The organism is Streptococcus hillyeri (genome assembly GCF_041081565.1).
Lineage (GTDB): Bacteria > Bacillota > Bacilli > Lactobacillales > Streptococcaceae > Streptococcus > Streptococcus hillyeri.
Genome location: NZ_CP163513.1, coordinates 688,030 through 745,700 on the forward strand (window position 1 = coordinate 688,030; position 57,671 = coordinate 745,700).

Annotated in this window: 44 protein-coding genes (2 of these 44 only partly in view); 38 read left to right on the top strand and 6 right to left on the bottom strand. The window is 39.4% G+C overall.

The genetic code is table 11. From position 1 onward, the window contains the following. The 10 genes from AB6M99_RS03410 to AB6M99_RS03455 form a co-directional block, all read left to right on the top strand. On the top strand, positions 1-499 hold the 3' end of the coding sequence (locus AB6M99_RS03410) for an oxaloacetate decarboxylase subunit alpha (RefSeq protein WP_121836220.1). The gene continues 881 nt to the left of window position 1, outside the view; 499 of the gene's 1,380 nt are visible here — the last part of the coding sequence; its start codon lies beyond the left edge, outside the window; the stop codon is at positions 497-499. A 9-nt stretch (positions 500-508) separates the two neighbouring features. Further along, a complete protein-coding gene (locus tag AB6M99_RS03415) occupies positions 509-814 on the top strand; it encodes an OadG family protein (protein WP_369351097.1) in 306 nt (101 codons plus the stop codon). Between the two features lie 41 nt (positions 815-855). Beyond that, positions 856-1,197, top strand: coding sequence for a biotin/lipoyl-containing protein (locus AB6M99_RS03420; protein ID WP_121836222.1), 342 nt, complete (start codon positions 856-858; stop codon positions 1,195-1,197). Positions 1,198-1,206: 9 nt separating this feature from the next. After that, positions 1,207-2,337 (top strand): sodium ion-translocating decarboxylase subunit beta, encoded by a 1,131-nt coding sequence (locus tag AB6M99_RS03425; protein ID WP_369351098.1) that lies wholly within the window; start codon positions 1,207-1,209, stop codon positions 2,335-2,337. Between the two features lie 175 nt (positions 2,338-2,512). Continuing rightward, complete coding sequence (locus tag AB6M99_RS03430) at positions 2,513-3,718, top strand: efflux RND transporter periplasmic adaptor subunit (RefSeq protein ID WP_121836224.1); 1,206 nt, start codon at positions 2,513-2,515, stop codon at positions 3,716-3,718. A gap of 13 nt (positions 3,719-3,731) precedes the next feature. After that, a complete protein-coding gene (locus tag AB6M99_RS03435) occupies positions 3,732-4,418 on the top strand; it encodes an ABC transporter ATP-binding protein (protein ID WP_121836234.1) in 687 nt (228 codons plus the stop codon). An 8-nt stretch (positions 4,419-4,426) separates the two neighbouring features. After that, positions 4,427-5,650: an ABC transporter permease gene (locus tag AB6M99_RS03440; protein ID WP_121836225.1), complete on the top strand. Its 1,224-nt coding sequence runs from the start codon at positions 4,427-4,429 to the stop codon at positions 5,648-5,650. Beyond that, a complete protein-coding gene (locus tag AB6M99_RS03445; RefSeq protein WP_121836226.1) occupies positions 5,643-6,257 on the top strand; it encodes a TVP38/TMEM64 family protein in 615 nt (204 codons plus the stop codon). The genes AB6M99_RS03440 and AB6M99_RS03445 overlap by 8 nt, the downstream gene beginning before the upstream one ends. 140 nt (positions 6,258-6,397) lie before the next feature. Beyond that, positions 6,398-6,670, top strand: a complete 273-nt coding sequence (rpsP, locus tag AB6M99_RS03450; RefSeq protein WP_121836227.1) for a 30S ribosomal protein S16 — start codon at positions 6,398-6,400, stop codon at positions 6,668-6,670. A 23-nt stretch (positions 6,671-6,693) separates the two neighbouring features. Continuing rightward, entirely contained in the window at positions 6,694-6,933 is a 240-nt protein-coding gene (locus tag AB6M99_RS03455) for a KH domain-containing protein (RefSeq protein WP_121836228.1), read from the top strand. Between the two features lie 72 nt (positions 6,934-7,005). Here the strand turns inward: AB6M99_RS03455 and AB6M99_RS03460 are convergent, their stop codons facing one another. Next, positions 7,006-7,200 carry a hypothetical protein gene (locus tag AB6M99_RS03460; RefSeq protein ID WP_121836229.1) on the bottom strand — a complete coding sequence of 65 codons (195 nt, stop codon included), beginning with the start codon at positions 7,198-7,200 and terminating at the stop codon, positions 7,006-7,008. Positions 7,201-7,313: 113 nt separating this feature from the next. On the opposite strand from AB6M99_RS03460, the gene AB6M99_RS03465 reads away from it, so the two are divergent. From AB6M99_RS03465 to AB6M99_RS03515, 11 genes are all read left to right on the top strand, one after another. Beyond that, positions 7,314-7,793 carry an 8-oxo-dGTP diphosphatase gene (locus tag AB6M99_RS03465; RefSeq protein ID WP_121836230.1) on the top strand — a complete coding sequence of 160 codons (480 nt, stop codon included), beginning with the start codon at positions 7,314-7,316 and terminating at the stop codon, positions 7,791-7,793. 220 nt (positions 7,794-8,013) lie between these two features. Continuing rightward, positions 8,014-9,192 (top strand): AI-2E family transporter, encoded by a 1,179-nt coding sequence (locus AB6M99_RS03470; RefSeq protein ID WP_121836231.1) that lies wholly within the window; start codon positions 8,014-8,016, stop codon positions 9,190-9,192. Further along, positions 9,182-10,411: a tetratricopeptide repeat protein gene (locus AB6M99_RS03475; protein WP_121836232.1), complete on the top strand. Its 1,230-nt coding sequence runs from the start codon at positions 9,182-9,184 to the stop codon at positions 10,409-10,411. Before AB6M99_RS03470 ends, AB6M99_RS03475 begins: the two co-directional genes overlap by 11 nt. Then, complete coding sequence (gene budA, locus AB6M99_RS03480) at positions 10,411-11,130, top strand: acetolactate decarboxylase (RefSeq protein ID WP_121836233.1); 720 nt, start codon at positions 10,411-10,413, stop codon at positions 11,128-11,130. Before AB6M99_RS03475 ends, budA begins: the two co-directional genes overlap by 1 nt. A 57-nt stretch (positions 11,131-11,187) precedes the next feature. Beyond that, positions 11,188-12,348: an ISAs1 family transposase gene (locus AB6M99_RS03485; protein WP_121836465.1), complete on the top strand. Its 1,161-nt coding sequence runs from the start codon at positions 11,188-11,190 to the stop codon at positions 12,346-12,348. A 136-nt stretch (positions 12,349-12,484) separates the two neighbouring features. Next, the gene (locus tag AB6M99_RS03490; protein ID WP_369351195.1) at positions 12,485-13,948 is read left to right on the top strand and encodes an LCP family protein; all 1,464 of its coding nucleotides are present in this window, start codon (positions 12,485-12,487) and stop codon (positions 13,946-13,948) included. 2 nt (positions 13,949-13,950) lie between these two features. Then, positions 13,951-14,682 (top strand): capsular polysaccharide biosynthesis protein Cps4B, encoded by a 732-nt coding sequence (cps4B, locus tag AB6M99_RS03495; RefSeq protein ID WP_121836119.1) that lies wholly within the window; start codon positions 13,951-13,953, stop codon positions 14,680-14,682. A gap of 8 nt (positions 14,683-14,690) precedes the next feature. Then, positions 14,691-15,386: a YveK family protein gene (locus AB6M99_RS03500; RefSeq protein WP_369351099.1), complete on the top strand. Its 696-nt coding sequence runs from the start codon at positions 14,691-14,693 to the stop codon at positions 15,384-15,386. Positions 15,387-15,394: 8 nt separating this feature from the next. Next, positions 15,395-16,123, top strand: coding sequence for a tyrosine-protein kinase (locus AB6M99_RS03505; protein ID WP_369351100.1), 729 nt, complete (start codon positions 15,395-15,397; stop codon positions 16,121-16,123). 127 nt (positions 16,124-16,250) lie between these two features. Next, on the top strand, positions 16,251-18,080 hold the full coding sequence (lepA, locus tag AB6M99_RS03510) for a translation elongation factor 4 (protein ID WP_121836116.1): 1,830 nt from the start codon (positions 16,251-16,253) through the stop codon (positions 18,078-18,080). Between the two features lie 150 nt (positions 18,081-18,230). Continuing rightward, positions 18,231-18,602 carry a GNAT family N-acetyltransferase gene (locus tag AB6M99_RS03515; protein ID WP_281272445.1) on the top strand — a complete coding sequence of 124 codons (372 nt, stop codon included), beginning with the start codon at positions 18,231-18,233 and terminating at the stop codon, positions 18,600-18,602. A gap of 633 nt (positions 18,603-19,235) precedes the next feature. Here AB6M99_RS03515 and nrdF read toward each other — a convergent pair. Next, positions 19,236-20,192 carry a class 1b ribonucleoside-diphosphate reductase subunit beta gene (gene nrdF / locus AB6M99_RS03520; protein ID WP_121836114.1) on the bottom strand — a complete coding sequence of 319 codons (957 nt, stop codon included), beginning with the start codon at positions 20,190-20,192 and terminating at the stop codon, positions 19,236-19,238. 84 nt (positions 20,193-20,276) lie between these two features. Here nrdF and AB6M99_RS03525 point away from each other — a divergent pair, with 84 nt between their 5' ends. After that, positions 20,277-20,597 carry a hypothetical protein gene (locus AB6M99_RS03525; RefSeq protein WP_142925598.1) on the top strand — a complete coding sequence of 107 codons (321 nt, stop codon included), beginning with the start codon at positions 20,277-20,279 and terminating at the stop codon, positions 20,595-20,597. 91 nt (positions 20,598-20,688) lie between these two features. Here AB6M99_RS03525 and nrdE read toward each other — a convergent pair whose 3' ends face one another. Together nrdE and nrdH are read right to left on the bottom strand one after the other, a co-directional pair. After that, positions 20,689-22,848 carry a class 1b ribonucleoside-diphosphate reductase subunit alpha gene (nrdE, locus tag AB6M99_RS03530; protein WP_121836112.1) on the bottom strand — a complete coding sequence of 720 codons (2,160 nt, stop codon included), beginning with the start codon at positions 22,846-22,848 and terminating at the stop codon, positions 20,689-20,691. Positions 22,849-22,876: 28 nt separating this feature from the next. Then, a complete protein-coding gene (gene nrdH / locus AB6M99_RS03535; protein WP_121836111.1) occupies positions 22,877-23,104 on the bottom strand; it encodes a glutaredoxin-like protein NrdH in 228 nt (75 codons plus the stop codon). Positions 23,105-23,407: 303 nt separating this feature from the next. On the opposite strand from nrdH, the gene AB6M99_RS03540 reads away from it, so the two are divergent. The 6 genes from AB6M99_RS03540 to AB6M99_RS03565 all read left to right on the top strand — a co-directional run bounded on the left by AB6M99_RS03540 (position 23,408) and on the right by AB6M99_RS03565 (position 30,999). After that, complete coding sequence (locus tag AB6M99_RS03540) at positions 23,408-23,683, top strand: HU family DNA-binding protein (RefSeq protein ID WP_027974570.1); 276 nt, start codon at positions 23,408-23,410, stop codon at positions 23,681-23,683. 486 nt (positions 23,684-24,169) lie between these two features. Then, entirely contained in the window at positions 24,170-24,667 is a 498-nt protein-coding gene (locus AB6M99_RS03545) for a GAF domain-containing protein (RefSeq protein ID WP_121836110.1), read from the top strand. Next, positions 24,667-26,337 carry a DNA polymerase III subunit gamma/tau gene (gene dnaX / locus AB6M99_RS03550; RefSeq protein WP_121836109.1) on the top strand — a complete coding sequence of 557 codons (1,671 nt, stop codon included), beginning with the start codon at positions 24,667-24,669 and terminating at the stop codon, positions 26,335-26,337. The genes AB6M99_RS03545 and dnaX overlap by 1 nt, the downstream gene beginning before the upstream one ends. 556 nt (positions 26,338-26,893) lie before the next feature. Further along, positions 26,894-27,742 carry a helix-turn-helix domain-containing protein gene (locus tag AB6M99_RS03555; RefSeq protein ID WP_121836108.1) on the top strand — a complete coding sequence of 283 codons (849 nt, stop codon included), beginning with the start codon at positions 26,894-26,896 and terminating at the stop codon, positions 27,740-27,742. A 117-nt stretch (positions 27,743-27,859) separates the two neighbouring features. Next, entirely contained in the window at positions 27,860-29,413 is a 1,554-nt protein-coding gene (locus AB6M99_RS03560) for an ABC transporter ATP-binding protein (protein ID WP_183121684.1), read from the top strand. Between the two features lie 8 nt (positions 29,414-29,421). Further along, positions 29,422-30,999: an ABC transporter ATP-binding protein gene (locus AB6M99_RS03565; RefSeq protein ID WP_121836106.1), complete on the top strand. Its 1,578-nt coding sequence runs from the start codon at positions 29,422-29,424 to the stop codon at positions 30,997-30,999. Positions 31,000-31,053: 54 nt separating this feature from the next. On the opposite strand, the gene birA is transcribed toward AB6M99_RS03565, so the two are convergent. Beyond that, positions 31,054-31,992 carry a bifunctional biotin--[acetyl-CoA-carboxylase] ligase/biotin operon repressor BirA gene (gene birA / locus AB6M99_RS03570; protein WP_121836105.1) on the bottom strand — a complete coding sequence of 313 codons (939 nt, stop codon included), beginning with the start codon at positions 31,990-31,992 and terminating at the stop codon, positions 31,054-31,056. Between the two features lie 250 nt (positions 31,993-32,242). Here birA and metK point away from each other — a divergent pair, with 250 nt between their 5' ends. Continuing rightward, a complete protein-coding gene (gene metK / locus AB6M99_RS03575; RefSeq protein WP_121836104.1) occupies positions 32,243-33,436 on the top strand; it encodes a methionine adenosyltransferase in 1,194 nt (397 codons plus the stop codon). 144 nt (positions 33,437-33,580) lie between these two features. Next, on the top strand, positions 33,581-34,789 hold the full coding sequence (sstT, locus tag AB6M99_RS03580; protein WP_121836103.1) for a serine/threonine transporter SstT: 1,209 nt from the start codon (positions 33,581-33,583) through the stop codon (positions 34,787-34,789). Between the two features lie 344 nt (positions 34,790-35,133). On the opposite strand, the gene lysS is transcribed toward sstT, so the two are convergent. After that, on the bottom strand, positions 35,134-36,624 hold the full coding sequence (gene lysS, locus AB6M99_RS03585; protein ID WP_121836102.1) for a lysine--tRNA ligase: 1,491 nt from the start codon (positions 36,622-36,624) through the stop codon (positions 35,134-35,136). A 204-nt stretch (positions 36,625-36,828) separates the two neighbouring features. On the opposite strand from lysS, the gene AB6M99_RS03590 reads away from it, so the two are divergent. From AB6M99_RS03590 to AB6M99_RS03625, 8 genes are all read left to right on the top strand, one after another. Next, positions 36,829-37,995, top strand: coding sequence for an IS30 family transposase (locus AB6M99_RS03590; RefSeq protein ID WP_369350352.1), 1,167 nt, complete (start codon positions 36,829-36,831; stop codon positions 37,993-37,995). Positions 37,996-38,336: 341 nt separating this feature from the next. Beyond that, positions 38,337-39,239, top strand: a complete 903-nt coding sequence (locus tag AB6M99_RS03595; RefSeq protein ID WP_121836101.1) for an HAD family hydrolase — start codon at positions 38,337-38,339, stop codon at positions 39,237-39,239. Positions 39,240-39,430: 191 nt separating this feature from the next. Then, positions 39,431-46,021, top strand: a complete 6,591-nt coding sequence (locus AB6M99_RS03600; RefSeq protein WP_369351255.1) for a pullulanase — start codon at positions 39,431-39,433, stop codon at positions 46,019-46,021. 878 nt (positions 46,022-46,899) lie between these two features. Then, entirely contained in the window at positions 46,900-47,697 is a 798-nt protein-coding gene (locus AB6M99_RS03605; RefSeq protein WP_121836099.1) for a dihydroorotate dehydrogenase electron transfer subunit, read from the top strand. Between the two features lie 8 nt (positions 47,698-47,705). After that, positions 47,706-48,653, top strand: a complete 948-nt coding sequence (locus AB6M99_RS03610) for a dihydroorotate dehydrogenase (RefSeq protein WP_121836098.1) — start codon at positions 47,706-47,708, stop codon at positions 48,651-48,653. Between the two features lie 907 nt (positions 48,654-49,560). Further along, positions 49,561-50,091: a TlpA disulfide reductase family protein gene (locus AB6M99_RS03615; protein ID WP_183121701.1), complete on the top strand. Its 531-nt coding sequence runs from the start codon at positions 49,561-49,563 to the stop codon at positions 50,089-50,091. Positions 50,092-50,122: 31 nt separating this feature from the next. Next, positions 50,123-51,982 (top strand): G5 domain-containing protein, encoded by a 1,860-nt coding sequence (locus AB6M99_RS03620; protein ID WP_369351102.1) that lies wholly within the window; start codon positions 50,123-50,125, stop codon positions 51,980-51,982. A gap of 18 nt (positions 51,983-52,000) precedes the next feature. Further along, positions 52,001-57,671, top strand: the 5' portion of a protein-coding gene (locus AB6M99_RS03625; RefSeq protein WP_369351103.1) for an isopeptide-forming domain-containing fimbrial protein. Its footprint extends 2,057 nt past the window's final position; only the first 5,671 of its 7,728 coding nucleotides appear in the window; the start codon lies at positions 52,001-52,003; the stop codon falls past the right edge of the window.

Sequence of the window (57,671 nt, forward strand, 5' to 3'; positions counted from 1 at the left end):
CTTGATTTATCAAGTTCCTGGTGGTATGCTATCAAATATGTTGTCACAATTGAAACAAGCTGGTGCAGAAAGCAAACTTGATCAGGTATTGGCAGAGGTTCCTAAAGTTAGAAAAGATATGGGATACCCACCTCTCGTTACTCCGATGAGTCAAATTGTGGGAACTCAGGCAGCTATGAATATTATACTTGGTGAGCGCTATAAGATGGTTTCCAAAGAGGTCAAACAATATCTTGTTGGCGAATATGGAAAATCTCCTGTTCCAGTTGATCCAGAGTTTGCTAAATCAATTATTGGGGAGGCTGAGATTTATTCAGGACGTCCTGCAGATCGCTTAGAACCAGAGTTAAATAAACTCCGTGAGGAAATTGGTGAGTTGGCTAAATCTGACGAAGATGTGCTGATTTATGCTCTTTTCCCAAATGTTGCCAAGGACTTTTTAACAAAAAAATACGCTCCTAAAGATGAAGTAATTCGTGTGACGGGCTATGTGGTGTAAGGAGGAAAGATGACTTATTCACTGATTGATATTTTACAAGTAACGGTTGTTTCGATGGGACTGGTATTTATCTGCTTACTAGGAATCATGTTAATGATGCAGTTAACTGGTAAGGTTTTAGGGAGACCGACACCAATTGCGGAACAGATGGAACAACCAACTCAGTCACCTGTGGCAGCAGCGCCAGCGCAAACGGGACTTGCTTTGGTAGAAGAAGATGAGCTGGCTAAGGTTGCTGTTTTAACAGCGCTAGCTTTTGCTTCTAAAAAGGAAAGCGGTAAACGTTTTGAAGTGGCAAATGTTGTCAAGAAGTAAGTGGCTTTAAATGACATGTGGTAAAAGAAAGGATAATTTAGATGAAATATGAAGTAACGGTAAATGGTCAAGTCTACGAGGTAACATTACGTGAGTTAGCGGAAGGAGAGACGGTAGCAACATCTAGTCCAGCTCCGAAGGCAGAACCTTCACCTGCACCAGTCGCTACAACTGGCGATGTCCTCAAGGCACCGATGGCAGGAACTGTTTTGGCCATTAAAGTGCAAGCAGGGCAAGCTGTTAAAAAAGGTGAGGTGGTTGCTATTTTGGAAGCGATGAAGATGGAAAATGAAATCCTCGCCCCAGCTGATGCAACAGTGTCTCAAGTATTGGTGACGCCAAATCAAGCGGTTGAATCAGACCAAGCGCTCTTAGCATTTTAGGAGGCGCCTATGTTAGAAGTAATCAATCAAATGATTGAAACCTCTGGATTTGCTAATATGACATGGCAACACATGGTCATGATAGCTCTGGCTTTGGTCTTTCTTTATTTAGGAATAAAAAAAGAATATGAACCTTATTTGATGGTTCCGATTGCCTTTGGTATTTTGTTGGTCAATTTACCTTTGGGAGGACTTATGGCACATCCAGAGGGTGGGAATCCCGGTGGCCTTCTCTATTATCTGTATCAAGGGACTAATCTAGGGATTTATCCACCACTGATTTTCCTTTGCCTTGGGGCATCAACAGATTTCGGACCATTGATTGCCAATCCAAAGACTATTCTCCTTGGAGGTGCAGCGCAGCTTGGCATCTTTGCAGCTTTCTTCTTAGCGATTGTATTTGGCATGACACCGCAAGAAGCTGCTTCTGTAGGAATTATTGGAGGTGCCGATGGACCGACAGCTATTTATGTGACAACACGTTTGGCACCTGATTTACTTGCCACCATTGCCTTGGCAGCTTATTCTTACATGGCTTTGGTACCAATTATTCAACCACCGATTATTCGAGCTTTGACCACAGAGGAAGAACGCAAAACGAAGATGGTTCAAGCACGCCCTGTTTCTCAAACGGAAAAAATTATCTTCCCAATCGTCGTTACGATTTTTGTTAGCCTCATGGTACCAAGTGCGACAACTTTAGTCGGCTGTCTCATGTTAGGTAACTTGGTTCGTGAGATTAAGATTGTTCCAAAGATTGTTGATAATTTACAAAATACGCTCATGTATTGTGTGACAATTATCCTTGGATTAACGGTCGGTGCTAAGGCAAATGCAGAGCTATTCTTGTCAGTAACAACGTTGAAAATTATTGCTCTTGGACTGTTAGCCTTTTCTATTGGTACAGCCGGTGGTGTACTTTTCGGAAAAGTGATGTACCGCTTGTCTGGTAAAAAAATCAATCCAATGATTGGTGCGGCAGGCGTTTCTGCGGTACCAATGGCTGCGCGTGTGGTACAAAAGGTTGGTCAAGAAGAAGATCCAAGTAATTTCCTTTTGATGCACGCCATGGGGCCAAATGTGGCAGGTGTGATTGGTTCTGCTATCGCAGCGGGTGCGCTTTTAGCTTTCTTTGGTTAATTAATAGTTTTATAGATAAAATGGAGGTTGGGAAGCTTTTTCCTAACCTCTTTCTTACAAAACTGTAAGCGTATATTTTTTTCAAAATTGTATACTGAATACAGTTGAAGCTTGACAAGTTTTGAGTTTAAAGATATCATTGTATTACATAATAAATACATAGAAAGAAAAAGTTATGGCACGTAAAAAAGATAAAAAGGGATTTTGGAATAAGAAGACGATCATTGGAGGCGTAGCTAGCTTGGTTGTTCTAACTGCTGGAGGATACGCTTATATAGCTTCTACAGGGACAAGCGGAGCTAAAGAAAATGTGGTTTATCAGACGACTGCAGTGACTGAAGGAACCTTAGCGTCAACCACGCTTTTATCTGGTACTGTCAAAGCTCAAGCTGAACAATATGTGTACTATGATCCTAGTAAGGGAACAGGGGCTACAGTAACTGTTGCTGTGGGAGATAAAATTACAGCTGGTCAACAATTGGTCCAATACGATACCACCACTGCCCAAGCAGCTTACGACGAAGCTGCTCGTGCCCTTAATAAAGTTGGTCGTGACATCAATCAGTTAACCACTTATGGACTCCCACAAGCTGTGTCTACTACCGATGAGAAAACTGGTGAAACAGTCACTGTTAATCCTACGGAACAAGCAAACGCAGAATATCAAAATCAGTTGCAGACCTTGTATGAAGCCTATGCTTCAGCTGAAGCTCAAGTAGCTAAGGCTCAAGCTGCGCTAAATGAAACAGTTTTGCTCAGCGATGTTGAAGGAACTGTTGTTGAAATTAACAATAACATCGACCCATCAGCCAAGGAAAGCCAAGTTCTTGTGCACGTCACCAGTGAAGGGAAATTACAAGTTGAAGGTAGTTTGACAGAATATGACTTAGCCAATATTAAAGTTGGTCAAGCTGTAAAATTGAAATCTAAAGTCTATCCAGATAAAGAATGGACAGGGAAGATTACCTATATTTCGAATTATCCTTCACAAAATACCAGTCCTGCAAACGCCGCTAATGCGACATCTGGCGCAAGCTACGCTTATAAGGCTGAAATTACGAGCGACCTAGCTGAATTAAAACAAGGCTTCTCAGTATCTGTCGAAGTCGTCAATGACCAAAAGAGTTTATTAGTGCCATTGACTGCGGTTGTGACCGATGGTGATAAATCATATGTTTGGGCTTTTGATGGTCAAAGTAAAAAAGCTTCTAAAATTGAAGTTAAAGTAGGAGAAGCAGACGCTGTTTCTCAAGAAGTCTTATCAGGACTAACAGCAGGTCAAACCGTCATTGCTAATCCAGATGACTCGCTTAAAGCTAATCAGAAATTAGAGGATACCAAGCCGTTTACAGAAACTGAGGTGACTTCTAGTGACAAGTGATCAAAAAGAATTGATGTCCTTGTCAGGTATTACCAAGTCTTATCGTAATGGTGATGAGGAGTTGCAAGTTTTGAAGGGGATTGATTTGACCGTCCATGAAGGAGAATTTGTAGCCATCATGGGGCCATCTGGTTCAGGTAAGTCAACTCTTATGAATATCATCGGTCTCTTGGATCGTCCAACGTCTGGCACCTATCATTTATCTGGGACAGCTGTTGAGGAATTGGGTGAGAAAAAATTAGCGCAGGTCAGAAATGATGAGATTGGCTTTGTCTTTCAACAATTTTTCTTATTGTCTAAATTAACGGCACAAGAAAATGTAGAACTTCCCTTGATTTATGCTGGAGTAGGCGTGAGCAAACGTCGTGAATTAGCGCAAGCTTTTCTTGAAAAAGTAGAACTCGGTGAACGTCGCAAACACCTTCCTTCAGAACTTTCTGGAGGTCAAAAGCAGCGGGTCGCCATCGCAAGAGCCTTAGTCAACAGCCCATCCATTATCTTAGCTGATGAGCCAACTGGGGCACTTGATACTAAGACGGGAAACCAAATTATGGATCTTTTGACACAACTCAATCGTGAAGGCAAGACTATTATCATGGTCACTCACGAACCTGAAATAGCTGATTATGCGACTCGAAAAATTGTGATTCGTGACGGTGAGATTACTGCTGACACGACCGAAAGTGTCAGAATAGATTAGGAGGGGTTATGGAAAATTGGAAATTTGCAATTAGCTCTGTCCTTAGCCATAAAATGCGGTCTATCTTAACCATGTTGGGAATTATTATCGGTGTGGCAGCCGTTGTGATTATCATGGGGCTTGGAAATGCAATGCAAGCTAGCGTAGCTGACAGTTTTACTGGAGATCAGAAAACGATTCAGCTCTATTTTCAACCAGCTGATGCTGAAGAAGATCCCTATGCAGCCTTTTACGGCGGAAGTCTGAATGATGTCACTGTCAAAAATGAATGGTTACAAGAAATTGTAGATAATACAGAAGGAATTGATTCTTACTTCACTACAAATAGTGCAGGTGGTACCATTTCTTACGGTAAAAAGACTGTTGATAATGCCATGGTTACTGGTGTTAGTAGCCAGTATTTCTCTGTTAAAGAATACGAAATTGTTGCAGGGAGAGCCTTTCGAGATGCTGATTATCAGAATTTTTCACGCATTATCATGTTAGATACTGTGATGGCTGATGATTTATTTGGTAAAGGAAAGTACGATACTGCCTTAAATAAGGTGGTTAATCTGGGAAATAAAGATTATCTTGTCGTTGGGGTTTTTAAAACAGAGACATCAAGTATTGGAATAGCAGGTTTAACAGGAACTGCTGTGATGACCAATACACAGGTAGCTCATGAATTTGGAACCAAAGAAAATGCTATGATTTATTTCCATGTCAATGATGTTACCCTTAGTCAGGATTTAGGTAAAAAAGCTGGCGCTTATTTAACACGTCTCTCTCAAGTGAAAGATGGGGAGTATACGGTAGCGGATACGACGGAAATTCTTAATGAGATTAACACTCAGTTTGGTATCATGACAACGGTTATCGGCTCAATTGCTGGTATCTCATTATTGGTAGGGGGTATCGGCGTGATGAATATCATGTTGGTATCTGTGACAGAAAGAACAAGGGAAATTGGTCTTCGTAAGGCTTTGGGAGCAACACGAGGAAAAATCCTTACGCAATTCCTTATTGAAGCAGTTGTGCTAACCGTTTTAGGTGGTCTAATAGGGCTTGGTCTAGCTTATTTAGCCGTAGGTGCGGCAGGAAATGCTCTGCAATTATCTAATGCCACGGTGTCTCTTGATGTTGCAGGGATTGCGATAACCTTCTCAGCAGGTATTGGTATTTTCTTTGGATTGTTACCGGCCAATAAAGCAAGTAAATTAGATCCGATTGAGGCCTTACGTTATGAGTAAAGAAATTAATCCAAAACGTTATCAGATTTATCAAAAGATTGTTAAAATTGTAGGTGTCTTGGCGCTGGTTTTATCAGTCGTTTTAGTGGCTTACCTTATCCGAGGATTGAAGGTCTTTGAAAATCCAGATGCTTTGGCTGAGCTAATTAAAGATCATATGATCTTTGGAAGCATTAGTTTTTTCCTTATTCAAGTGATTCAAGTAATAGTTCCAATCATCCCAGGAGGGGTGACAACGGTTATCGGCTTTATGGCCTTTGAATTTTGGTGGGGACTCTTTTTAAATTATGTTAGTTTATCTCTGGGGTCGTTGATTTTGTTCTGGTTAGTCAAAGAATACGGTCGCCCCTTCATCTTACTTTTTGTGGATGAAAAGCACCTCATTAAATATGAGAAGCACCTGAGTTCAAAAACCTACGAACGCTTTTTCATCCTCAATATGTTATCCCCGATGGCACCAGCTGATGTCATGGTTATGGTGACTGGTCTCTCTAGCATGTCCTACCGTAAATTTATTAGAATTATTTTGATTTGTAAGCCAATTTCTATTGTAACTTACAGTTACTTTTGGATTTACGGTGGACAGTGGTTGGAGAAGTTGTTTTAAAAAATGCTAAAAAAGATTAAAATTTTTAAAGGTGTCAAGTTTTTTTCTTGACATCTCTTTTTTATATGGTATACTAAATAAAGTAAGTTAGTAGCTCTGCTATTAACCATAATAAAATAAAGAAAAGAGATTTATCTAAAATGGCAGTAAAAATCCGTTTGACTCGTATGGGTTCTAAGAAAAAACCTTTCTACCGTATTAACGTTGCAGACTCACGTGCACCACGTGATGGTCGTTTCATCGAAACTGTTGGTACTTACAACCCACTTGTTGCAGAAAACCAAATCACAGTTAAAGAAGATCGCGTCCTTGACTGGTTGGCTAAAGGTGCACAACCATCTGACACAGTTCGTAACATCCTTTCAAAAGCTGGTGTTATGAAGAAATTCCACGAACAAAAATTTTCAAAATAAAATAAGTGAGTGACTAAAAGCCTATGGATACCATCGAAAACCTCATTATCGCTATTGTGAAACCCTTGATTTCACAACCAGATAAATTGACTATTAAAATTGAAGATACTCCAGAATTTTTGGAATATCACCTTAATTTAGACCAACAAGATATCGGTCGTATTATTGGTAAAAAAGGACGTACGATTACAGCGATTCGAGCGATTGTCTATTCGGTACCAGTATCAGGTAAAAAAGTCCGCTTGGTTATTGATGAAAAGTAGTGACAGCTAGGAGAAAATCCTGGCTTTTTTTGATATCAAAAAAGACTGAAACAACGTCAGTCTCTGATAAGATTATTTACCGCCAAATAGCCCTTTAACTTTATCGAGGATACCGTCAGCACCTTGAGCGCCTTCGATGAGGGTTTTAGCTTGTTCGAAGTATTCTCCGAGGTTATCTTTTTGGTCGTTGACGAAGTCAAGCGCTGCTGAAAAATCGCGTTTTTCAATCATTTCTTTTACTTGGTTAAATAGGTCTTGTGGATTCATAGTGGAACCCCTTTCTTTTTTGATACTTTCATTAAACCATAAACAATCATTTTTTGAAAGTTTTTAGCTTAATAGTTTTACTTTTGCTATAATAGGATGAAAAAGGAGACAGTATGAAATTAGCAACGATTTGTTACATTGATAACGGGAAAGAATTTTTACTCTTGCATCGCAATAAGAAGTCAAATGATGTTCATGAGGGAAAGTGGATTTCTGTCGGGGGAAAATTGGAGAGAGGTGAGAGCCCAGAGGACTGCGCCAAACGGGAAGTTTTTGAAGAAACGGGTTTGACTGTTGAGGAGATGGAACTTCGTGGGATTGTAACTTTTCCAAACTTTACGCCTGATACGGATTGGTATACTTATGTTTTTAAGGTGACGGCATTTACTGGTCAGTTATTAGAAGACTGTGCTGAAGGGACATTAGAATGGGTTCCTTATGATCAGGTGCTATCAAAGCCAACATGGGAAGGCGATTACGAGATGTTCAAGTGGATTTTAAACGATGAGCCATTTTTCTCTGCTAAAATGACCTATGGTGGAAACGTTTTGAGAGAGAGTCAGGTTGTTTTTTATCCGAATAGCAAGAAATAAACTCTGTTTCTCCACAGCTTAATTTTATCAGCTTAAAGTCACCCTAATCGGTGATTTTTTGCTCTGATTTTGGTATAATGGTTAATAATAAAAAATCCTTGTTGTTCTAGTTAAAAAGTCATCCGATAACCATCATTTACGATGGTGAGGCTCATTCGTCTGCTGATGGAATAACTAGCACAACAACTACAAAAATATAGAAGAGTCTTGGAGAGCATTTATGAAAGACGATAACAAATTTTCGCTTAGTTGGTTTTTTCGCTGGTTTCTAAATAATCAGGGTGTGACAGTCCTGTTAGTGATGTTGCTGGTCTTTTTGAATATTTGGGTGTTCAGTCACATCAGTTCCTTATTGACTCCGATTTTTTCATTTTTAGCGGTTGTGAGTCTCCCTTTGGTGATGTCAGCCCTTGTTTACTATCTTCTTAAGCCAGCTGTAGACTGGTTGGAAGGGAAGAATTTTGGACGTGTATCAGCCATTGCAGTTGTATTTCTCGGACTTATTCTCTTTTTGATTTGGGCAATTGCTGCGCTGGTTCCAATGATTGAGACACAGTTGACAGCCTTTATTACAAATCTTCCTAATTATATCAGGGATGTCGAAGACCAGGTTACCTTAATTTTGAAGGATGATCGTTTGGCACAATTCCGTCCACAATTAGAGGGTTTAGTAACAGATTTCTCTGGAAAAGCACTTGAATTTGCGCAAACCTTTTCTAAGAATGCTGTTGACTGGGCTGGAAATTTTGCTGGCGCTGTAGCCCGTGTAACGGTTGCCATTATCATCTCTCCATTCATCATTTTTTACATGCTCCGAGATGGAGACACAATGAAAGATGGATTTGTGAAGTTTTTACCAACTACTATGAGAGAAACAACGGCAAGAATTTTGCACAATGTCAATGCACAATTGTCAGGCTACGTGCAAGGGCAAGTGACCGTTGCTTTAGTAGTTGGGATCATGTTTTCTATTCTCTTTACCATTATTGGGTTACCTTACGCCGTAACTTTTGGGATTACTGCGGGATTTTTAAATATGATTCCATACCTAGGAAGTTTCTTAGCAATGGTACCTGTTGTGATTTTAGCACTGGTAGAAGGGCCATTAATGTTAATTAAGGTTGCGGTGGTCTTTACGATTGAACAGACCATCGAGGGACGTTTTGTAACGCCATTGGTTCTTGGAAGCAAGCTCAATATTCACCCTATTACCATCATGTTTATCCTTTTGGTTTCTGGTTCGGCTTTTGGTGTGTGGGGAGTATTTCTTGGTATTCCAGTCTATGCAGCAGCAAAGGTTGTTCTTGCAGAGATTTTTGAATGGTACAAGGGTGTTAGTGGCTTGTATGAAGAAGTAGAGACACAACCAATTGTTGAAGGAGATGAACATGCTAAATAGTGAGAAAATGTTAGCGTCACTGCAAGCTCAGGACCTCGTTCGTGTGGAAAAATATTTTCAAAGAGCGCTTGATAATGATCCCCAAGATGTTTTATTAGAATTGGCAGAATACCTTGAATCTATTGGATTTTTCCCACAAGCTAAAAAGATTTATGACAAACTAAAAGGAGATTATCCTGAAGTGAATGTGAATCTTGCTCAGATTGCAGCTGAAGACGGTGATATGGAAGCAGCCTTTCTCTATCTTGATGCTATTTCAGCAGAGAGTGAAGATTACCTCTCTGCACTTCTAGTTATGGCTGATCTCTATCAGATGGAGGGGTTAACAGATGTGGCAAGAGATAAACTTCTCCTAGCTGCTGATTTGACAGATGAGCCTTTGGTTATTTTTGGAATAGCAGAGCTTGAATATGAATTAGATAATTACAAAGAAGCTATTGCTTATTATGCCAAATTAGATAATCGTGACATTCTAGAAACCACTGGAGTATCAACGTATCAAAGAATTGGTCGTTCCTATGCCAAACTTGGTAAATTTGAAGCAGCTATTGAATTTTTGGAAAAAACACTAGAAATTGAGTATGATGATTCTGTTGCCTTTGAACTAGGTGTAATTTTGTATGATCAGGAAGAGTATCAAAAAGCTAATCTGTATTTTAAACAGTTGGACACCATGAACCCAGATTTTGCAGGGTATGAATATGTTTATGCACTGTCCCTTAGGGCTGAACATAAATCAGAAGAAGCTCTGCGATTGGTCCAGCAAGGGTTAACCAAAAATGAATTCGATAGCCAGTTACTGCTTTTAGCTTCGCAATTGTCTTATGAGACACACGATCGAAAAGCTGCAGAATCCTATCTTTTGTCAGCTAAAGACTTATCAGAGGATCTTGAAGAAGTGTTGCTCCGTTTATCAACCTTATATTTAGAAGAAGAACGCTATGAAGAGGTTGTTGCTCTCCAGTCAGAAGACCTTGAAATGGTCCTTACTAAGTGGAATATTGCTAAGGCTTATCACGAACTGGAACAAGAAACGGAAGCCTTTGAGCTCTACCAAGAAATTGCAGGTGACTTATCAGAGAATCCAGAGTTCCTACAAGATTATGCCTATCTTTTGAGAGAATTTGGTTACCGTGATGAAGCGAAGCAGATTGTGAATCGTTACCTTGAAATGGTTCCTGATGATATCAATATGCTTAGTTTTAAGGAGGAACTCTAGTGTCAGAACCGATAAGATTATTTCAATACAATACCTTAGGAGCTCTGATGGCAGGGCTTTATGATGGTTCTTTGACCATAGGGGAGCTTTTAGAACATGGAACTTTGGGAATCGGTACCTTGGATTCGATTGATGGTGAATTAATTGTCTTAGATGGCAAAGCCTATCAAGCCAAATCAACGGATGGTCAGGTTCATGTTGTAGAAGTGCCAGATTATGTTAAAGTGCCTTATGCAGCAGTGGTGCCTCATCAGGCAGAAGTCATTTTTAAACAACGGTTTGAAATGACCGATAAAGAATTAGAGAAACGCATTGAATCCTATTATGATGGTGAAAATCTTTTTCGTTCTATCAAAATTCACGGCATGTTTCGTAAAATGCATGTACGAATGATTCCAAAATCAAGTTCTCATCGCAAATTTTCTGAAGTGGCTACCAGTCAACCAGAACATGAACAAGAAGATATTGTTGGAACGATTGTTGGTATCTGGACACCTGAAATGTTCCATGGTGTAAGTGTTGCTGGTTATCATTTGCATTTCTTATCAGATGACCTTAGCTTTGGAGGTCATGTCATGGATTTTGTGATTCAAGAAGGTATTGTCGAAGTTGGACCAGTAGACCAATTAGATCAACGTTTCCCAGTCCAAGACAGAAAATATCTATTTGCAAAATTTAATATTGATGAAATGAAGGAAGATATTACGAAAAGCGAGTAAAGATGACCCACGACAAACGCATGAAGAAAATATGGCTTACAGAAAAGACTTTCATGGATGAATTCAAAATCCTTCGCTATAATAAAAGTGGAGGATTTTGTTATGGAAGACCTTTTAAATTTCTTGATTACTGTTAGAGACGACCGTTCCCCATGGAAAATTAAACACTTATTGTCAGATATCGTTCTTCTCATCTTCTTTGCTCGCTTATCAGGCGCAGAACACTGGGATGAGATAGAGGAGTTTGGTATTGCCTATGAGAAATCCTTACGCACCGTTCTCAAATTAGAAAATGGCATTCCCTCTCATGACACTCTACAACGTGTTTTTGCGACCTTAGATTCACAAGTTCTTGTAGAACTCACACAGATATGGACTTCTCTTCTTGAAGCGTGTGACTCATCATCTAAAACCTTACCACAACTTTCAAAACGTTTAGTAGCCATTGACGGGAAGACTATCCGTGGTAATGGCAGTCAAACTCAAAAAGCCCTACATATTGTCTCAGCCTATGCGACAGATTTAGGGATTTCGTATGGCCAGGTAGCGACTGATGAAAAAAGCAATGAGATTACAGCGATTCCACGATTATTAGACATGATTTCAGTAAAAGGGTGCATGATTAGTATTGACGCCATGGGCACACAAAAGGCTATTGCGGATAAGATTATCATGAAGAAAGCAGATTATTGTCTAGCAGTCAAAGAGAATCAAAAGAGCCTTCTAGAAGATATTCGTCCCTATTTTGAACTCTCTCAGAATTTTGACGATAGCTATGAAACGCTTGAGAAAGCGCACGGTCAGATTGAATTGAGACAGTATGAAGTCATTACTGATACAGAGTGGATACGTCAAGAGCATCCTGATTGGGGACATATCCAAAGCATTGGACGGGCGCGTATTCAGATAACAAAGAATGGTCAAGAGAGCGAAGAAACCCGCTACTTTATTTTAAGTTGTCAGGTTAGCGCTAAAGAGTTGTGTGACTATGTGAGAGGTCATTGGCAAATAGAGAGTATGCACTGGCTACTAGATGTTGTTTTTCGTGAAGATGCCAATAAGACTTTGAATAAACAACTCGCATTTAATTTAAATGTCATGGATAAATTCTGTTTAGCGGTATTAAAACAGTTAGATTTTGGAAAGAAGATGAGTCTGCGTCGTAAGAAATATGCCCTAAGTCTGTCCTTTGACAAGTATTTAAAACAATTGCTTTAGGGCAAAAAACTTTCAACACTTGCAAAATGGAAATAGAAGATTTCATGCGTTTGTCGTGAAGATGACCTGGTATATTTGTAAAAAACAGAAAATTGAAGTATAATAAAAGGAGAACGTAAAAATTAGGAGGATTATGATGTCTTCACGGAGTCGTCGTAGAACATCTCAGGCGTCAACGAAACATGGATTGTTGGGAGGCATTAATATTGTCTTGTGGGCAGTAACCTCCCTTTTAACGGTTGCTGTAGTAGTCGTTTTGTTGACTTATAATATTTTAGGATTTAACAGCCAAAACTTTATTATTCCGATCGTTTTAGGGATTTTAATGGTTATCTTGTTGCTATTGATTTTGAGTAAAAAAGTCAGGGCAGTGGTGACCGTTTTTCTTGGTTTAATGATTGTGGCTCTGGGGAGTGGCTTGTTTTTTGTTAAGTCTGCATTGGATTTTTCAAATAAGTTAAACACAACGGCTAAAGTTTCACAAATTGAGATGAGTGTCATGGTACCAGTTGATAGTGATATTTCAGATGTTGCGCAATTAAGTTCAGTTTTGGCACCAGTATCTAGTGATGGAGATAATATTTCAGCTTTGCTTAGCCGTATTACTTCTGATAAAGGTGTTACCTTATCTGAGAAAACCTCCTTATCCTATTCTACAGCTTATGAAAGTCTTTTGGCTGGGGATGATAAAGCGATGGTCATGAATTCAGCCTATGCTGAGTTACTAAGAAGTAATCATGAAGATTTTGATAGTAAAGTCAAGACGATTTATACCTATACAATCAAGAAAAAAGTTGAGAGTACGAATCAGACCAAGACGGAATCAGACAGTTTCAATGTCTATATTTCCGGTATTGATACCTATGGGTCCATTTCCTCTGTTTCACGATCAGATGTTAATATTATTATGACTGTTAATCGTTCAACACATAAAATTTTGTTAACGACAACACCTAGGGATTCCTATGTACCTATAGCGGATGGTGGTAATAATCAATACGATAAATTGACCCATGCAGGGATCTATGGTGTAGATGCTTCGATGCATACTTTAGAGAATCTGTATGGAATTGATATCAATTATTATGCTCGGATTAATTTTACAACGTTCCTTAAATTGATTGATTTAGTAGGTGGTGTGACCGTGACAAATGAACAAGAGTTCACAAGTGGTAAGCATCATTTTCCCGTTGGAGAAGTGACCATGAGTTCAGAACAAGCTTTGGTATTTGTTCGTGAGCGCTACTCTCTAGAGCATGGGGACGATGATCGTGGTAAGAATCAAATGAAAGTTATCACAGCCCTTATTAATAAATTAACTAGCTTAGATTCTGTTGCCAAGTACAGTCAAATTATTAATGGATTAGGTAATTCTATCCAAACAGATATGCCATTTGAAACAATGATGACGCTAGCAAATGGGCAGTTGGATTCCAAACAGAGATATGATGTAACTTCTCAAGCAATTACTGGCACTGGCTCAACGGGTCAACTTCCATCCTATGCGATGCCAACAGCAAGGTTATATATGCTAAGTATTGATAATGCGAGCCTGGAGTCAGCTAAAGAAGCGATTAAGGCAACTATGGAAGGAAATTAATCATGATAGATATCCATTCTCACATTATTTTTGGGGTTGATGATGGGCCAGAAACTCTAGAAGAAAGCATAGAATTAATCAAAGAAGCTTATCGGCAAGGAGTTAGAACCATTGTTGCGACCTCCCATAGGCGAAAAGGGATGTTTGAGACGCCAGAGGTGACGATTCTTTCCAATTTTATAGTGTTACAAGAAGAAATTAAGGAGCTTTTACCAGAAATGACTTTGCTTTATGGTGGGGAACTTTATTTCACAACAGATATTATTGCAAAATTAGAGAAACAGACTATTCCAACCATGAATGGTACCCGCTTTGCCTTAGTTGAATTTAGTACAGGAACACCCTGGAAGACAATCCATGGAGCGGTGACTGATCTTCTAAATATAGGAATCACACCTGTTGTTGCTCACATAGAACGTTATAATGCTTTGGAAAATCGTAAAGATCGTGTTAAGGAGCTTATTGACTTAGGGTGTTACACTCAAATCAATAGCTCTCACGTTTTAAAGGCTAAGTTATTTGGTGATAAATATAAAGTCTTTAAAAAACGTGCGACTTATTTTTTGGAAGAAAATTTAGTCCATTGTGTTGCTAGTGACATGCACAATTTAGATAATCGTAAACCTTATATGAAAGAAGCTTATGTGCTCATTGAAAAGAGGTTTGGTACTAAAAAAGCAAGGCAACTCTTCCATGATAATCAGAAAATATTATTAGCAAATCAATTTATTTAGGAGAAATCATGCAAAATCAAAATGATACACAACAAGAGATCGATGTGGTCCACCTTTTGAAAAAATTATGGCTACGTAAATTTGCTATTATTTTTACAGCCCTCACTTTTGCTTTTATAGCTTTGGCAGCTAGTATCTTCCTACTAACCCCTCAATATGAATCGTTGACAAAACTTTATGTTGTTAATAAAGGGACTGACGAGTCTAAAATTTCCACACAAGATTTGCAAGCTGGGGATTATTTAGTAAAAGACTATAAAGAGATTATCACTTCAAAAACAGTTCTTGCAGGAGTTATTGAACGTGAGCAGCTGGATTTAAGTGTTTCTGGTCTAGCATCAAAAACAAGAATTGACATACCAGCTAATACTCGTATTATTTCAATTACAGTAACGGATGAAAATCCAGAAGTTGCTAGTCAGTTAGCCAATGCTTATCGAGAAGTTGCTTCTGAAAAGGTTAAAGAAGTAACAAATGTTGAGGATGTTAAAACGGTTGAGGCAGCAGAGCCATCGTCTTCTCCAGCGACTCCAAATCTTAAAAGAAATACTCTATTAGGATTTCTAGTGGGTGGTTTCATAGCAGTTGCGCTTGTTCTTGTCAAAGAATTATTAGATGATCGCGTGCACCGTGTTGAAGATGTTGAAGAAGTTCTTCATATGACTCTTCTTGGCATTGTTCCGGATACAAATAAGATCAAATAGGAGTTATCATGGCAGTTTTAGAATTAGTAAAATCCAAACAAGATCTCTACACAGAAGTTGAGGAGTATTGTAATAGTATTCGTACTAATATCCAGTTTAGTGGTCAAGACATTCGTGTGATTGCTTTGACCTCTGTTCAACCTGGAGAAGGGAAATCAACGACATCAACTAACTTGGCTGTTTCTTTTGCTCAGGCAGGATTTAAAACGCTTTTGATTGATGCAGATACTCGTAACTCAGTTTTATCTGGAACCTTTAAAGCAACGGGTAAGGTCAATGGCTTAACGAGCTATCTATCAGGTAACTCTTATCTATCAGAAGCAATTTGTGAAACTAATGTTCCAAATTTATCAGTTGTTCCTTCTGGTAAAACGGCACCAAATCCGACTACTCTTTTACAAAACACCAATTTTACAAGTATGATTGATAGCTTAAAAGAGTATTACGACTATATTATCATTGATACGCCACCAATTGGCTTAGTTATTGATGCGGCAATTATTGCTCAAAAATGTGATGGCACAATTATTGTGATAGAAGCAGGGGCTACTAAGCGAAAATTCATCAAAAAAGCAAAAGAGCAGATGGAACAGAGTGGTGCAACCTTCCTTGGAATTGTCTTGAACAAGGTAGATAGCCAATTAGATTCTTATGGTATCTACGGCAATTATGGCAGTTACGGAAGTTACGGTCAGAAAACGGCTAAGACAGATAAGAAGAGTAGACGTAGAAGATAGTCTCTAGCATTATTTTCTGGTCGAGACAGTTGAAATAAGGCTAAAACAATAGAGAGTCAGGACTTTTGTCTTAGGCTCTTTTTTGGTATAATAAATGAGATAGATTACAAGAAGTATAGGAACAGATATGAATTTAGAAGAACTAAAAAAACGCCAAGGGAAGATTCGTAACTTCTCAATTATTGCTCATATTGACCATGGAAAATCAACTTTGGCAGACCGTATTTTAGAAAAAACCGAGACAGTTTCAAGCCGTGAAATGCAAGCGCAACTTTTAGATAGCATGGATTTGGAGCGTGAACGAGGCATTACCATCAAACTTAATGCGGTGCAATTAAATTATAAGGCTAAAGATGGTGAGACCTATATTTTCCACTTGATTGACACGCCAGGACACGTTGACTTTACCTATGAGGTGTCTCGTTCTCTAGCGGCTTGTGAGGGGGCAATTTTGGTCGTTGATGCGGCGCAAGGGATTGAGGCTCAGACCTTAGCAAATGTGTATCTTGCCTTGGATAATGATTTGGAAATCTTGCCAATTATCAATAAAATCGACCTACCTGCAGCTGATCCAGAGCGTGTGCGTCAGGAAATTGAAGATGTGATTGGTCTTGACGCCTCAGAAGCTGTGCCAACATCTGCTAAAGCAGGTATCGGAATTGAAGAAATCCTTGAACAAATCGTTGAAAAAGTTCCAGCACCAACAGGAGATGTGACAGCGCCTCTTCAAGCCTTGATTTTTGACTCGGTTTATGACCCTTATCGTGGAGTAATTTTGCAGGTGCGTGTGGTTAATGGTGTCGTGAAGCCAGGTGATACCATCCAGATGATGAGTAACGGTAAGACGTTCGATGTTACCGAAGTGGGGATTTTTACACCTAAGGCGATTGGTCGTGACTATCTAGCGACTGGTGATGTTGGCTATATTGCTGCCTCAATCAAGACAGTTGCGGATACCCGTGTGGGTGATACGGTCACTCTAGCAGATAATCCTGCGAGCGAAGCCTTGGCTGGATACAAACAAATGAATCCAATGGTTTTCGCAGGTCTTTACCCAATCGAATCCAATAAATACAATGACCTTCGTGAAGCCCTTGAAAAACTTCAATTGAACGATGCTAGTCTGCAATTTGAACCAGAAACCTCTCAAGCACTTGGCTTTGGTTTCCGTTGTGGTTTCCTAGGTCTTCTTCACATGGACGTTATCCAAGAGAGATTGGAACGTGAATTTAATATTGATTTGATTATGACAGCGCCGTCGGTAGTTTACCATGTCAATACGACAGACGGTGAGATGGTTGAAGTGTCAAACCCATCTGAATTTCCTGATCCAACCCGTATTCAATCCATTGAAGAGCCCTACGTTAAGGCACAAATCATGGTTCCACAAGAATACGTTGGTGCTGTGATGGAGTTGGCACAGCGCAAACGTGGAGATTTTGTGACCATGGACTACATTGATGACAATCGTGTTAATGTTATTTACCAAATTCCGCTTGCTGAGATTGTCTTTGACTTCTTTGACAAATTGAAATCTTCTACACGTGGTTATGCGTCATTTGACTATGAAATTTCAGAGTACCGCACTTCTAAACTGGTTAAGATGGATATCTTGCTCAACGGTGACAAGGTCGATGCGCTCAGCTTTATCGTTCACAAAGATTTTGCTTATGAGCGTGGAAAACTCATCGTTGATAAGTTGAAAAAAATCATCCCTCGTCAACAGTTTGAGGTGCCAATCCAAGCAGCGATTGGACACAAGATTGTTGCCCGTACAGATATCAAGGCTCTCCGTAAAAACGTCTTGGCTAAATGTTATGGTGGTGACGTTTCTCGTAAACGTAAACTGCTTGAAAAACAAAAAGCTGGTAAGAAACGTATGAAAGCCATCGGTTCTGTTGAAGTGCCACAAGAAGCCTTCCTCAGCGTACTTTCAATGGATGAAGATGAGAAATAAGTCTGTTAAAAAAGAGGTTGTGAGAACATCCTCTTTTTTGAAAGGAGAAAGAATATTGTGGAAAGTATGGAAGTTATCATTTCAAAAGCGTTTGTACAAAATAGGCAAGTTGTCAAATAAATTTTCGATGATTTACCTGAATGGTTTGGCATCCCCGAATCTACCAAAGAATACATTGATACAGCTGGTAATCAGATTTGTTTATTGGCAAAAGATTCTCAGGATTATATTGGATTTATGAGCTTGATAGAAACATCTGAAGGGTTTGAAATAGATTGCATGGGAGTTTTGAAATCCTATCAAAATCAAGGAATCGGATCATTAATGATGGACACATTAAAAGAGTTTGCCCGCCAAAAGGAAAAGACAGCTCTCTTGGTAAAAACATTATCAGAAGCTTATCCAAGTAGCGAATATGCAAAAACGAGAGCATTCTATGAGAAAATGGGATTTATTAAAAGCCGTTATCTAGATATTTGGGGTGAGGAATTACCTTGTTTAGAGATGAGCTGTCAGTTCTAATACTTGTCAAAAATTAAAAATTACTTTTTGCTTCTTTCTTAAAAGTGCGGACGCTCCAAAGGTCTCCCAGACCTTTGGAGGTGGGAAATAAGACGAACAGAGTTCGTCACAGTCGATAAGGTTTGGGAAATTTTTAGGTGGGAAATAGAGCTGAAGAAGTCAGCGTCAAAACCTCCTACGGAGTTTCATTGCTAGATTTGAACCTCTTTTTCACAGTAGATGATTGGCTGTACTTGTCGACTACTCGATAGCGTCCACCCTAATCATCCTTGCGGGGGAACTACTACGAAATTGATTTTCAATTTCTGTAGTTCTCCCAAAAATCCGTTCTTATCAAGCCAATTCCCCTCCTTCTTTTATTTCTGAACTTGGGCTAAAACTGTCCACTGGACAGTTTCACTAATAAGAATACCACCATGGCGAAAGAAGCTCTGGAAAATCAATCCATTTATTGGTTCTTGATTTGACTTAAACTGCTAATTTTGATTTTGGATGAGTATAAAAACTTGCTGACGCGCATTATTGCTTTTGTTATACAAGATAAAAGTAGGTAATTGAAAAAGCATAGTATCAACAATGTTAATTTGATACTATGCTTTTTACTCTATAATTTAAGATAATATATTGTTTTTATTACAGTCCGTAGTTATAGTCGTCGTCTTTCATAGCTTCAACGGTACCAAGGAGATAGCCGTTACCGACTTGAGAGAAGAAGTCGTGGTTGCTAGTTCCTGTTGAGATACCATTCATGACAATTGGGTTAACATCGTCTGCAGTATCTGGGAAAAGAGGGTCTTGACCAAGATTCATAAGGGCTTTATTGGCATTGTAGCGCAAGAAGGTCATAACCTCCTCGGTCCAACCGACAGTGTCATAGAGTGACTTAGTATAGTTTTCTTCATTTTCATAAAGTTCGTAGAGGAGGTCGTACATCCATTCACGGAATTCAGCCTGCTTTTCTTCTGATAATTCATTAAAACCGAGTTGGAATTTATAACCGATATAGGTACCGTGTACAGATTCGTCACGAATAATCAGTTTAATAATTTCAGCAACGTTAGCCAATTTGTTATTACCGAGGTAGTAGAGTGGCGTAAAGAAACCTGAGTAGAAAAGGAAGGTTTCAAGATAGGTAGAAGCTACTTTTTTCTGAAGGGCATCGCCATTTTTATAAATTTCATTGATGATTTCAGCTTTTTTTTGCAGGAATTCGTTATTGTTTGTCCATTCAAAGATATCTTCAATTTCTTTTTTTGTGTTTAAGGTTGAAAAAATCGAAGAGTAAGATTTAGCGTGAACAGATTCCATGAATTGGATATTGTTCAGAACAGCTTCCTCATGAGGTGTTCTAACATCTGCACGGATGGCTTCAATACCAGATTCAGACTGCATCGTGTCAAGGAGGGTCAGTCCACCGAAGACTTTACCAACCAAATCTTTTTCATCTGCGCTTAGTTTACGCCAGTCGTCAAGGTCGTTTGACAGTGGGATACGGGTATCGAGCCAGAATTGCTCGGTTAATTTTTCCCAAGTTGATTTGTCGATAACGTCTTCAATTTCGTTCCAGTTAATGGCGCTATAGTAGTTCATGAGTGTTTCCTTTTTAGTTTTATTTGTTTATTATATCATATTTTGTTATGATAAGGAAAAGAGAGAAGTGGGGGAAAATGCGTAGTGTTAGTAGAAATGATAATGGAGTTCATCTTAGGAGGATTCATTTTCATAAGTGACCGTTGGTTGTTAGAGCATCCTAAGGGGAATAGTTTTTCTGAGAGTGCTATTAGAGGAGGTATTTACACCGTATGGTTAATCAGTACCCTTATATTTAGTTGGCTAACTGTTCAACTGTTTTCGGTCATTCTGAAGGGAGAAAGGAACTGGGCAATTATCTTAGTGGCTATTGTTAGCCTAGCGATTGCCATTTGGATAGGTTATCGCTTTTGGCGCTACACGAAAGCCTTACTTTTAAAAAGAGCCCCTAAAAATGATGTTTAAATGAATTAGTATAAGAGGTATGACGAGACAAAGGAAGAGGCAGAGACGTGATGGTCTTTGCCTCTTTTATGTGTTCAGAGATGTAAGGCGATTAAATCACACAGCTTTCACATTGGTTAGCACCAACCTCTTCGCCATCATCTGTGTAGGTACGGACGTAGTAGATCGATTTAACCCCTTTATTGAAGGCATAGTTACGAAGGATAGAAAGATCACGTGTCGTTTGTTTGCTTTCTGTTTTCCACTCATAAAGCCCAGTTGGGATTTCGCTACGCATAAAGAGGGTCATTGAGAGCCCTTGGTCCACATGCTCTGTAGCCGCAGCATAGACGTCGATCATCTTGCGCATATCCATATCATAGGCTGATTGGTAATATGGAATGGTATCTGTTGACAAACCGTAAGCTGGGTAGTAAATCTTACCAATTTTTTTCTCTTGACGTTCTTCAATACGTTGCGTAATGGGATGGATAGAAGCAGAGCAGTCGTTAATGTAGCTAATAGAGCCGTTTGGTGCGACTGCTAGGCGGTTTTGATGATATAAACCATCTGCCATAACAGCTTGACGAAGGGCTTCCCAATCCTCTGCTTGCGGAATAAAGTGATCTTTGAAGAGCTCTTTAACCAATTCTGATTTTGGTACAAATTTGCCTGTAACGTATTTGTCGAAGTAAGAGCCATCAGCATAAGCAGATTTCTCAAAATTCGCAAAAGTAATGCCACGCTCACGAGCAATATTATTTGATTCTACAAGTGTCCAGTAATTTAAGAGCATAAAGTAGATATCTGTAAACTCAATAGATTCGGGTGAGCCATATTCGATATGGTGTGTCGCAAGGTATGAATGAAGTCCCATGGCACCAAGACCGAAAGTATGAGCCTGGCTGTTACCATATTTTACGGTTGGCACAGCATCGATGCTTGAACTATCTGTGACAAATGTTAGCGCGCGTGTCATGGCCTTGATTGATTTTCCAAAGTCTGGAGAAGTCATCATGTTGATAATATTGGTTGAGCCAAGGTTACATGAGATATCCATCCCCATTTGAAGAAATTCTTGTGCATCATTGATGTGACTTGGCGTCTGGATTTGAAGAATTTCTGAACAGAGGTTAGACATGATGATTTTACCGTCAATTGGATTCGCACGGTTTGCTGTATCAATATTGACAATATAAGGGTAACCAGATTCTTGCTGGAGTTTAGAAATTTCAGTTTCTAAATCACGAGCTTTAATCTTCGTTTTGTTAATATTTGGATTGGCTACCAATTCATCGTACATTTCTGTGATGTCAATGTAATTGAATGGAATACCATACTCTTTTTCAACACTATAAGGGCTGAAAAGGTACATGTCTTCATTATTGCGAGCGAGTTCGTAGAATTTATCTGGAACAGTCACCCCAAGAGAAAGGGTTTTGACACGGACTTTTTCATCCGCATTTTCCTTTTTCGTTGACAAGAAAGCAATGATATCTGGGTGGAAAACATTAAGGTAAACCACACCAGCCCCTTGACGTTGTCCTAGTTGGTTAGAGTAAGAAAAACTATCTTCGAAGAGTTTCATAACAGGGACAACCCCAGAAGCAGCACCTGCATAACCTTTAATAGGAGCGCCAGCTTCACGAAGATTATTGAGACTGATACCAACACCTCCGCCGATACGAGACAATTGCAGAGCAGAGTTGATGGAACGTCCGATTGAGTTCATATCATCAGTAACTTGAATCAAGAAGCAAGAAACAAGTTCACCACGACGGCTACGTCCAGCATTCAAGAATGATGGAGTTGCTGGCTGATAGCGCTGGTGAATCATTTCCATCGCCAAGTCATGTGCTAATTCTTCATTACCATCTGCAAAATAGAGGGCGTTGAACATGACACGGTCCTCAATACTTTCCAAGTAGAAGTCCCCGTCATTGGTTTTTAAAGCGTATTGCTGATAAAATTTGTAAGCAGCCATGAACGATTTGAATTGGAAGTTTTCATTTTTCAAATCAGCAGCCAATTTTTCGATAAAATCAGGAGCATATTTGCTGATAAATTCTGTTTCAATATAATCATGTTCAATTAAGTAGTTGATTTTTGCCATCATGTTATCAAAAGCGAGTGTATTTGGAATCACATTTTCGCTAAAGAAAGCTTTGAGGGCCTCTCTATCTTTGTGTAACATGATTTGTCCATTGACAGGACGATTGATTTCATTATTGAGGCGGAAGTAGGACACATCGCCAAGTTCTTTAAGACTCATCTCTATTAGTTCCTTTTCAAGTATAGTATTATGAAACGATTTCTTTTAATTTAGAGGGCTGGAAACCTGAAAAGACAATATCGCCAGCTTCAATCACTGGAGCAGCTGTAAAGCCGAGAGATTTAACATAGTCGATTTTCTCTGGATGCTCGTCAATGTTGATTTCTTCAAAATCTGCACCGGCTTTTTCTAAAAATTTCTTAGTCATATTGCACTGCATGCAATTGTTTTTTGAATAGACAGTAATTTTAGTCATAGTAACATCTCCTAAAAATAATACCTTACTAGCATACCAAAATTTAGAGAAAATGCAACTGAAAAAAACGAAAACAACACAAAATATAGTGTGATTAAATTTTCACAAATACCATATATAGTGGTTTGTTCGTTTTTTCTAAAAGAGAGAAAAATCATGATAGGAGAACCAATTTTCTAAAAATCGTAAAATTATTTTAAAGTTGGGTGAAATGACCCATAAAACTTGACTACCAAGCGCTTTTAAGTTATGATAGATTCTGTTAGAGCGATACGCTCAAAAAAAATTGGAGGATTTGTTAAAATGGCTAACAAACAAGATTTGATTGCAAAAGTTGCGGAAAGCACTTCATTAACTAAAAAAGATTCAGCAGCAGCAGTTGATGCTGTATTTGCAGCGGTTTCAGAATACCTTGCAGCGGGTGAAAAAGTTCAACTTATCGGATTTGGTAACTTTGAAGTTCGTGAGCGTGCAGCACGTACAGGTCGCAACCCACAAACTGGTGAAGAAATCACAATCGCAGCATCAAAAGTTCCAGCATTCAAAGCTGGTAAAGCACTTAAAGACGCTGTTAAATAGTAAAACTGTCCAGTGGACAGTTTTAGCCCCTGAGCCTAGAAATAAGAAGCGAAGGGATAAGAAGACCAGAGATAGTTCTGGTCTTTTGTTTTGAAAATAGTTAGCTAATCTATTTGACGCCTATTGTATCAACGTTTCTGCGTTGTGCAGTAGGCTTTTTTCTGTGTTTTGGGGCTCCAAGTATCGGGGGAGCGATACTTGGAGGTGGGAAAACAGAGTCTGTGATAAACCAGTGCGAGATCACAGGCTCACTTATGAAAGGGGCATAAAATCAGTAAGTTTCCATGATGTCAGTAACATTTGATTTCTTTTTTAAGGATAGAGTAAAAGGCTTAGTATCAATTTCATCAAATAGTGGCTTTTCATTTGTTTGACTGAGTTTTAGTTGCGAGACTATAATCCCTTTTTATACTATCCTAGTGTTCTTACATAATGATATTCTACTTTTTACCTTAAAATTAGACCGGTATGTGCTATAATAGTTCTATGAATACTAAGCAAAAAATTGAGAATTATGAATTATTGTTAATGCAGGCAGAGGGTCTTTTTGCCAATGAGACAAATGCTTTGGCGAATTTGTCAAATGCTTCTGCCATGTTGCGCGTGACCTTGCCAAATTCTGTGTTTACAGGTTTTTACCTTTTTAATGGTCAAGAATTGATTTTAGGGCCTTTTCAAGGTGGTGTTTCTTGTGTCCATATTGCTCTAGGTAAAGGCGTTTGTGGTGAATCTGCTGAAAAACGTGAAACATTGATTGTAGATGATGTGACTAAGCATGATAATTACATTGCTTGTGATAGCGCAGCCATGTCTGAAATTGTTGTTCCAATGGTTAAAGATGGAAAGTTGGTTGGTGTTCTGGATTTGGATTCTAGCTTAGTAGCAGATTATGATGCCATTGACCAAGAATACTTGGAAAAATTTGTTGCTATATTATTGGAGAAAACATTCTTTAACTTTGATATGTTTGGAGTAGAAGGTTAATGTATCAAGCACTTTATCGGAAATATCGTAGCCAAGCCTTTGATGAGATGGTTGGCCAAGAGGTTATTTCGACGACTTTGAAACAAGCTGTCGCGTCTAAGAAAATTAGCCATGCTTATCTTTTTTCTGGGCCTCGTGGAACTGGTAAAACTTCTGCGGCGAAAATTTTTGCTAAGGCAATGAACTGTCCTAATCAAGTAGATGGGGAGCCTTGTAATCATTGTGATATCTGTCGTGATATTACAACTGGTAGTCTAGAAGATGTCATTGAAATTGATGCTGCTTCAAATAATGGGGTTGATGAAATTCGTGACATTCGTGATAAATCTACCTATGCTCCAAGCCGAGCGACATATAAAGTTTATATCATTGACGAGGTTCATATGTTATCAACGGGGGCTTTCAACGCTCTCTTGAAGACTTTGGAAGAGCCTACTGAAAATGTTGTGTTCATTTTGGCTACGACAGAACTGCACAAGATTCCAGCGACCATTTTATCCCGTGTGCAACGATTTGAATTTAAGTCCATTAAGCAGGCTGCTATTCAGCAACATTTGGCAGGGATTTTAACCAAAGAAGGTATTTCTTATGACGATGATGCTCTGGTGATTATTGCTCGACGTGCTGAAGGAGGAATGCGTGATGCTCTCTCGATTCTTGATCAGGCATTAAGCTTAGCACCAGATAATCAAGTGACAGTTGCCATTGCTGAAGAAATTACGGGATCCATTGGACTTGTGGCACTTGATGATTATGTCGCAAATATTCGTCAACATCAGGTGACAGAGGCGCTTGATAACTTGGAGACTCTCTTTGACAGTGGTAAATCCATGAGTCGCTTTGCGACGGATTTATTGACTTACCTTCGTGATTTGCTAATTGTTCAAACTGGTGGACAAGCCAATCGTCAGACGGAGCAGTTTACCGAAAATCTGAATATTCCTCAAAGTCAGCTATTTGCTATGATTGATACGGTTACGACTAGCTTGCCTGAGATTAAAACAGGTACACATCCTAAGATTTATGCAGAGATGATGACCATTCGTTTAGGGAACAATAGCAAAGCAGTTCAAACGGAGATTCCAGAAAACTTAGAAGCAGAGCTTAGTCAGCTACGTTCAGAGATCGCGGAGCTGAAAAAGCAATTATCACAAGGTATTGCAAGTCCTAGCTCTGCCATTTCTCCGAAACCTCAAACCAAGAAAAGTGCTGTCGCCTTCAAAGTAGATCGAGTCAAAATCATAACAATCATGGAAGAAACAGTTGCCGATAGCCAACGCTCGCGTGAGTATCTAGAGGCACTAAAGGGCGCGTGGAATGAGATTTTGGACAGCATCTCTCCGCAGGACAGGGCCTTATTGATGGGCTCAGAGCCAGTTCTTGCCAACTCTGAAAATGCGATTTTAGCCTTTGATGCTGCCTTTAATGCAGAACAAGCCATGAAGCGAGAAAATCTCAATGCTATGTTTGGTAATATTATGAGTAAAGCAGCAGGCTTTTCTCCGCAAATTATGGCAGTGCCACGCCAAGACTTCAATGAGATTCGTGCAGAATTTGCTCAAAAAATGAAAGCACAACGTGCAGAACAAGAAGAAACTGTAGATGAAGAGCCAGCACTTCCAGAAGAATTTTCTTACTTAGCAGATAAAGTTGAGATTGTGGAAGATTAAGAGAATAGATGAGGCTAGAAAAAGCTTAAAAACAGAGAATGGCTTAGAGCACGACAAACGCATGAAGAAAATATCGCTTTCAGATAACGATTTTTCATAAAAAGATATATTTTTAACCATGAAATTTTGTTATAATATAGACGAAAAAGAGGCTGAATCGATGTATGTATGTAAATGTCGTGAAAATATTTTGAAAAAATGCATGTAGCTAGAAAATGGTTACATGCATTTTCTTCATGCGTTTGTCCTGTGACTTAGAGTGACGTTTCTTGACACATCACTCTAAGCCGTTTTATATTGTTTACTTTCTTTATTGCAAGACTAACATTTAAGTTTTTGCCAGCTTCATTTATTAGTGTGACTAAGAAATGATAATTTTTAGTAGATACCTTTAATAGAGATTGTGATTATCTAACAACGATAATCATTTCTTCAAAAAAGAACAGTGGAGCAATAATTTTACTTTTCATGTGAAAATACTCACTTTTGTTTTTCTTTATTGTATGATATCATAAAATTAAAAAGTATTCCCATATATGCTTATTGGAGGTGTATGATGAAAAAATTTGGAGAAATTTTTAAAAAGTTTCGAGAATCTAGAGGATTACGATTAAAAGATGTTGCAAAGGCTGGTATATCAATCTCCCAGCTATCTCGATTTGAAAAAGGAGAGACAGATTTAACCATTTCTAAGTTTATGGCTATTTTAGATGAGATTAACATGCCAATTGATGAATTTATGTATGCGGTGCATGATTTTCATAGGGATGAACTGAATGAACTCTTGTCAAAAGTTCGGCATTTTGTATCAACTCACGATATTGAAGGCATGAAAAAGCTTCTATATTCACAGATGGAATCGGAGAATAAAAGGGGTAAATTTTATCAACTCAATATGATTTTATTGAAAATTCGTTTGCAAGATTTATCAGGAGAAGCTTATTATAATCAAAAGGATTTGGACGATTTAACCGACTATTTGTTTAGTGTGGAATATTGGGGATATTATGAATTGTTGATTTTTTCAAATACTTTAGATGTCCTAAAACATGATGTTTTCATGGTTTTGGCTAGAGAAATGATCCGGCGCTCAGATTTTTATAAAGAAATTCCTAATAATAGGCGTTTAATTTCCACAATGCTATTAAATGGGTATATCACCTGTATTGAAAGAGGAAAGTTACTTGATGCCTTGTATTTTGAAAAGCAATTAAATCAGTGTTTTTTCATTGAGACAGAAATTTATGAGCGCTTGGTTTTCCAGTATGCTAAACATTTTTATGACTATCGCGAATCGGGTAACCAAGATGCCATTGTAGGGATGCAAAAATGTATTGAAGCGATGGTGTTAGCTGGGAGTGATCAATTGGCACAGATTTATCGTAAGCATTTAGATAAATTGTAGTAATACGCAGATATGGGAAAAATTTTTAGTGGAAGTTGAGAGTGATATACTTAAAGGGATTAGCCATTGATTGCTTTCACTGGTTGTGTCTAGGTGGTTTAATTCGGAGGAAATATCATGAAACTATTATCTTATCTTGGAAAATTCAAGTATGTCGCCCTTCTTATCTTTATTCTGGGTGGCTTTGCTAGTATTTTACAGTCACTCGTGATTAAAAAGGTTATTGCGATTGATACGATATCTGATTTTAATTCTTTGTGGAAACTCTTTGCTGTGGGTTTATTGACCTATTTGGTATTCTATGGTCTAGAGTTTGGAGCAAATGTAGTTTACGATATGTCTTGTAAACGGATGATGCTAATCTTGCGTAAAAAATTGGCGAGAACAGTCTTACTATCTAGTGAGAGCATAGACCAACATGAGGCAACCAATTTTCTGAGCCAAGACCTAGAGTTTTTCTATGATAATTATGTGACGCAGGTTATGCGTTTGCCCAAAAATGGAATGCTTTTCCTTGTAGTGTCTATTTATTTAATCAGCTTAAATCCAACGTTAGCATTGTTATTTATTCTAGGCTCGTTGTTGCGTCCCTTACCTCAGTTGTCTTTGACGAAACTTACGGATTCTCTGGGAAAGAAGCAGAGCGAGGAGCGAGAACATTCGATGGCTTTACTGATGGATTATGTTAATGGTGGAAGTACTTTATTACATCATCAGGCTTTTGAGACTACCTATGGTAAACTTAAAAACCAAGTAATAACCTACGAAACAGCTCGTCGCAATTATTATTACTTGTCTAATTTTCTCTTTTTCTGTAATGGATTGACGCAATTTTTGGGCCGTGTTTTGCCAGTTGGTATTTATTTCTTATTTCCAAATACGTTTGGTCATATTCCCGTATCTTCTCTTGTAGCCATGTTTATTGCTTCAAGTAGTTTGTCCAGTCCTCTTCAAAATATGATGTATGCGACATTTAGTATGCAGGCTGCCAACTCGATCAAAACAAAAATCTATGAGTTAATGGATAAGCATGTTGATAAAGCAGAAGTTCCATACATTCCTGATTTTAAAGCTCTGACTTTGCAAAATATCACAAAATCCTATGGAGAGAAATCCATTTTTAAAGAGTTTTCCTATACCTTTGAAAAAGGGAAAAAATATTTGATTAAGGGAGCCAGTGGACGAGGAAAAACGACCTTACTAAATATCATCAAGGGTGAGACTGTAGATTCTGGAAAAGTTGCTCTTGTGACAAATGACAATCAAGTCTTTGAGACTTACCAAGCTAATATCGGGATGGTGAATCAATCGCCTTTTCTCTTTAATGGAAGTCTAGAAGAAAATATCTGTCTGAATCAGACTTTTTCCCGTGAAGAAATGACCAAAGTATTAAAGCAAGTTCATTTGCTTGAAGAATTCCCTGAAGGCTTAGATTTCCAAATTGAAAATAATGGTAGTAATGTTTCAGGTGGTCAGCGTGTCAGGATAGAATTGGCACGATTTTTACTCCGTCAAAAGGATATTTTGCTTTTGGATGAAGTGGCTGCTGCTTTGGATAAAGACAATGCTCGTAGAGTAAGAGAGTTGATTTTTTCACTTCCGATGACCATTATTGAAGTGGCTCACCATGTAGATGAAGTGTTCAGTTATGATGCTGTGATAGAATTGTAGGTGATGAGATGTTTAAGTATTTTAATAAATTTTTGGTGACTTTAGCCCTCATCTCCAGTGTTTTAAACAGTTTTGTCTTTCTCATTGAACCATTAATGACAGACAAAATTTTCGACCTTACAGCGTTAAATAGCTGCAAAGAGATATGGGATTTTTTGGTCTATGGACTGACACTCTATTTGCTCTTATATGCTGTCATGTTTATTGCCAATCTCTTACTGAACCAGATAATGACCATTGGTTGTGGCAACATTCGACTTAGTCTCTATCAGCAGTTGATGTTAGGTCATCAGAAAATGGGCAATGATAAGAAAATTTCGCTATTGACACAGGATGTCGAATATTATCTCTGGAACCATATTAGCCCTAGTGTTCTCCTTGTTGCACATATTAGTAATTTCCTCTTACTTAGTATCTACCTCTTGTCCAAAAATATACCGATTGGTTTGCTGTTTATTGCCTGTGCCTTTCTTTTCTTAGTTGTTCAACTTAGAATTAGTAAAATAGCAGAGCAAAAAGGGGGCGAACAAGCCGCAGAAAGACAGAAATTACTGAGTTCATTGAGTGATACGATTGCTGGAAGGTCAACATTGGCTCAGAATCAAGCCCTTTCTCCTAGTTTTAAAGTGCTTCAAAAACAATCAGCATACTATGAAAAGTCACGGCAAACATTTGGGATTTATCAATCTTTCTTTGCCTTTTTAGCCAATCTGATGCTCTTTGTGTCTCAATTCTTACCAATCTTTTTGGGCCTGGTTTTGATGACAGTAGGGACAGATTTGAGAACGACTGACCTGATTGCGATGTTTATTGCGGCAACACGTCTGGAACAACCTTTGATGAATATCATTAACGATATTTTTAGGCTCAAAGGAGCAAAGGCTATTTCTGATAAATTCGATCAAATATTGGCACAGGATATCCCTAACGTTCAGACAAATTCAGTATCTACTAAAAGTTTCGAAGCGTTAGCATGTCATCAATTGACCAAATCTTTTGCAGGTAGGGTGCTATTTTCTAATTTCTCTTATCGCTTTGAAAAAGGGAAGAAATACTTGATTAAAGGACCAAGTGGCTCTGGAAAATCGACTCTCTTTAAGTTGATGTTACAAGAATTAATTCCAGACAAAGGCGGGCTAACGATAGTACTTGATGACGGTCAGGTGATGAAAGATTACCAACAGCGAATCGGTTTAATTGCTCAGTCACCTTATCTCTTTAATGATAGCATTCGATATAATTTGACGCTAGGAGCTGAATTTTCCGATGCCCTATTATTGGAAAAGCTAGAGCAGGTAGGTTTGACGTCTGAGTTTGATGATATTTTAGAGTATCAAATTGCTAATAATGGCGAAAATATTTCTGGTGGACAACGGGCACGGCTTGAAATTGCACGCAGTCTGATTAGACAAAAAGATGTCCTTCTTGCAGATGAAGTGACAGCTCCGCTTGATGCTGAAAATGCCAAGAACATTCGAAATCTGCTATTTAATCTACCAGTCACTGTTATTGAAATCGCCCACCATATTGATGATGATTTTGTCTATGATGGAGAAATTGAGTTAACATCATACAAAAAAGCCTAAAATCCTTGGTCGGATGTGACCAAATTTTAGGCTTTTTGATTTGAATTATAGTTATTACCACGACGTTAAGCTAACTTCCCCACTAGAAATTTCCATCATGCCACCAGAATCTAATTCAACAAGGAGGCCACCGTTTGGAGTAATATCTTGGGCAATTCCTGAATAATCCTGCCCGTTTTGTGTGAAAGTGACATGTCTATCTAATACTAATGATTTATCACGGTAGACCTTGTACAAATCATGTTCTGGAATGGTTGAAAAGATATGCCAGATTTCACTAATGAGATCGTTTCGTGTAATCGTAGGCAAATCATCTGAAAAGAGGCTACCAGCTTTCTGCTTGAGATCGTTTGGAATACCTTTAAGATGGAAATTAATCCCTACACCAATGATAACATCTGTAATAGTACCAGTCTCAATTGAGGAAACGGCCTCTGTTAAGATACCAACAATTTTTTTACCTTCAAAATAAATATCGTTGACCCATTTGATATCACAATCTTTACCGGTTAGGCGGTGAATGGCTCGGACTGTTGCACTTGCTACCATGAGCGTATAGGTCGGTAGTTGATCAAAGGCTACATTTGGTTTAATGTGCAAACTCATGTAAATGCCCCCATTTTTTTCAGCAAAAAATTGGCGCCCCATTCGCCCACGAGCTGCGGTTTGATTACCCGCCAGATAGAGTCTAGGAGAGGAGTTCCCACTGTCCATACCTTGCTTGGCATCTAATTGGGTAGAAGCGCTGCTTTGCACAAAAGTCACAGGAAGACCGGTTTGGGAAGTGATTTTATCTGGAATCAAGAGGTCACCAGATACCCAGCGATAGCCTTTTCCTTTGCTGGTTTCTATCGTAATGCCTTGTTCTTCAAGAGTTTTTATAGCTTTCCAAATGGCTGTGCGAGACACTTGCAAGGATTGAGCTAGACTTTCACCGGTAATAAAGTCTTTTTTCTCGTAAAGTGCCTCAAAAATTTTTTCGTATGTTTTCATAAGTCTAGTATAGTATAAAAAGATTGATTTTGGTAGTTTTTAATGAGAAGATTTTAATAGCCAAAATGAGTTATCTATGTTAGAATAATAACGTTATTAAGTCCCGAAAAGGTAGTTGTATGCTAGTGATTGTTTCCTCTGTTGTGAGACTTCAACTGTTTTATAGCTAGTGCTTTGTAACCTAGTAACGCGTAGTGTTCTTTATCGTTCAAGGAGACCTACGAGATTTTTATTAAAGGGGGACATTTTTATGTCAGAACGTAAACTTTTCACGTCTGAGTCAGTTTCGGAAGGACATCCGGATAAGATTGCAGACCAAATTTCAGATGCGATTTTAGATGCGATTTTAGAGCAAGATCCAGAAGCACACGTTGCAGCAGAAACAGCTGTTTATACAGGTTCTGTTCATGTTTTTGGTGAAATTTCTACGACAGCTTATGTGGATATTAACAAGGTTGTTCGTGAGACGATTGCTGAAATCGGTTATAACAATGCAGAATATGGCTTTGCGGCAGATTCTGTTGGCGTACATCCGTCGTTGATTGAACAATCACCAGACATTGCCCAAGGGGTTAATGAAGCTCTTGAAGTACGTGATGGGGAAAAAGATGAACTTAGCTTGATTGGTGCAGGTGACCAAGGTCTTATGTTTGGTTTTGCCATTGATGAGACACCAGAATTAATGCCACTTCCGATTTCATTATCGCACCAATTGGTTCGTAAATTAGCTGAGCTTCGTAAATCAGGTGCCATTTCATACCTTCGTCCAGATGCAAAATCTCAAGTTACAGTGGAATATGATGAAAATGATCAACCAGTGCGCGTGGACACAGTTGTTATCTCTACGCAACACGATCCAGAAGCAACAAACGAGCAAATTCGTGAAGATGTGATTAACCAAGTCATTAAAGCTGTTATTCCAACAGAATATCTTGATGAAGACACAAAATTCTTTATCAACCCAACAGGACGCTTTGTTATCGGTGGACCTCAAGGAGATTCTGGTTTGACAGGACGTAAAATCATTGTGGATACTTACGGTGGTTATTCTCGTCACGGTGGTGGTGCTTTCTCTGGTAAGGATGCTACTAAAGTTGACCGCTCTGCTTCTTATGCGGCACGTTACATCGCTAAAAATATCGTAGCAGCAGGTCTCGCTAAGAAAGCAGAAGTTCAATTGGCTTATGCTATAGGTGTGGCTCATCCAGTATCTGTGCGTGTAGATACTTTTGGTACGGCGACAGTTTCTGAAGCTGCTTTGGAAAAAGCGGTGCGTGAAAACTTTGACCTCCGTCCAGCAGGTATCATTAAGATGCTTGATCTTAAACGCCCAATCTATAAACAAACAGCAGCTTATGGACACATGGGACGTACAGATATCGACCTTCCATGGGAAAAATTGGATAAGGTAGATGCTCTGAAAGCAGCAGTAGCAAATTCATAATGTTTTGAATAAAAATAATAGAGACTGAATATTACTTCGGTCTCTATTCTATTTTTAAAGCGTTATCAATCAAGAAATAACTGTTGACTTGTGCATGAAATTACGATATGATATTAAAAATATACTAAAAATTAGAGGTATACTATGAAAAAAGTAACGAAGATTTGGTGGCAAATGAGTCTTATTAAGAAAATTGGGATTGGTGCTATTCTAGGCATTATCCTAGGAGTTCTTCTTCCGTCGTTAACGGTCATTAGTTTATTTGGCACCCTATTTGTAGGAGCTCTGAAAGCTATCGCACCTTTACTAGTATTTTGCTTAGTAGCACATGCCTTGTCACATGCTAGACAGGGACAAAAAACAAATATGAAAACAATCATTGCCCTATATTTATTTGGTACTTTTGTAGCAGCTTTGGTAGCAGTAGTAGCGAGTTTTCTTTTCCCGATGAAATTAGTCTTATCAACTGCAGCAATGGCAACAGATATTGCCCCACCACAAGGGATTGCAGAGGTATTTGAGACCTTGCTCTTAAAAATTGTGGACAATCCAGTCAATGCTTTGGTAACAGCAAATTATATCGGTGTCCTTTCATGGGCGGTTGTCTTTGGCTTAGCCTTTCGTCATTCCAATAAACAGACTAAGGAATTGTTAGAAACATTGGCGACGGTAACTTCCAAGGTCGTTACTTGGATTATTAACCTAGCGCCATTTGGAATTATGGGACTTGTTTTTGCGACTGTAGCAGACAATGGCTTAAAGTCCTTGAAAGATTATGCTCTTTTACTGGTCGTCTTAGTTGGTAGTATGGCGTTTGTGGCTCTTATCGTGAATCCATTGATTGCATTTGTCATGATGCGTACCAATCCTTTCCCATTGGTTTTCCAATGTTTACGTGAAAGTGGTGTCACAGCCTTTTTTACAAGGAGCTCTGCAGCCAATATTCCAGTTAATATGAAACTTTGTGAAAAACTAGGACTCGACCCTGACACTTATTCGGTTTCTATCCCACTTGGTGCTACCATTAATATGGCAGGAGCGGCTGTCACCATTAATGTCCTAACAATGGCTGCTGTTCATACTTTGGGAATCACCATTGATTTTGGATCAGCTTTGCTTTTATCAGTAGTAGCAGCCCTATCAGCAGCAGGAGCGTCAGGTGTAGCAGGAGGATCTCTGCTTCTCATCCCAGTGGCATGTAGCCTCTTTGGTATTCCAAACGATATTGCCATGCAAGTTGTAGGTGTCGGATTTGTCGTTGGCGTTATCCAGGATTCCTGTGAAACTGCTCTTAACTCATCAACAGACGTTTTATTCACGGCTGTAGCAGAAAAATCAGCGTGGAAGAAATAAAGGAAGCTCACCTCAAATTCGAGGTGAGTTTGTGTTTATAAAAACGAACCTCTCACTTAGAGTTTGTCTCTAAGTCTGAGATGGTTCGTTTTTTATGTTATCATTTAGGAGCTGAAAAGTTTTTGGACTCAATATTTCTAATATCAACTATTTTGAGAAGTGAAGTAGTCTGTACTTATGACAAAAAATTAAAGAGACTGGAAAATTTCCAGCCTCAATCACTCGCTAAAAACAAAGGCACGAGTGCTATATTTGTGATCTACTAGACCTTTTCAGCCTCACGCTTGAAGATAAAGAAACGTGAGGGACATATTGTGATGTAGTATCTAAATTTTACATTAATCTTACTTCATAGTAGGGAATAGAAGTACATCACGAATAGTTGTGGTATCTGTTAGCAACATGCAGAGGCGGTCGATACCGATACCAAGTCCACCTGTTGGTGGCATACCGTATTCAAGGGCTTCAACGTAGTCGTAGTCGATACCTGTGGCTTCATCGTCACCGAGTGCTTTGGCAGCAGCTTGGGCTTCAAAGCGTGACAATTGGTCGATTGGGTCGTTCAACTCAGTGAAGGCATTTCCGTACTCTTTAGTCATGATAAAGAGTTCGAAGCGGTCTGTGAAGCGTGGATCTTTATCATTTTTCTTAGCCAGTGGTGAGACTTCTACAGGATGTCCGTAGACAAAAGTTGGTTGGATAAGCGTTTCTTCAACGAATTCTTCAAAGAAGGCATTGATGATGTGACCAATAGAAGTGAAGTGTTTTTCAACTGGAACGTGTTTTTCTTTGGCAATAGCGATAGCTTCTTCGACAGTCATTTCTTGCCAGAAGTCAACGCCTGCGATTTCTTTAACCGCATCGACCATGTGAACGCGTTTGAAGGGTTCATGGATATTGATTTCAGTGCCTTGATAAATCACTGGCTCATCACCTTTAACGGCTTTGGTAACATGTTGGATGATACCTTCTGTCAAGTCCATGATGTCAAGGTAGTCAGCGTAGGCTTGGTAAACCTCGATAGAAGTGAACTCAGGGTTGTGGGTCGCGTCCATCCCTTCATTACGGAAGATACGTCCGATTTCATAAACGCGTTCCATACCACCAACGATAAGACGTTTCAAGTGCAATTCAGTTGCAATACGAAGCACCATGTCAATGTTTTGCGCATTGTGGTGAGTGATAAATGGACGAGCAGCAGCACCACCAGCTTCATTGTGAAGGACAGGCGTTTCCACTTCTAGGAAACCAAGTCCGTCAAGGTAACGACGCATTTCAGAAATCACTTTTGAACGTGTTACGAAACGTTCAAAGCTTTCACGATTTGAAATCAAATCAAGATGGCGTTTGCGATAAATCGTTTCAACATCGGTTAAACCGTGGAATTTTTCAGGAAGTGGGCGAAGAGCTTTTGACAAGTGAGTGAGTTTTGTCGCTTTAATAGAAAGCTCACCCATATCGGTACGCATCACTTCACCTTCAACACCAAGGAAGTCCCCAAGGTCTGCTTTTTTGAAGATTTCGTAATTTTCTTCACCAACAGCGTCTTTACGCACGTAAATCTGAATTTGGCCTTCGCGGTCTTGGATGTGGGCAAAACCAACTTTCCCCTTACCACGCTTGGTCATCATACGACCAGCAATCGTAGCCGTTTCACCAAGGTCATGCAACTGGTCTTTATCTTTATCAGCATAGAGTTCTTTTAATTCTGCTGAGTTATGGCTACGCTCAAAGCGTTTTCCAAATGGATCAATACCTTGTTCAGCAAGGGCCGCCATTTTTTCACGGCGAACAATCTGTTGATCATTTAATTCTTCAATATGTTCGTTTGACATGTCATCCTCCAATAGATATTCTTACCTATTTTACCATAAAAATTAAGAGAATACACGTATTTTTCCACGATTTAAGTGTTTGAAAATGTTGGGTAATTTCCCAAAGTAATTTCCACTTTAGCTTTCGAAGTGGAAATTAGTCTAAAACGGATTTTTATGGTGGAATTAAGTCTGAGACGTTTGTGTTAGAAATGAGTCCTTACTATGACAAAATATAAACACCTTACCCTCTCAGACCGCAATGACATCCAACTTGGCTTAGAACGTGGAGAAACCTTCAAAGCCATTGGACAAACTATCCTAAAAGATCCTACTACCGTTTCCAAAGAGGTCAAACGTAACAGACAGGTCAGAACCTCTACCAGTGATGGGCTTCCTTGCCCTCTCATTGATAAATCCCCATTTGTCTGTAACGGATGTCCTAAGAGAAGACAAAATTGTGGCTACAAGAAAATCTTCTACCTCGCTAAACAGGCTCAAAAACAATACGAACAAACCCTCGTTGAGGCTCGAGAAGGAACACCTCTCAACTCTCAAACGTTCTGGGATATGGATAAAGTCATTTCTGATGGTGTGAAAAAGGGACAACACATCTATCACATCCTTAAAACGCATAACCTTGATGTCAGTTCCTCAACCGTCTATCGACACATCCGTAAAGGATACCTTTCTATCGCTCCTATTGATCTGGCTAGAGCTGTAAAATTCAAAGAAAGGCGCAAATCTATCCTGCCTTCTATCCCTAAAGAAGCTAAAAAAGGGCGTTCTTATGAGGACTTCCAAAACTACCTGACACATAGACAACTGACCTCTTGGCTTGAAATGGACACCGTTATTGGACGGGTTGGCGGAAAAGTATTACTCACCTTCAATTTGTCTTTCTGTAACTTTATCTTCGCTAGACTTCTGGACAATAAAACCGCTCTTGAGGTCGCTAAACACTTCTATGTCATCAAGAACACACTTTATGAGGCTGATAGAAATTTCTTCGATGTTTTCCCTATCATTCTTACAGATAATGGCGGAGAATTTGCCAGAGTTGATGACATCGAGATGGATATCAGAGGTGAGATTAAACTATTCTTTTGTGACCCTAATCGCTCTGACCAGAAAGGAAAAATTGAGAAAAATCACTCCCTTATTCGCGATATTCTACCAAAGGGAACTTCTTTTGATAACTTAACTCAGGACGATATCAACCTAGTCTGTTCTCATGTCAATAGCGTGAAACGCGCTGCTTTGAATGGGAAATCAGCTTATGAGCTCTTTACCTTTACCTATGACGAAGAACTGGCTAAACTTCTTGGCATTTCCTTAATTCCCGCAGAAGACGTCTGTCAGTCCCCAAAATTACTCCAACATAAATTCTAAAAACTAATCTAAATATAAGCCACTCAAACGTCTCACACTAACTTCCACCATAACGGAACTTAATCTGAAACGCTTTCAGATGAGGGGATTTTGTGTACCCTTTTTTCACCTAAATTCGCCTAAAAATGCAATAAAATCAACCATTATAAAAACCAGTGGAACTTACCCTGACACGGATTTCCACTGGTTGTTAGAGGTTTTATCAGATTAACTTCCACTTTAACAGACGGTGGAAGTTAGTTTGGGAATTTAGCTTTGAAAATGTTGAAAATATTGAAAAATGAGATGAAACATTGTATAATTGAAACCATAGTGATAAATCTTTAAGAAAAGAGACTGTAATGATAACTTCCATTGTATTTGACGTTGACGATACGATTTACGATCAGCAAGCCCCTTATCGTATAGCGATGGAGAAGTGTTTTCCTGATTTTGATATGAGCAAGATGAATCAGGCCTATATTCGTTTCCGTCATTATTCAGATGTTGGTTTCCCCCGTGTAATGGCGGGCGAGTGGACGACTGAGTATTTCCGCTTTTGGCGTTGCAAAGAGACCCTTTTAGAATTTGGGCATCGTGACATTATGGAAGAAGAAGGCAATCATTTCCAAGAGGTCTATGAGCGTGAGCTTGAAAATATTACCATGCTTGATGAAATGCGTATGACCCTTGATTTTCTCAAGTCAAAAGGTGTCCCAATGGGGATTATTACAAATGGTCCGACTGAGCATCAGTTGAAAAAAGTTAAGAAGTTGGGGCTCTATGAGTATGTAGATCCTAAGCGTGTTATTGTCAGTCAAGCAACTGGTTTCCAAAAACCAGAAAAAGAGATTTTTAACCTTGCAGCAGAGCAGTTTGATATGAATCCACAGACAACCCTTTATGTTGGTGATTCTTACGATAATGACATCATGGGAGCGCATAATGGTGGTTGGCACTCAATGTGGTTTAACCATCGTGGACGGACTTTGAAGCCTGGAACCAAACCAGTTTATGATGTAGCGATTGATAACTTTGAACAACTCTTTGGTGCTGTAAAAGTCCTCTTTGACTTGCCAGATAATAAATTTATCTTTGACGTTAACGATAAGAAAAATCCTATTTTAGAAATGGGGATTAATAACGGTCTTATGATGGCAGCCGAACGTCTTTTGGAAAGCAATATGTCTATTGACAAGGTTGTTATCCTATTGCGTTTGACGAAGAATCAAGAGAAAATTTTACGCTTAAAATATGTGAAATAAGAGTCTAGCTAAGCTAGGCTTTTTTCAATATTTTAAAAGCAATCGATTGCTTTATTTTAAGTTAAATTTTCTAGATTAACAGTATAAAAAGTAAAAATAAAATTATAAAACCAATGGAAAACGATTGCATAATTTGAAATAAGTGCTATAATGTATGTACTATCATAACATTTACTTTAAGGAGAGTTAATATGTTTTTTAACCCTAAAAAACAAGGACGTTCCTACCCAGAAAAACGAGATGTTTTCAGCATTCGTCGTTTAAAAGTAGGCGTCGCTTCTGTTACGATTGCCTCAGCTCTTTTTCTAGGAACAACAGTCGGAAATAGAACGGTATCAGCAGATGTTTTAGTCGAAGATACTGAGACTGTTGTTGTACCCAAGGAAGAAGTACCAGTAACAACTGATACGAAGACTTCAAATCAGACAGGTAATGAGACATTGCAACCTGTTACATCTGAAACAGTTGATGAGCAAGTAACTCCTGTGGAAACGAGTGCAATCTCTATAGAGGAACCAGTTGCAGTGATAACTCCAGAAGAGTTAGAAGCGGTACCTGCTAAAACTCCTGAGACAGTTTCAGTCACTCCCTTAAACAGGGCTAGTGAGACACCTCAAGAAAAGGCAACTCCAATTGAAAAGCAGCATATCCGATTGCATTTTGAAGGCTTGGAAGAGGATAATATTTCCTCTTACGGACTTTGGACGTGGGGAGCAGTTGCAGAGCCATCAGATGGTAACAAATGGCCAACAGATGTCGAACCTTTTGTTGCAACTCAAAAAGATGACTTTGGCTATTACATTGACGTTAAACAAAGCGAGACACCAGGAAAAATTGGTTATCTCCTGCTAAAAAATGGTGAAAAAGTAGGCGATGGCGACCGTGAGATCACCCCTCTAGCGACAGAAATGAATGAAGCCTGGATTCGTTCAGATTTTACAACCTATAGCTACCAGCCATTGGCAGATGACAATCTGCTTCGCTTGCACTACAAGCGTGAGGATGGAAAATACGACGGATGGGGTGTCTGGGCTTGGGGTGATACATCAGCTTCATTTGAAAAATGGCCGAGCGATGCCTTAGATTTCACTGGGCGTGATGATAAAGGTGTTTATCTAGATATTCCTCTTTCAAAAGGCAAAGCTTCAAATATTGGCTTTTTACTCGTTAATCAAAAAGATGATCAAGCACCGGGAAATAAAACAAAAGACCTAGCATTTGCTGATCGTGAAAATCACAGTCATATCTTTATTACAGCAGGTGATGACGCTGTCTATACAAATCCGTATGGTGTTGCAACACAGACCACACAAGATTTCAGTAAGGCAACACCTGGTCAAGGTGGCATCACAGTCTCAGCTAGTAGTTACCGACCATTCCACTACAATGAAACAGGTCTCATTGACCTTTCTGTTACCAATCCTAATCAGGTAAAAGTAACACGCATGGAGGTTGATACAAAAGCTATTGGTGGTGGTGTGATTGAAGTATCAAGTGAACTTAATCGCGTTACGATTACGGCCTCTTCAACCACGGTAGCAGGCAATTATGAGTTACCAGTGCGAGTTTATGATGAAAATAATGGTTACTATGATACCAAGGTAACTGTGACTGTTAAAGAGCGTAACAAAGCAAAAGGTGAGCGCGACTGGGACGAGCAAGTCATCTATTTTATGGTGACGGATCGTTTTAACAATGGGGATTCTTCTAATGATGATGCTAAAGTGCTGTCATCTGTAAAAAATAAAGCGGGTGCTTATCAAGGTGGCGATTTTAAAGGTGTTACGAATAAGTTAGATTATTTGAAGCAACTAGGGGTATCTTCAATTTGGATTACACCAATTGTTGAAAATGTTTCTGAAAATTTTGGAACAGAAAAAGATGGTGAATACTATGCTTACCATGGTTATTGGGCTAAAAATTTTGAAAAATTGAACCCACATCTAGGAACTTTAAAAGACTTCCACACCTTGATTGATGAAGCTGCAGCGCGTGGTATCAATATCATCGTTGATGTGGTGTTGAATCATCCTGGTTACGGAACAACTGAGCAGTTTTCAGGGTTAGTTAGAAAACCAGAAGAAGAAATTTCAGGAGATGACCAAAAAGGCTCCTTGTCAAACCTTCCTGATTTTAAAACAGAAGAAATGGCTGTGCGTCAACAATTGGTCAACTGGCAAACCGCATGGTTAAAAACAGCAACGACACCAAAAGGAAATAGCATCTATGGTTTTCGTGTTGACACGGTGAAACATGTTGATGATGTGACCTGGCAACATTTTAAAAATGAATTGGCTCTAAAAGACCCGGACTTCCATTTAGTTGGAGAATCTTGGGGAGCAAACTATAAAGACACTAAGGGTGATTTAGGAACAGGAACTATGGATAGCCTTCTTGACTTTGGCTTTAAAGAGATTGCTAAATTGGCTATTGGTGGACGGCTAAAAGCTGCTAATGAAGAGTTGAACGCTCGCAATGATGTGCTTTCTAGCAATTACACCTTGGCACAATTTCTAGGAAGTCATGATGAAGACGGGTTCTTGTATAGTATTGGCGGAGATGAAGGCAAGCTAAAACTAGCTGCAAGCCTTTTATTGACAGCTAAAGGTCAACCTGTGATTTATTATGGGGAAGAGTTGGGACAAAGCGGAGCTAATAACTGGCCAGTTTATGATAATCGTTATCTTTTTGATTGGGATAAGGTCGCAACAAGCTCAGTGCTCAGCCATTACCAAAAACTTCTTGCCTTTCGAAATGCGCATAGTGAATTGATGGCAAGAGGTAATCGTTCAACAGTTGCTGCCAATGATAACCAGCAATGGCTTTTAGCAAAACGTGAGACAGATAAAGACGCTGCCTACATGCTCTACCAATTAAAAGACCAAGTACAAACCTTGCAGTTAGAAGTCAGTGAACAAGCAATAGTCACAGATGCCTATGGTCAGAAATCTTATCAAGCGACTCAAGATAGTTCAGGAAAATGGTTTGTTACGGTAGAGGTTCCAAGCCTTTCAGATGGTGGTACGATGCTTTTGACCACAAGCGCTGGAAACATTGTCGGAGTTACTAGTCCAACGACTGATGAAGCTCCAATTGCTGAAAATACCCTTCGTATTCACTTCAAGAAATTACCAAGTGATGATGTGAAATCACTTGGCTTATGGACTTGGGGTGATGTGGAAACACCTTCTGAAAAGGTAGCAGCTTGGCCAACAGGTGCGACAAGCTTCGTAGATGCTAAAGAAGACGATTACGGTTACTATCTTGATGTTAAATTGGTTGATGCTAACCGCTCCAAAGTTTCTTATCTGATTAACAATGTGGGTGGGGCTAACCTGACTGGGGATAAATCCATTGACATCATTAGTCAAGAGATGAATGAGGTTTGGCTAGACGAGGACTTCAAAGCCCACTATTATCGTCCACAGGCTAAAGGAACCATTCGTATCAATTATTTCCGTACAGATGGTAATTACGATAAGAAAGCCCTATGGTTGTGGGGCAGTGCAGCTTCATCAATAACAGATCGATTAGGTTCTTGGCCAAACGGTGTTGATTTTGAAAACAAAGGAAAATACGGTGTCTACATTGATGTGCCGTTGGCTAATTTTGATGAACTTGGTTTCTTACTTCTTGATGAAAGTAAGGATGGCAATGCTGCGAAAATCAATCCTAATAATTACAGTTTTAAAGATTTACAAACGCACACACAAATTTTCTTAAGAAATGAGGATCCAACCATTTATACCAATCCATATTTTACAAATCTTGTTCGTGTCACTGGTGCCACTCAATTAAGCCAAAGTCAGATTGAAGCAACCTTTAGCACCCTGGAAGAGATTGATAGCGCAAGCTTGTTGCAAGAGCTTAAAGTAACCAATCAAGCTGGTAACGCAATCGCTGTTACAGATGTTGAACTGGATACAGTAGGTAAAAAAGTTATTTTGACTGGTGATTTCAAGGAAAACTTGGCACCGTTTAAAGTGGCCTACCATTCAGATAGCGTGATGACACGCCAAAGTTGGCAGTATAAAGACGCTCTTTATGCCTATGATGGTGAGTTGGGGTCACGTGTTAAAAATGCTGGTAAAACAGTTGAGATGACCTTGTGGTCACCGAGTGCAGATGGCGTCTCTGTAGTTATTTATGACAAAGAAAATCAGACTAAAGTGTTAGGTGAAGTAGCCATGGTCGCTTCTGAAAAAGGAACTTGGCAATTATCACTGACTGAGCAAAATGATTTGGGCATTTCAGATTATCGTGGTTATTATTACCATTATAAGATTAGCCGAGATGGCAAAGAAATTCTTGTGTTAGACCCATATGCCAAATCGTTAGCGGCTTGGAACAGTGATTTGGCTAGTGATGATAATCCTGCGTCTAAAGTAGCTAAAGCGGCATTTGTAGATCCAAGTTCAATTGGGCCAAAAGTTAGCGAAGCTAAGATAAAAGGTTATACTAGTCGTGAAGATGCTATTATTTATGAAGCACATGTGCGTGACTTTACATCAGATCAAGCTCTTGAAGGGAAATTATCACATCCGTTTGGCACCTTTTCAGCCTTTATCGAAAAATTGGATTACCTTAAAGACCTTGGTGTGACCCACATTCAACTTCTACCAGTAATGAGTTATTATTTTATCAATGAACTGGCAACACGTGAACGTATGACGACGTACGATTCTAGTGATACCAACTACAACTGGGGATATGACCCACAAAGTTATTTTGCCTTGACAGGCGCCTATTCGACAGAACCTCAAAATGCTGAGAAACGCATTGCTGAATTTAAAGAGTTGGTCAATGCCATTCACGAACGTGGTATGGGGATTATCTTAGATGTCGTTTATAATCACACGGCAAAAGTCAATCTTTTTGAAGATTTAGAACCAAATTATTACCATTTTATGGATGCTGAAGGTAAGGCAAAATCAAGTTTTGGCGGTGGTCGTCTTGGAACAACACATCACATGAGTCGCAGAGTGTTGATTGATTCGATTAAGTATTTGGTATCTGAGTATAAAGTAGATGGTTTCCGTTTTGATATGATGGGGGATCATGATGCTGAAAGTATTGAACTAGCCTTTAAAGCTGCGCAAGCCATTAATCCAAACATCTTAATGCTGGGTGAGGGTTGGGTAACTTACACAGGTGACGCTAATGATGAGCGTCAACCAGCAGATCAAACATGGATGAAGTTGACAGATACCGTGGCCTCTTTTTCTGATGATATTCGTAACCAGCTAAAATCAGGGTATCCAAATGAAGGAACCCCTGCCTTTCTGACAGGTGGTGCGCGTGATATTAGAACAATCTTCAAAAATATTAAAGCGCAGCCAACGAATTTCACCGCAGACGATCCAGGTGATGTGATTCAATACATTGCAGCTCATGACAATTTGACCTTGTTTGACATCATTGCACAATCTATTAAGAAAGACCCATCAATTCCTAAGAATAATGCTGAAATTCACCGTCGCTTGCGTTTAGGAAATCTGTTGATTTTGACGTCTCAGGGCACACCATTTATCCACTCTGGTCAAGAGTACGGACGGACTAAGCAATTTAAGGATGAGGCCTATAAAGAGCCTGTTTCAGCAGAACTGGTACCAAATAAATCACATCTATTGACTGATAAGGATGGCAAACCATTTGTGTATCCTTACTTTATCCATGACTCCTACGATTCAACGGATGCCATTAACCATTTTGACTGGACAAAAGCAATCGATGCTCAGCTTTTCCCTGAAAATACAAAAAGTCAAGCATATACAAAAGGGTTGATTGCTTTAAGGAAATCAACAAATGCCTTCCGTCTCAAAGATTTGGCAAGTGTTGATAAACAGGTTACTTTGTTAACAATTCCTGGGGAAAATGGCATAGCAGAAAATGATTTGGTTATTGGCTATCAAGTAAAAGCAAGTAATGGTGATACCTATGCTGTTCTGGTAAATGCTGACGCTAAAGAACGAGTGATTACCTTGACAGATGATTTCAAGGCTCTGAGAGAAGCAGAAGTGATTGCCGATGGTGAACAAGCGGGTGTTATTGCGATTGATAATCCTGTTGGCATGGCATGGACAGAAAAAGGAATTCGCTTGAATGCTCTAACAGCAACCATTTTACGCCTGAAAGCTAAAAAAGATGAAACAACCTCTCTTGAATTAATAGATGCTGCTACGGGAGTACGTGTCTTGATAGGTGACAATGAAACTGTACCAGCTGCCGGGCTCAAAATTACTCACCTAGAACCAACAGCAGACCAGATACCATCAATCTTAAAAGGCATAGATTTTGATCTTTATGATATTGAAGTGGTAGATAGCACAGGTCGTGTTTTAGAGATAACGGCGCCAGCTCGCGTTTTCTTGCCAACTGACTCTGGTAAAAAAGTTAAAGCAGTTGTTTACTTACCAAATGGACAAACAGCAGAAGAGCTTAACTTTACAGAGGTTGTCTATGATAATCAAGTCGGTGTTGTCTTTACCGCAGAGCATTTTAGCCACTATGGTATCGTTTATCAGATGATGACTAACACTTCTGTGACGACACAAGATAACTCACAAAAACAAGAATTAGAGAAAGAACTATCTGATAATGGTTCACAACCAGTTCTAGAGCAAGTTTCTCAAGTTGTTTCTCGTAATGTAACTGAACAAGTGTCGCCTTCAGAAACGTTACCAAACACTGGAGACGACAATAGCATTTATCTTGCCTTAGCAGGATTAGCACAAGTACTAACACTAGGCGGTGTACTTGTCAAAAAACATCGACAAGATTAAAAATGAAATGTCTCAGTGACTATAAACAAAACTGAAGCTGGATTATTCGAAGCCACTGAAAAAGTAAGCATCTTAACTTGAATAATATTCATTCAAAATCAAAATTAGCAGTTTAAGTCAAATCAAGAACCAATAAATGGCTTGATTTACCAGAGCTTCTTTCGTCATGGTGGTATTCTTATCGAGAGTTTACTCTTGATAAGAACGGACTTTTTGAGACCTAGGCTCAAAAAGTAGCAATGAAACTCCGTAGGAGGTTGCTTGCGTCCGCACCTTTTTAGAAAGAAGCAAAAAAGTAATTTTTGAATTTGGTTAAGTATAAAAAGAAAAACCGAAGAATCTTTCTGTAATTGGAGCATGTCCCTCGGTTCTTTTTACCGAAATTATGACTTCCTTCCTACTCTAGTTTTTCTCTTATATGAGAAATGGATTATAACTGAAATTAGTTTATATAAAACTACGTATTTAAAGCTTAAACGAGTATAACAAATCGGACAAAAAATCTAGCTATGGAGATTTTTAGGTGTGATTTTGACAAGAGCCCATATTTGAGGTATAATACCCAAAACATCAATAAACCTTTAAGACGTCCAGAGAGGCGGCAAGGTTGGAAAATGTAGCAGAAAAAGTGTTCAGCTGTTTATTTTGGAGCTTGATGCAGTTGTTGATTAGAAACTTTAAAGTTGAGAGTGCACATTCTAATCAATGCTGCAGAGTTTGGTGTGAAATTGTTCTAGGGATAGTTTCAGCTAGAGCCTAAAAATAGATAGTAAAAGAGATCAATGTTTTCATATTGATTTTAATGATATTTTTACCTACTATCGACCTTGTCTCAATCACGGACAAGGTCTTTTTTGCATATAGAAAGTGAGGTTATTATGGGCTTTGATTATGATAAAGAGGTTATTTTAAAAGAAGTGATGACGATTGTTAGTCAGCGTGAAATTGCACCATCTATTTTTGAAATGATTTTAACAGGTGACTTGGTTCAACAGATGAAAGCAGGACAGTTTTTACATATACGTGTGCCAGATCCTTCAAAATTATTGCGTCGTCCTATTTCGATTTCTGAGATTGATAAGGAAAAGGGGCAAGTAACCATTGTTTATCGAGTTGAGCGTGCAGGGACAGCAATTTTATCTCAGCTTAAAGCAGGAGATAAGCTTGATGTGATGGGACCTCAGGGAAATGGTTTTGATTTATCGGTTGTAGAAAATGGTCAGACAGCTCTCCTTATCGGAGGAGGAATCGGCGTACCTCCACTTGTTGAAACAGCTAAGCAATTATATGAGAAAGGCGTAGAAGTTATTTCAGTGATTGGTTTTGCCAATAAAGATGCTGTTATTTTAGAAGAAAAGCTGCGCCAGTATGGTGATGTCTATGTCACGACAGACGATGGAAGTTACGGAATCGAGGGCTATGTATCGACTGTCATTGATACATTTGATTGGACAGCGGATGCTATTTACAGTTGTGGTGCACCAGGTATGCTCAAATATGTTGATCAACGATTTGAAAATCACCCACATGCTTTTCTATCTATGGAAGAACGCATGGCTTGTGGTATGGGAGCTTGCTATGCCTGTGTTATTCATCTAAAAAATGAAACAGATGCTGCTAATAAAAGAGTTTGTGAAGATGGTCCAATCTTTCCAACTGGGACTATTGTTTTATAGGAGGTTTTATGTCTAAACGTTTACAGATTTCATTACCCGGTCTTGACTTGAAAAATCCAATCATTCCTGCTTCTGGTTGTTTTGGTTTTGGTCAAGAATACGCTAAATATTATGATCTTAATCAACTCGGTTCGATTATGATTAAAGCAACAACAGCGCAGCCTCGTTTTGGTAATCCGACACCTCGTGTTGCTGAAACACCATCCGGTATGCTCAATGCCATTGGGCTTCAAAATCCGGGAATTGATGCAGTTTTGGCAGAAAAATTACCATGGCTAGCTCAGCATTTTCCTGATTTACCTATTATTGCCAATGTAGCAGGATTTTCAAATGAAGAATATGCCTATGTGTCTGGGAAAATCTCCAAAGCACCAAATGTTAAAGCCATTGAGCTGAATATCTCATGTCCCAATGTTGACCACGGGAATAACGGTTTATTGATTGGGCAAGTCCCAGAATTGGCTTACGCAGCCGTAAAAGCAAGTGTTGAAAATTCTGACGTCCCAGTTTATGTCAAATTAACCCCAAGCGTTTCTGATATTACAATGGTAGCTAAGGCAGTCGAAGATGCGGGAGCAACAGGCTTTACCATGATTAATACCTTAGTCGGAACACGATATGATTTGAAAACGAGAAAACCAGTCATTGCCAATGGTCAAGGTGGTATGTCTGGTCCAGCGATTTTTCCAGTAGCACTCAAATTAATTCGTAAAGTGGCACAAATGACAGATCTTCCAATCATCGGTATGGGTGGTGTGGATTCAGCAGAAGCTGCGCTTGAAATGATGATAGCAGGTGCTTCGGCAATCGGCGTTGGAACAGCTAATTTTACAGATCCCTATGCCTGTCCTAACATCATTGCAGATCTGCCTAAAGTGATGGATAAATATGGCATTTCGGATTTAGAGACCCTAAGAAAAGAAATGCGACAAGAACTGAGAGAGAGACTTTGTTAAATCTCCTGTTCCTTGTGCTTTCTTGTAATGATTATGTACATTGAAGTTACAACGTTGATGTTTCTGTAGTAGTAGCGAATAGTAAATTTATACTCATCCAAAATCAAAATTAGCATTTTAGAACCTCTAATACTTTTGATGGACTACCGAACGAAGTGAGGCTAAAATGTTTCTTTCGCTATAGTGGTATTCATATCAGTGACACTGTCCAGTGGACAGTGTCAGCCTGAACTTAGAAATCAAAAAGCGAGGGGAATTTGTTTGATATGAACGGATTTTTGGGAGAACTACAGAAATTGAAAGTCAATTTCGTAGTAGTTCCCCCGCAAGGATGATTAGGGTGGACGCTGTCGAGTAGTCGACAAGTACATCCAATCATCTACTGCGATAGAGATAAGCTCAAATCTAGCAATGAAACTCCGTAGGAGTTTTGATGTTGACTTTGTCAACTCTATTTCCCACCTCAAAAGGTTCCCCAAACCTTATCGACTGTGACGAACTCTGTTCGTCTTATTTCCCACCCCCAAAGGTCTCCCAGACCTTTGGAGCGTCCGCACTTTTAAGAAAGAAACAAAAAGTAATTTTTGATTTTTGTTAAGTATTAAACGTTATAGTAATTCATGACTAACTAGTCGCAAATTTTGAAAGAATTATAAACATTATATAAAAATATGCACCACCCACAAAATAGACGATAAATAAAAAAATGCACATTTAATGTAACTTGAGTATTTTTTAAAGCTATTTAAAGAAGAAACTGCGCATAAAAGGTATTAAATATGCATAAAAGTTCTTGTTAAAAGTTTGAAATGTGATATAATTTAGAATGGATTTAATAACCAATTTTTTCAGAGGGGGTGTTGACTGTTTGGGGAGATATAAGTATTTCATCATATTAGTGATTGCCATGCTTATAGTTGTAGTTGGGGGAGTTGTCCTCACAATACGTTCACAGTTAGGTTTAGAATCCGCAGGTAAACAAGAAAGTCAACTTGTAGACAAAGGGTTAGAGAAGGAGCCCCTGCCAGAGTTTGTGATAACAGACTCATCAGGTAAGGAGGTAAACTCTAGCTCATTTATAGGGAAACCGACCGTGATTATGGAGTGGGCGAGCTGGTGTCCAGATTGCCAAGCGGCCTTGCCGTTCATGAATGAACTCTATGATGAGTACAAAGATGAGGTCGCATTTGTGTTTATCAATGCGACAGGAACAGCTAATGGTGAGGAGACGCAAGAAGTGGCCTCAGCGTACATTGAAAAAGAAGGCTATAGCTTTCCTTATTATTACGATGTGACATTAGATGCAGCGACGAAGTTAGGGGTTGAAGCCATACCGACCTATCTTTTCGTCAACGCAGAAGGAACGATTCAAAAGATCGCCTCTTCAGAAGCAGATAAGTCAACCGTTGAAAGTTCCTTGCAAGAACTTTTACAGTAAGCAATTTTAAATTGCTAGAAGGAGATATTACATGGAGAAAAGAACAAAAAAAGCGGCCGTGATGTCAGCGATTACCCTCTTATCAGTAGGGGTCCTGTCACCGTTGCCTGAACTTATCGCGAAAGGGCAAATCGTTGCCCACGCAGAAGAACCCCCAGCGGATGAAGATGTACCAAGCGGTCCTGAGATGAAGATGTTCAAGGACACACGTGCCTTGATTAAAAGTGCACGTGAAATGATGGCAGAAGGCGAAGAAGGGCTTGAGTTTGCCAAAGAAGATTTTGAAAAAATTCCACTAGCGGCACTTAAAAATATTAAAAATATTGAAGTTAAGGCCCCTGGCTTGTTAGCAGAAGTTGAAAAACTTCGTCAGGAGTTGTACGGAACGACTCCAGCTCCGCAACCAGACCCTAAACCACAGCCCACCCCACCTGGTCCAGTTGAAACGACAGAAGAGATTGTAGTGATTGAGTCAATCGCCCCAGGAGAAAAACGTGTGGCAAATCCAGATATGGAGGAAGGTAAAGAAACACGTACGCCAGGTAAAGACGGTGAAGCGCTAGTGACTTATAAGGTCTACAAAAAAGATGGCGTTGAATATAAGCGTGAGGCGATTAGCCAAACGGTCAAAACAGCACCGGTTGATACCATTATTGAATACGGTACAAAGAAAGCACCAGTTGTTGTGGTTTCAGAAGTTAAGGTAGAAGAGCCAGTACCATTTACCAGTCGTGAGGTTGACAATCCAAACCTTGAAAAAGGTCAACGAAAAGTGGTGACCCCAGGTAAAGATGGTGTTAAGACGGTCACTTATTCTGTTCGTACGGTAGATGGTAAGGAAACTGAACGTAACAAGGTTAGTGAAGAAATCACTACTCCAGCAGTTGAAGAAGTGATTGAAGTTGGCACAAAAGAAGTCACCGTTATTCCGGGAACGCCAATTGTTGTGCCAGTCGTTAAAGATGAGACCAAGACCGAAGTGATTCCGTTTGAGAAACAAACGCGTGAGAACTCAGAGTTAGCGAAGGGAGAAACGCGTGTCGTTCAAGAAGGTAAAGATGGAGTTCGTACGATTGTTTACACCGTGACAACAGTAGATGGCCAAGAAACAGGTCGCGTTGTCAAATCAGACACGACAACCCCAGCAGTGCCAGAAATCACAGAAATTGGTACAAAAGAAGTCACCGTTATTCCGGGAACGCCAATTGTTGTACCAGTCGTTAAAGATGAAACTAAGAGTGAAGTGATACCGTTTGAGAAACAAACGCGTGAGAACCCAGAGTTAGCGAAGGGAGAAACGCGTGTCGTTCAAGAAGGTAAAGATGGAGTTCGTACGATTGTTTACACTGTGACAACCGTAGATGGTCAAGAAACAGGTCGTGTTGTCAAATCAGACACGACGACCCCAGCAGTAGCAGAAATCACAGAAGTTGGTACAAAAGATATTCCTGTTACTCCAGCGCCATCGAAACCAGTTGTTAAGACGGAAACTAAACACGAATCTATTCCATTTGAGAAACAAACGCGTAAGAATCCAGAGTTAGCGAAGGGAGAAACGCGTGTCGTTCAAGAAGGTAAAGATGGTATTCGTACGATTGTCTATACTGTGACGATGGTAGATGGTAAAGAAGTTAGTCGTGTGATTAAAGCTGAAGGAACAACTCCGGCAGTTCCAGAAATCATTGAAATTGGAACAAAAGGAGTGTCAGGGACAACGACTAAGAAAACAGACACCAAACCAGAGGCTAAATCATCAGTAGCTGGAGCCAAAGCAGAAGCTAAAGCAGTGTTGCCAAAAACAGGTGAACAAAAATCCTTGTTAGCAGTTATTGGAGCAGCTGTGTTGGCAGTGCTTGGTGGCTTGATGTGGTTTAGAAAGAGAAAAGAGTAGAGAGTAAAGAGATAGGATATGAAGAAAAAAGGAAATGATAGGAGACATCCCAATGGCTTGTTAAGTTTATTGGCGACGTTAGGGTTATTATTCCCAATGTTGTTAAACTTAGTAGGTGGCATTGTCGTAACAGCGACAACGAGCATTGGTAATGTCTCAACGACTACGACAGCTCCTAAGGTGACCCAAGAGGGCTGTGCGATTAAGATTGAGACAACTGAAGAAGTTGCATGGGCATTACCCCGTCAACCCATTGACTTGGTAATTTTGCAGGATACATCAGGTTCATTTAGAAATACTATTGACAATATCAAAACTGCATTGACAAAGTTAACAACGGCTGTTCCTGCTGAAAAGTACGACTATAATAAGCCGAAATTAGTTTTTACTAATGATCCCAAAACAACAGACCGCGTCATGATTGGTACTTATCAGGGGATTGATAAGCAATATATCTATACAGGTGGTTCTAGCTTTTCAGGTAATTACGTTCTTGCGAACGATGGAAAATATGATTTTGATTTTTCAGAATTGACAAATGATCCTGGAAAAATTAAAACTTTCTTAGATAATGAGGTTACGAAAGAAGCGGCAGCAGGAGGAACGCCAACAGTTCCGGCCATTGATGACTTCATGAAACAGTATCAAGTGGCTAAAGCGGCAGCAGGCAACAATGACAATCGAAAGACAGTGTTCTTGCTTATCACAGATGGTGTAGCAAACGGTGTTCGCAAAGATAACCAAATTGTCATTGAGAAGACAAAAGAACGAATTAAGAAAATTGCTAACTATTATGGCTTTACCCAGGAGATAGTAAATGAGTTCGGAGGTTATGAATATTATACCACTCTCAATCCAAAGCTTGGAAACCATAAGGAGTTACGCGAGGGAGGATGGGACTATTCGGTAAGATACGATCCATACGATCCATATAGAACTCCGTATTACTTCTTTACACTTCCAGAGGGAGCTCAAGACTATATTACTCGTTCTCAAGAATTAGTTGATCGTGGAAATAAACTGAAGCAAGAATTAGGAAGTAATTCCGAAGTTGTTATTGGTTTCTGGGAAGATATTGCTAACTTTAGAGTTGCTCAACAATATGGTGACGGATACGAAGGTGGATACCTTAACAAATATGGTATCGACGATGGAGCAACAAATGCACCAGTTCGTAATGTGTTCCATGATGCTTTGCATACGATGGCTTCGCCAGATAAAGTTGTTAATGGGAAAAATGTATCATTCTATGTAGATGAACAGAAGGATGTTGATCTTTTTGCACAAAAGGTTCTTGACTCTGTAACTGCCGCAATGGTTAGAGAAAATGTAAATGGAGAGTTTGAAGTTACCGAAGGCTATAAGGTAGAATCTGTCACAATCAATGGCAAGAAAGTTGTTGAAACTGTTAAGGATGATACAAAAGAAATCCCAGGTACGGTAAAACAAGAAGGACGCAAGGTTACTATTTCTGTACCAGAAAGTGTCTTTAACCCGGGTAACAACAAGTTTGACTACGAGTTAAAACGTACCGAAGAAGCAGAAAACTTGGATGAGGCGGATGAAACAGAGCCTCCTGCGAACTACACGCCACCAAAAGTAGAGCGTGAAGTAGGTCAATTGGTAGGTACCTTTAAGGTAGGAGACTATGAAAGTGCGGAAATTGGTTCTAAAACACCAACGCATGTCCAAGTAACGGACCTTAAATACTGTTACCCACGTGTCACAAAAGATGTTAAAGATAAAGACCAGTCTAACGATAAGAATGGTGATGATGGTCAAACAGGACACATTGCCCAAGACCCATTGCTTGTAGATGCGACTAATCCAGCTAAAACCATCAAACGTCCATCTTATGCAGCATCATTGACAACGGAAGGTGAAGCCTTTACTTACAGCGTTGATTACAACATGTACAACGTTGCCCTTGAGATGAAGAAAAATGTTATGTTTGTGGACGCACTCGATTATCGCGTGAAGTTTATCAGTGCTAAAGTCACAGACGACCAAGGGAAAGAGTTGCCAGGATTCACAGTTTCTACAAAAGAAACACAAGATGACAATGGTAACGCCAATACAACCATTATCGCTGATGTTCCACAAAATAAAGGTGAACAAACCAAAGAAGTGAACGAAGGTGAGTATGGTGGTCACAAGTTCAAGAAATACCGTCTTGTTATCACTGCAGAAATCAAGGATGAATACAAACTTGACAAGAATGCAACTGAGTACTACAAGATGATGCAGGAAAATGATGGTTTAGGTTTTGCGAACCAAGCTAAGATTGTTTGGAATGGTGACACCAAAGACTTGAAGGATCCAAACGCGAAAACGCGTCGTTCAAACAACGTCTTTGTAACTCCACCATTAGAAACAGATATCACAAAAGAAGTCACACAAGAAGTTAAACCAAAAGAAAAAGGTTCAGAACACTTAGACTTACCAGCTGTTGATGATACTTATTTCTATACTATCGAATCCACATGGCCGGGTATCTTCGATGAGTACCTAATTGAAGATATTCTTGTTCCAGAATTGGAATCATTGAATAAAGATGGTGAAGATAAAGTTTATGTCAATGGTCAAGAGTCTGAAGTATTGAAAAAATACTTGAAAGTAGATCAAGTTGAAGACAATGGCAAAACCACTGACCGTGTTTACTTTGAATTGAAAAAAGAAGAATTGACGTCACTCGAGCTTCGCCGTATCAACCGTGAGATTGCGAAACTGAATGAAGGCAATGATGGCCCAGCTAAGATTAAACTTGGTATCAAGGCTAAGATTCGTGAAAACGCTGATTTAAGCAAATATCATGATGCTGAAGCAGATGGTCAAATCAAAGTACCGAATGAAGCTAAAGTAAAACTTAACAACAAATCGAAAACCTCTAAGAAAGTAACGGTAACGCCACCAGGTATGCCGCCAAAACCAGAGAAAACAGTAGATGAGAAACCATCGCTTACTCTTGGAGCTTTAGAACAAGTCTTTACATATGAAGTGAAGGCGACTGTACCAAAAGATGTTGCTGGTTTCACTAAGTTTGAACTTAGCGACGATCTTGAAGATATCTTGACCATTACAGAAACGAAAGTAACTGTAGGTGGAAAAGCAGATGCAGCAGTGACCGTAACAGGTGCAGCAGAGGCAAACGCTAATGCTACTACTAAAGGTCTAGTTGTCGCAAGCTTACCATCAGATAAGATTTCTAATTATAAAGGTCAAGAAATGGTCTTGACTATTAAAGCTCGCATCAAGGAAGGTGTCACAACTGAAGAACTTGGTAAATATGTAGACAACAGTATCCCTAACAAGGCTACGATTAAAGTTGGTGACAAACCAAACCAAACAGAAGATACCGAAAATGTTCCAGTAACGCCACCAGGCGAGACACCAAAACCAACGAAAACCGTTGATGACCAAGCAAGCTTAAATCTAGCAGGCTTAGAACAAGAATTCACTTACCGAGTGAAAGCAACTGTTCCACAAAATGTGACAGGCTTTACGAAGTTTGAGCTCAGCGATGATCTTGAGGATATCTTGACGGTTAAAGAGATTAAAGTTCTCTCAGCAGGTCAAGAAGACAAAGCAATCAAAGTAACAAGCGTTGCGGATGCGAATAAGGCAAAAGGTCTTGTTACGGCAACCATCGCTAAAGATGACCTTCCTAAGTATGCAGGCAAAGAGATTTCATTAGAAATTAAAGCCCGTATCAAAGAAGATGTAAAAGGTGAAGAACTTGCGAAGTATGTCACAGCAGATAATACAGCTGGTTCTATTCCGAATAAAGCAACCTTGACTGTAGGTGATAAACCAAGTCAAAAGAAAGAAACAGAAGAAGTTCCAGTTACCCCACCAGGTGACACTCCAAACGTTTCTAAGAAGATTAATGAAACCCTTGATAGTGCAGTTGTCTTACCAGAAGCAGACTACACTTACAACATTAAATCTACTTTGCCAAAAGATATTTCTACTTATAAGAAATTCAACATTGTGGATGAGGTTGATGAGCGTCTGACGGTTAAAGGTACGCCAGTTATTAAGGGAGAGGCAGCTAAATTCTTCAAAGTAACAGTGACTGGTCAAACCGTTACAGCTGAAATTACTGATTTTGAAGCAGCGAAAGCTTATGCCGGTAAAGAAGTTGAATTGATTATCACTGCCCAAGTGAAGAAAGATGCGACTGTTAAAGAAGGTGAAAATGGTATTCCGAACCAAGCGAAAGTTCAGTACCGTAATAAATCTCGTCAGGAAGGTGAACCTGATGAGGAAACGCCACCAACGCCACCAGTAACCGTAACGCCGCCAACCGATCCAACAGTTGATAAGAAGATCAATGGTGATAAAGACCACCTTGATGTTCCAGTTCAAACGGATTACACTTACAACATCAAAGCAAGCCTTCCAACCACAATCACGTCATACAAGAAATTTGTGATTACAGATACGCTTGACAAAGACTTGATGGTTAAAGGAACACCAACAATTACAGGTGACGCCGCTAAGTTCTTCGATGTGAAAGTAGACGGTCAAACGGTTACAGCCACAATGAAAGACTTCGCGAAAGCAGGCGACTTCGCAGGTCAACAAGTTGAGTTGGTCATCCCAGCGCAAATCCGCGAAGGCGTGACTCGCGTTAAGATTCCAAATACAACAAAAGTTGTTTATAACAACTCAACAGTTGATGGCGAGCCAGATAAAGAAACGCCACCAACACCACCAGTAACCGTAACGCCACCAACCGATCCAACAGTTGATAAGAAGATCAACGAAAAACTTGATCACTTAGATGTTCCAGTTCAAACGGATTACACTTACAACATCAAAGCGAGCCTCCCAACCACAATCACTTCTTATAAGAAATTTGTGATTACAGATACGCTTGACAACGACTTGATGGTTAAAGGAACACCAACAATTACAGGTGACGCCGCTAAGTTCTTCGATGTTAAAGTAGACGGTCAAACCGTTACAGCGACAATGAAAGACTTCGCAAACGCAGGTGAGTTGGCAGGTCAACAAGTTGAGTTGGTCATTCCAGCGCAAATCCGCGAAGGCGTGACTCGCGTTAAGATTCCAAATACAACAAAAGTTGTTTATAACAACTCAACAGTTGATGGCGAGCCAGATAAAGAAACACCACCAACGCCGCCAGTAACCGTAACGCCGCCAACCGATCCAACAGTTGATAAGAAAATCAACGGTGACAAAGACCACCTTGATGTTCCAGTTCAAACGGATTACACTTACAACATCAAAGCAAGCCTTCCAACCACAATCACGTCATACAAGAAATTTGTGATTACAGATACGCTTGACAAAGACTTGATGGTTAAAGGCACACCAAGCATTACAGGTGACGCCGCTAAGTTCTTCGATGTGAAAGTAGACGGTCAAACGGTTACTGCCACAATGAAAGACTTCGCAAACGCAGGTGACTTCGCAGGTCAACAAGTTGAGTTGGTCATTCCAGCGCAAATCCGCGAAGGTGTGACTCGCGTTAAGATTCCAAATACAACGAAAGTTGTTTATAACAACTCAACAGTTGATGGCGAACCAGATAAAGAAACGCCACCAACGCCACCAGCAACCGTAACGCCGCCAACCGATCCAACAGTTGATAAGAAGATCAATGAAAAACTTGATCACTTAGATGTTCCAGTTCAAACGGATTACACTTACAACATCAAAG

Excerpts from the sequence above, each read along its gene's own strand:
- AB6M99_RS03485 (WP_121836465.1), top strand. The coding sequence starts at position 11,188 with ATGAATTCAAAATCCTTCGCTATAATAAAAGTGGAGGATTTTGTTATG.
- nrdH (WP_121836111.1), bottom strand. The coding sequence starts at position 23,104 with ATGACTAAAATTACTGTCTATTCAAAAAACAATTGCATGCAGTGCAAT.
- AB6M99_RS03470 (WP_121836231.1), top strand. The coding sequence starts at position 8,014 with ATGAAAGACGATAACAAATTTTCGCTTAGTTGGTTTTTTCGCTGGTTT.
- AB6M99_RS03465 (WP_121836230.1), top strand. The coding sequence starts at position 7,314 with ATGAAATTAGCAACGATTTGTTACATTGATAACGGGAAAGAATTTTTA.
- lysS (WP_121836102.1), bottom strand. The coding sequence starts at position 36,624 with ATGTCAAACGAACATATTGAAGAATTAAATGATCAACAGATTGTTCGC.
- AB6M99_RS03565 (WP_121836106.1), top strand. The coding sequence starts at position 29,422 with ATGTTTAAGTATTTTAATAAATTTTTGGTGACTTTAGCCCTCATCTCC.
- AB6M99_RS03615 (WP_183121701.1), top strand. The coding sequence starts at position 49,561 with ATGCTTATAGTTGTAGTTGGGGGAGTTGTCCTCACAATACGTTCACAG.
- AB6M99_RS03545 (WP_121836110.1), top strand. The coding sequence starts at position 24,170 with ATGAATACTAAGCAAAAAATTGAGAATTATGAATTATTGTTAATGCAG.
- dnaX (WP_121836109.1), top strand. The coding sequence starts at position 24,667 with ATGTATCAAGCACTTTATCGGAAATATCGTAGCCAAGCCTTTGATGAG.
- lepA (WP_121836116.1), top strand. The coding sequence starts at position 16,251 with ATGAATTTAGAAGAACTAAAAAAACGCCAAGGGAAGATTCGTAACTTC.
- AB6M99_RS03590 (WP_369350352.1), top strand. The coding sequence starts at position 36,829 with ATGACAAAATATAAACACCTTACCCTCTCAGACCGCAATGACATCCAA.
- AB6M99_RS03600 (WP_369351255.1), top strand. The coding sequence starts at position 39,431 with ATGTTTTTTAACCCTAAAAAACAAGGACGTTCCTACCCAGAAAAACGA.
- AB6M99_RS03430 (WP_121836224.1), top strand. The coding sequence starts at position 2,513 with ATGGCACGTAAAAAAGATAAAAAGGGATTTTGGAATAAGAAGACGATC.
- rpsP (WP_121836227.1), top strand. The coding sequence starts at position 6,398 with ATGGCAGTAAAAATCCGTTTGACTCGTATGGGTTCTAAGAAAAAACCT.
- AB6M99_RS03555 (WP_121836108.1), top strand. The coding sequence starts at position 26,894 with ATGAAAAAATTTGGAGAAATTTTTAAAAAGTTTCGAGAATCTAGAGGA.
- AB6M99_RS03505 (WP_369351100.1), top strand. The coding sequence starts at position 15,395 with ATGGCAGTTTTAGAATTAGTAAAATCCAAACAAGATCTCTACACAGAA.
- sstT (WP_121836103.1), top strand. The coding sequence starts at position 33,581 with ATGAAAAAAGTAACGAAGATTTGGTGGCAAATGAGTCTTATTAAGAAA.
- AB6M99_RS03460 (WP_121836229.1), bottom strand. The coding sequence starts at position 7,200 with ATGAATCCACAAGACCTATTTAACCAAGTAAAAGAAATGATTGAAAAA.
- AB6M99_RS03455 (WP_121836228.1), top strand. The coding sequence starts at position 6,694 with ATGGATACCATCGAAAACCTCATTATCGCTATTGTGAAACCCTTGATT.
- birA (WP_121836105.1), bottom strand. The coding sequence starts at position 31,992 with ATGAAAACATACGAAAAAATTTTTGAGGCACTTTACGAGAAAAAAGAC.
- cps4B (WP_121836119.1), top strand. The coding sequence starts at position 13,951 with ATGATAGATATCCATTCTCACATTATTTTTGGGGTTGATGATGGGCCA.
- AB6M99_RS03425 (WP_369351098.1), top strand. The coding sequence starts at position 1,207 with ATGTTAGAAGTAATCAATCAAATGATTGAAACCTCTGGATTTGCTAAT.
- AB6M99_RS03420 (WP_121836222.1), top strand. The coding sequence starts at position 856 with ATGAAATATGAAGTAACGGTAAATGGTCAAGTCTACGAGGTAACATTA.
- AB6M99_RS03475 (WP_121836232.1), top strand. The coding sequence starts at position 9,182 with ATGCTAAATAGTGAGAAAATGTTAGCGTCACTGCAAGCTCAGGACCTC.
- AB6M99_RS03620 (WP_369351102.1), top strand. The coding sequence starts at position 50,123 with ATGGAGAAAAGAACAAAAAAAGCGGCCGTGATGTCAGCGATTACCCTC.
- AB6M99_RS03595 (WP_121836101.1), top strand. The coding sequence starts at position 38,337 with ATGATAACTTCCATTGTATTTGACGTTGACGATACGATTTACGATCAG.
- AB6M99_RS03435 (WP_121836234.1), top strand. The coding sequence starts at position 3,732 with ATGTCCTTGTCAGGTATTACCAAGTCTTATCGTAATGGTGATGAGGAG.
- nrdF (WP_121836114.1), bottom strand. The coding sequence starts at position 20,192 with ATGAACTACTATAGCGCCATTAACTGGAACGAAATTGAAGACGTTATC.
- AB6M99_RS03605 (WP_121836099.1), top strand. The coding sequence starts at position 46,900 with ATGGGCTTTGATTATGATAAAGAGGTTATTTTAAAAGAAGTGATGACG.
- AB6M99_RS03560 (WP_183121684.1), top strand. The coding sequence starts at position 27,860 with ATGAAACTATTATCTTATCTTGGAAAATTCAAGTATGTCGCCCTTCTT.
- AB6M99_RS03445 (WP_121836226.1), top strand. The coding sequence starts at position 5,643 with ATGAGTAAAGAAATTAATCCAAAACGTTATCAGATTTATCAAAAGATT.
- AB6M99_RS03500 (WP_369351099.1), top strand. The coding sequence starts at position 14,691 with ATGCAAAATCAAAATGATACACAACAAGAGATCGATGTGGTCCACCTT.
- AB6M99_RS03440 (WP_121836225.1), top strand. The coding sequence starts at position 4,427 with ATGGAAAATTGGAAATTTGCAATTAGCTCTGTCCTTAGCCATAAAATG.
- AB6M99_RS03540 (WP_027974570.1), top strand. The coding sequence starts at position 23,408 with ATGGCTAACAAACAAGATTTGATTGCAAAAGTTGCGGAAAGCACTTCA.
- AB6M99_RS03415 (WP_369351097.1), top strand. The coding sequence starts at position 509 with ATGACTTATTCACTGATTGATATTTTACAAGTAACGGTTGTTTCGATG.
- AB6M99_RS03490 (WP_369351195.1), top strand. The coding sequence starts at position 12,485 with ATGTCTTCACGGAGTCGTCGTAGAACATCTCAGGCGTCAACGAAACAT.
- nrdE (WP_121836112.1), bottom strand. The coding sequence starts at position 22,848 with ATGAGTCTTAAAGAACTTGGCGATGTGTCCTACTTCCGCCTCAATAAT.
- metK (WP_121836104.1), top strand. The coding sequence starts at position 32,243 with ATGTCAGAACGTAAACTTTTCACGTCTGAGTCAGTTTCGGAAGGACAT.
- AB6M99_RS03610 (WP_121836098.1), top strand. The coding sequence starts at position 47,706 with ATGTCTAAACGTTTACAGATTTCATTACCCGGTCTTGACTTGAAAAAT.